Origin of the sequence: Enterobacter sp. BIDMC 29 (assembly GCF_019378755.1) — a bacterium.
Taxonomy (GTDB): domain Bacteria; phylum Pseudomonadota; class Gammaproteobacteria; order Enterobacterales; family Enterobacteriaceae; genus Enterobacter; species Enterobacter ludwigii.
This window is the reverse complement of the sequence record NZ_CP080000.1, coordinates 3,898,538-3,955,349: the sequence shown is the minus strand read 5'-3', so window position 1 is coordinate 3,955,349 and position 56,812 is coordinate 3,898,538. Positions and strand designations below refer to the sequence as shown.

Annotated in this window: 56 protein-coding genes (2 of these 56 cut by a window edge); 25 read left to right on the top strand and 31 right to left on the bottom strand. The window is 55.9% G+C overall.

What is annotated here, in order from left to right:
- Window positions 1-8 carry the 5' end (the start) of a glutamate--ammonia ligase gene (glnA, locus tag JTA15_RS17495; protein ID WP_014172249.1) on the bottom strand. The gene continues 1,402 nt to the left of window position 1, outside the view, so the window shows 8 of its 1,410 coding nt (coding positions 1-8); the start codon lies at window positions 6-8; its stop codon lies beyond the left edge, outside the window.
- Window positions 9-395: 387 nt separating this feature from the next.
- Between glnA and typA the strand changes: the two genes are divergently transcribed.
- A complete protein-coding gene (typA, locus tag JTA15_RS17490) occupies window positions 396-2,219 on the top strand; it encodes a ribosome-dependent GTPase TypA (RefSeq protein WP_014172248.1) in 1,824 nt (607 codons plus the stop codon).
- A gap of 83 nt (window positions 2,220-2,302) precedes the next feature.
- Here typA and ompL read toward each other — a convergent pair whose 3' ends face one another.
- The 7 genes from ompL to yihU all read right to left on the bottom strand — a co-directional run bounded on the left by ompL (window position 2,303) and on the right by yihU (window position 11,040).
- On the bottom strand, window positions 2,303-2,989 hold the full coding sequence (ompL, locus tag JTA15_RS17485; protein ID WP_047954834.1) for a porin OmpL: 687 nt from the start codon (window positions 2,987-2,989) through the stop codon (window positions 2,303-2,305).
- Between the two features lie 74 nt (window positions 2,990-3,063).
- A complete protein-coding gene (locus JTA15_RS17480; RefSeq protein ID WP_148577049.1) occupies window positions 3,064-4,488 on the bottom strand; it encodes an MFS transporter in 1,425 nt (474 codons plus the stop codon).
- Between the two features lie 43 nt (window positions 4,489-4,531).
- Complete coding sequence (locus JTA15_RS17475; protein WP_020883982.1) at window positions 4,532-5,914, bottom strand: MFS transporter; 1,383 nt, start codon at window positions 5,912-5,914, stop codon at window positions 4,532-4,534.
- A 45-nt stretch (window positions 5,915-5,959) separates the two neighbouring features.
- Window positions 5,960-7,984 (bottom strand): alpha-glucosidase, encoded by a 2,025-nt coding sequence (locus JTA15_RS17470; RefSeq protein WP_219372543.1) that lies wholly within the window; start codon window positions 7,982-7,984, stop codon window positions 5,960-5,962.
- Between the two features lie 16 nt (window positions 7,985-8,000).
- Window positions 8,001-9,242, bottom strand: coding sequence for a sulfoquinovose isomerase (gene yihS / locus JTA15_RS17465; protein WP_219372542.1), 1,242 nt, complete (start codon window positions 9,240-9,242; stop codon window positions 8,001-8,003).
- Between the two features lie 14 nt (window positions 9,243-9,256).
- Window positions 9,257-10,132: a sulfofructosephosphate aldolase gene (gene yihT / locus JTA15_RS17460; protein ID WP_219372541.1), complete on the bottom strand. Its 876-nt coding sequence runs from the start codon at window positions 10,130-10,132 to the stop codon at window positions 9,257-9,259.
- Between the two features lie 17 nt (window positions 10,133-10,149).
- Complete coding sequence (gene yihU / locus JTA15_RS17455) at window positions 10,150-11,040, bottom strand: sulfolactaldehyde 3-reductase (RefSeq protein ID WP_219372540.1); 891 nt, start codon at window positions 11,038-11,040, stop codon at window positions 10,150-10,152.
- Between the two features lie 155 nt (window positions 11,041-11,195).
- Here yihU and JTA15_RS17450 point away from each other — a divergent pair, with 155 nt between their 5' ends.
- From JTA15_RS17450 to fabY, 6 genes are all read left to right on the top strand, one after another.
- Entirely contained in the window at window positions 11,196-12,092 is an 897-nt protein-coding gene (locus JTA15_RS17450) for a sugar kinase (RefSeq protein WP_047356010.1), read from the top strand.
- 34 nt (window positions 12,093-12,126) lie between these two features.
- A complete protein-coding gene (locus JTA15_RS17445) occupies window positions 12,127-12,927 on the top strand; it encodes a DeoR/GlpR family DNA-binding transcription regulator (RefSeq protein ID WP_032679260.1) in 801 nt (266 codons plus the stop codon).
- Between the two features lie 122 nt (window positions 12,928-13,049).
- Window positions 13,050-13,649, top strand: coding sequence for a glucose-1-phosphatase (gene yihX / locus JTA15_RS17440; protein ID WP_014172238.1), 600 nt, complete (start codon window positions 13,050-13,052; stop codon window positions 13,647-13,649).
- Window positions 13,643-14,524: a virulence factor BrkB family protein gene (locus tag JTA15_RS17435; protein ID WP_014172237.1), complete on the top strand. Its 882-nt coding sequence runs from the start codon at window positions 13,643-13,645 to the stop codon at window positions 14,522-14,524. The genes yihX and JTA15_RS17435 overlap by 7 nt, the downstream gene beginning before the upstream one ends.
- A complete protein-coding gene (gene dtd, locus JTA15_RS17430) occupies window positions 14,521-14,958 on the top strand; it encodes a D-aminoacyl-tRNA deacylase (RefSeq protein ID WP_020883977.1) in 438 nt (145 codons plus the stop codon). The genes JTA15_RS17435 and dtd overlap by 4 nt, the downstream gene beginning before the upstream one ends.
- Before the next feature lie 44 nt (window positions 14,959-15,002).
- On the top strand, window positions 15,003-15,944 hold the full coding sequence (fabY, locus tag JTA15_RS17425) for a fatty acid biosynthesis protein FabY (protein WP_020883976.1): 942 nt from the start codon (window positions 15,003-15,005) through the stop codon (window positions 15,942-15,944).
- A 28-nt stretch (window positions 15,945-15,972) separates the two neighbouring features.
- On the opposite strand, the gene JTA15_RS17420 is transcribed toward fabY, so the two are convergent.
- The 5 genes from JTA15_RS17420 to fdnG all read right to left on the bottom strand — a co-directional run bounded on the left by JTA15_RS17420 (window position 15,973) and on the right by fdnG (window position 22,676).
- Window positions 15,973-16,887, bottom strand: coding sequence for an alpha/beta hydrolase (locus JTA15_RS17420; RefSeq protein WP_219372539.1), 915 nt, complete (start codon window positions 16,885-16,887; stop codon window positions 15,973-15,975).
- A 265-nt stretch (window positions 16,888-17,152) separates the two neighbouring features.
- On the bottom strand, window positions 17,153-18,082 hold the full coding sequence (fdhE, locus tag JTA15_RS17415; RefSeq protein ID WP_040018302.1) for a formate dehydrogenase accessory protein FdhE: 930 nt from the start codon (window positions 18,080-18,082) through the stop codon (window positions 17,153-17,155).
- On the bottom strand, window positions 18,079-18,714 hold the full coding sequence (fdoI, locus tag JTA15_RS17410) for a formate dehydrogenase cytochrome b556 subunit (RefSeq protein ID WP_014172232.1): 636 nt from the start codon (window positions 18,712-18,714) through the stop codon (window positions 18,079-18,081). Before fdoI ends, fdhE begins: the two co-directional genes overlap by 4 nt.
- A complete protein-coding gene (fdxH, locus tag JTA15_RS17405; protein WP_014172231.1) occupies window positions 18,711-19,613 on the bottom strand; it encodes a formate dehydrogenase subunit beta in 903 nt (300 codons plus the stop codon). Before fdxH ends, fdoI begins: the two co-directional genes overlap by 4 nt.
- A 12-nt stretch (window positions 19,614-19,625) precedes the next feature.
- Window positions 19,626-22,676: a formate dehydrogenase-N subunit alpha gene (fdnG, locus tag JTA15_RS17400; protein WP_219372538.1), complete on the bottom strand. Its 3,051-nt coding sequence runs from the start codon at window positions 22,674-22,676 to the stop codon at window positions 19,626-19,628.
- Window positions 22,677-23,059: 383 nt separating this feature from the next.
- Between fdnG and fdhD the strand changes: the two genes are divergently transcribed.
- On the top strand, window positions 23,060-23,896 hold the full coding sequence (gene fdhD / locus JTA15_RS17395; protein ID WP_020883973.1) for a formate dehydrogenase accessory sulfurtransferase FdhD: 837 nt from the start codon (window positions 23,060-23,062) through the stop codon (window positions 23,894-23,896).
- A gap of 114 nt (window positions 23,897-24,010) precedes the next feature.
- The gene (locus tag JTA15_RS17390) at window positions 24,011-24,223 is read left to right on the top strand and encodes a DUF1471 domain-containing protein (protein ID WP_047742326.1); all 213 of its coding nucleotides are present in this window, start codon (window positions 24,011-24,013) and stop codon (window positions 24,221-24,223) included.
- A 41-nt stretch (window positions 24,224-24,264) separates the two neighbouring features.
- Here the strand turns inward: JTA15_RS17390 and JTA15_RS17385 are convergent, their stop codons facing one another.
- Together JTA15_RS17385 and JTA15_RS17380 are read right to left on the bottom strand one after the other, a co-directional pair.
- Complete coding sequence (locus JTA15_RS17385; protein ID WP_020883971.1) at window positions 24,265-24,588, bottom strand: AzlD domain-containing protein; 324 nt, start codon at window positions 24,586-24,588, stop codon at window positions 24,265-24,267.
- Entirely contained in the window at window positions 24,588-25,247 is a 660-nt protein-coding gene (locus JTA15_RS17380) for an AzlC family ABC transporter permease (protein ID WP_014172226.1), read from the bottom strand. The genes JTA15_RS17385 and JTA15_RS17380 overlap by 1 nt, the downstream gene beginning before the upstream one ends.
- Before the next feature lie 104 nt (window positions 25,248-25,351).
- On the opposite strand from JTA15_RS17380, the gene JTA15_RS17375 reads away from it, so the two are divergent.
- From JTA15_RS17375 to JTA15_RS17360, 4 genes are all read left to right on the top strand, one after another.
- The gene (locus tag JTA15_RS17375; protein WP_193163618.1) at window positions 25,352-25,900 is read left to right on the top strand and encodes a helix-turn-helix domain-containing protein; all 549 of its coding nucleotides are present in this window, start codon (window positions 25,352-25,354) and stop codon (window positions 25,898-25,900) included.
- 17 nt (window positions 25,901-25,917) lie between these two features.
- Window positions 25,918-26,913, top strand: coding sequence for a substrate-binding domain-containing protein (locus JTA15_RS17370; RefSeq protein WP_014172224.1), 996 nt, complete (start codon window positions 25,918-25,920; stop codon window positions 26,911-26,913).
- Window positions 26,914-27,017: 104 nt separating this feature from the next.
- Window positions 27,018-29,141: an alpha-galactosidase gene (locus tag JTA15_RS17365; RefSeq protein WP_219372537.1), complete on the top strand. Its 2,124-nt coding sequence runs from the start codon at window positions 27,018-27,020 to the stop codon at window positions 29,139-29,141.
- Between the two features lie 44 nt (window positions 29,142-29,185).
- Window positions 29,186-30,451, top strand: a complete 1,266-nt coding sequence (locus tag JTA15_RS17360) for an MFS transporter (protein WP_219372536.1) — start codon at window positions 29,186-29,188, stop codon at window positions 30,449-30,451.
- A 37-nt stretch (window positions 30,452-30,488) separates the two neighbouring features.
- Here JTA15_RS17360 and rhaM read toward each other — a convergent pair whose 3' ends face one another.
- The 4 genes from rhaM to rhaB all read right to left on the bottom strand — a co-directional run bounded on the left by rhaM (window position 30,489) and on the right by rhaB (window position 34,496).
- On the bottom strand, window positions 30,489-30,803 hold the full coding sequence (rhaM, locus tag JTA15_RS17355; protein ID WP_025202745.1) for an L-rhamnose mutarotase: 315 nt from the start codon (window positions 30,801-30,803) through the stop codon (window positions 30,489-30,491).
- Window positions 30,804-30,830: 27 nt separating this feature from the next.
- Window positions 30,831-31,661 (bottom strand): rhamnulose-1-phosphate aldolase, encoded by an 831-nt coding sequence (gene rhaD / locus JTA15_RS17350; RefSeq protein WP_014172220.1) that lies wholly within the window; start codon window positions 31,659-31,661, stop codon window positions 30,831-30,833.
- Window positions 31,662-31,770: 109 nt separating this feature from the next.
- Window positions 31,771-33,030 carry an L-rhamnose isomerase gene (gene rhaA, locus JTA15_RS17345; RefSeq protein ID WP_020883965.1) on the bottom strand — a complete coding sequence of 420 codons (1,260 nt, stop codon included), beginning with the start codon at window positions 33,028-33,030 and terminating at the stop codon, window positions 31,771-31,773.
- Entirely contained in the window at window positions 33,027-34,496 is a 1,470-nt protein-coding gene (gene rhaB / locus JTA15_RS17340; protein WP_020883964.1) for a rhamnulokinase, read from the bottom strand. Before rhaB ends, rhaA begins: the two co-directional genes overlap by 4 nt.
- A 301-nt stretch (window positions 34,497-34,797) precedes the next feature.
- Here rhaB and rhaS point away from each other — a divergent pair, with 301 nt between their 5' ends.
- Window positions 34,798-35,634, top strand: coding sequence for an HTH-type transcriptional activator RhaS (rhaS, locus tag JTA15_RS17335; RefSeq protein ID WP_219372535.1), 837 nt, complete (start codon window positions 34,798-34,800; stop codon window positions 35,632-35,634).
- A 73-nt stretch (window positions 35,635-35,707) separates the two neighbouring features.
- Entirely contained in the window at window positions 35,708-36,556 is an 849-nt protein-coding gene (gene rhaR / locus JTA15_RS17330; protein ID WP_014172216.1) for an HTH-type transcriptional activator RhaR, read from the top strand.
- Here rhaR and rhaT read toward each other — a convergent pair whose 3' ends face one another.
- Complete coding sequence (gene rhaT, locus JTA15_RS17325; RefSeq protein WP_219372534.1) at window positions 36,557-37,591, bottom strand: L-rhamnose/proton symporter RhaT; 1,035 nt, start codon at window positions 37,589-37,591, stop codon at window positions 36,557-36,559.
- Window positions 37,592-37,880: 289 nt separating this feature from the next.
- Here rhaT and sodA point away from each other — a divergent pair, with 289 nt between their 5' ends.
- Window positions 37,881-38,501: a superoxide dismutase [Mn] gene (gene sodA / locus JTA15_RS17320; protein ID WP_014833772.1), complete on the top strand. Its 621-nt coding sequence runs from the start codon at window positions 37,881-37,883 to the stop codon at window positions 38,499-38,501.
- A 70-nt stretch (window positions 38,502-38,571) separates the two neighbouring features.
- Window positions 38,572-39,246 (top strand): 6-hydroxyaminopurine reductase, encoded by a 675-nt coding sequence (gene yiiM, locus JTA15_RS17315; RefSeq protein ID WP_025202749.1) that lies wholly within the window; start codon window positions 38,572-38,574, stop codon window positions 39,244-39,246.
- A gap of 54 nt (window positions 39,247-39,300) precedes the next feature.
- Here the strand turns inward: yiiM and cpxA are convergent, their stop codons facing one another.
- Window positions 39,301-40,674, bottom strand: coding sequence for an envelope stress sensor histidine kinase CpxA (gene cpxA, locus JTA15_RS17310; RefSeq protein ID WP_010436910.1), 1,374 nt, complete (start codon window positions 40,672-40,674; stop codon window positions 39,301-39,303).
- On the bottom strand, window positions 40,671-41,369 hold the full coding sequence (gene cpxR / locus JTA15_RS17305; protein WP_014172213.1) for an envelope stress response regulator transcription factor CpxR: 699 nt from the start codon (window positions 41,367-41,369) through the stop codon (window positions 40,671-40,673). Before cpxR ends, cpxA begins: the two co-directional genes overlap by 4 nt.
- Before the next feature lie 150 nt (window positions 41,370-41,519).
- On the opposite strand from cpxR, the gene cpxP reads away from it, so the two are divergent.
- The 6 genes from cpxP (at window position 41,520) to JTA15_RS17275 (ending at window position 47,639) form a co-directional block, all read left to right on the top strand.
- Window positions 41,520-42,026, top strand: a complete 507-nt coding sequence (cpxP, locus tag JTA15_RS17300; RefSeq protein WP_020883960.1) for a cell-envelope stress modulator CpxP — start codon at window positions 41,520-41,522, stop codon at window positions 42,024-42,026.
- 153 nt (window positions 42,027-42,179) lie between these two features.
- Window positions 42,180-43,073, top strand: coding sequence for a CDF family cation-efflux transporter FieF (gene fieF / locus JTA15_RS17295; RefSeq protein WP_020883958.1), 894 nt, complete (start codon window positions 42,180-42,182; stop codon window positions 43,071-43,073).
- A 173-nt stretch (window positions 43,074-43,246) separates the two neighbouring features.
- Window positions 43,247-44,209 (top strand): 6-phosphofructokinase, encoded by a 963-nt coding sequence (gene pfkA, locus JTA15_RS17290; protein WP_014172210.1) that lies wholly within the window; start codon window positions 43,247-43,249, stop codon window positions 44,207-44,209.
- A 209-nt stretch (window positions 44,210-44,418) separates the two neighbouring features.
- Entirely contained in the window at window positions 44,419-45,408 is a 990-nt protein-coding gene (locus JTA15_RS17285; RefSeq protein WP_032680073.1) for a sulfate ABC transporter substrate-binding protein, read from the top strand.
- Window positions 45,409-45,517: 109 nt separating this feature from the next.
- Complete coding sequence (locus tag JTA15_RS17280; protein ID WP_219372533.1) at window positions 45,518-46,261, top strand: CDP-diacylglycerol diphosphatase; 744 nt, start codon at window positions 45,518-45,520, stop codon at window positions 46,259-46,261.
- A 73-nt stretch (window positions 46,262-46,334) separates the two neighbouring features.
- Window positions 46,335-47,639, top strand: coding sequence for an SLC13 family permease (locus tag JTA15_RS17275; protein WP_044866137.1), 1,305 nt, complete (start codon window positions 46,335-46,337; stop codon window positions 47,637-47,639).
- 33 nt (window positions 47,640-47,672) lie between these two features.
- Here the strand turns inward: JTA15_RS17275 and tpiA are convergent, their stop codons facing one another.
- A complete protein-coding gene (gene tpiA, locus JTA15_RS17270; protein ID WP_014172206.1) occupies window positions 47,673-48,440 on the bottom strand; it encodes a triose-phosphate isomerase in 768 nt (255 codons plus the stop codon).
- Between the two features lie 111 nt (window positions 48,441-48,551).
- Complete coding sequence (locus tag JTA15_RS17265; RefSeq protein ID WP_020883954.1) at window positions 48,552-49,148, bottom strand: DUF1454 family protein; 597 nt, start codon at window positions 49,146-49,148, stop codon at window positions 48,552-48,554.
- 112 nt (window positions 49,149-49,260) lie between these two features.
- On the opposite strand from JTA15_RS17265, the gene JTA15_RS17260 reads away from it, so the two are divergent.
- Window positions 49,261-49,680 carry a DUF805 domain-containing protein gene (locus JTA15_RS17260; RefSeq protein WP_025202755.1) on the top strand — a complete coding sequence of 140 codons (420 nt, stop codon included), beginning with the start codon at window positions 49,261-49,263 and terminating at the stop codon, window positions 49,678-49,680.
- On the opposite strand, the gene fpr is transcribed toward JTA15_RS17260, so the two are convergent.
- The 4 genes from fpr to JTA15_RS17240 form a co-directional block, all read right to left on the bottom strand.
- Complete coding sequence (fpr, locus tag JTA15_RS17255; protein ID WP_059305926.1) at window positions 49,681-50,427, bottom strand: ferredoxin--NADP(+) reductase; 747 nt, start codon at window positions 50,425-50,427, stop codon at window positions 49,681-49,683. It lies immediately after the preceding gene.
- A gap of 96 nt (window positions 50,428-50,523) precedes the next feature.
- A complete protein-coding gene (glpX, locus tag JTA15_RS17250; RefSeq protein ID WP_040018287.1) occupies window positions 50,524-51,534 on the bottom strand; it encodes a class II fructose-bisphosphatase in 1,011 nt (336 codons plus the stop codon).
- Window positions 51,535-51,643: 109 nt separating this feature from the next.
- On the bottom strand, window positions 51,644-53,152 hold the full coding sequence (glpK, locus tag JTA15_RS17245; RefSeq protein ID WP_014172201.1) for a glycerol kinase GlpK: 1,509 nt from the start codon (window positions 53,150-53,152) through the stop codon (window positions 51,644-51,646).
- Window positions 53,153-53,173: 21 nt separating this feature from the next.
- Window positions 53,174-54,019 carry an MIP/aquaporin family protein gene (locus tag JTA15_RS17240; protein WP_014885705.1) on the bottom strand — a complete coding sequence of 282 codons (846 nt, stop codon included), beginning with the start codon at window positions 54,017-54,019 and terminating at the stop codon, window positions 53,174-53,176.
- 398 nt (window positions 54,020-54,417) lie between these two features.
- On the opposite strand from JTA15_RS17240, the gene zapB reads away from it, so the two are divergent.
- Entirely contained in the window at window positions 54,418-54,657 is a 240-nt protein-coding gene (zapB, locus tag JTA15_RS17235; protein ID WP_008501806.1) for a septal ring assembly protein ZapB, read from the top strand.
- 59 nt (window positions 54,658-54,716) lie between these two features.
- Here zapB and rraA read toward each other — a convergent pair whose 3' ends face one another.
- The 3 genes from rraA to hslU all read right to left on the bottom strand — a co-directional run.
- Entirely contained in the window at window positions 54,717-55,202 is a 486-nt protein-coding gene (rraA, locus tag JTA15_RS17230; RefSeq protein ID WP_014172197.1) for a ribonuclease E activity regulator RraA, read from the bottom strand.
- 92 nt (window positions 55,203-55,294) lie between these two features.
- Window positions 55,295-56,215 (bottom strand): 1,4-dihydroxy-2-naphthoate polyprenyltransferase, encoded by a 921-nt coding sequence (menA, locus tag JTA15_RS17225; protein ID WP_014172196.1) that lies wholly within the window; start codon window positions 56,213-56,215, stop codon window positions 55,295-55,297.
- Between the two features lie 68 nt (window positions 56,216-56,283).
- Window positions 56,284-56,812 carry the 3' portion of an HslU--HslV peptidase ATPase subunit gene (gene hslU / locus JTA15_RS17220; RefSeq protein WP_014172195.1) on the bottom strand. Its footprint extends 803 nt past the window's final position, so only the last 529 of its 1,332 coding nucleotides appear in the window; its start codon lies off the right edge, out of view; the stop codon is at window positions 56,284-56,286.

Sequence of the window (56,812 nt, the reverse complement as noted above, 5' to 3'; positions counted from 1 at the left end):
GCGGACATACTTAACTCTCCAGATTGGTCATTGTCGTCGTGGTAACGAGGTCTTCAATTTCTGTCTTGGGCTGGCTGTGTGCCATTTTTTTGCCGTATTTTTATAAAGCGAAATCTGTGCCAACTTTTAAAACACCCCAAAAAGGCGTTATCATGCGCACCATAGTGCAAAAGTGCTGCACCACAATGGTTATGTTGCACCAGTATAGTGCTTCAGTGTGAACACTGAGCACCATATTGGTGCAATTTTCGTTAAAGTGCCCTTTTTACGCTCCGTGAAAGCGATCACAAAGCATCTCTGCAATACTTGTTTGCGGGGGATGTTTGTGATCCTGTTTTGTAGTGCGATTAATCCGTGTACAATAACGCGCTATTTCTAATGCCTGAGGCAAAGTTGTGATCGAAAATTTGCGTAACATCGCCATCATCGCGCACGTCGACCATGGTAAAACCACCCTGGTTGATAAGCTGCTGCAGCAGTCCGGTACGTTTGATGCTCGTGCCGAAACTCAAGAGCGTGTGATGGACTCCAACGATTTGGAGAAAGAGCGTGGGATTACTATCCTCGCGAAAAACACCGCTATCAAATGGAATGACTACCGTATCAACATCGTTGATACCCCAGGGCACGCCGACTTCGGTGGTGAAGTTGAGCGCGTGATGTCCATGGTGGATTCCGTGCTGCTGGTGGTTGACGCATTTGACGGCCCAATGCCGCAAACGCGCTTCGTGACCAAAAAAGCATTTGCCCATGGCCTGAAACCTATTGTTGTTATCAACAAGGTTGACCGTCCGGGCGCGCGTCCTGACTGGGTTGTTGATCAGGTGTTCGACCTGTTCGTTAACCTCGACGCGACCGACGAGCAGCTGGACTTCCCTATCATTTACGCTTCGGCGCTGAATGGTATCGCGGGTCTGGATCACGAAAATATGGCGGAAGACATGACTCCGCTGTATCAGGCGATTGTCGATCACGTACCGGCTCCGGATGTTGATCTTGATGGTCCGCTGCAGATGCAGATCTCCCAGCTGGACTACAACAACTACGTTGGCGTTATCGGTATCGGCCGCATCAAACGCGGTAAAGTGAAGCCGAACCAGCAGGTTACTATCATCGATAGCGAAGGCAAAACCCGTAACGGTAAAGTGGGCAAAGTGCTGACTCACCTGGGTCTGGAGCGTATCGACAGCGAACTGGCTGAAGCAGGCGACATCATCGCGATTACCGGTCTGGGCGAGCTGAACATCTCTGACACCATCTGCGACCCGCAGAATGTGGAAGCGCTGCCAGCCCTGTCTGTTGATGAACCAACGGTAACCATGTTCTTCAACGTCAACACCTCTCCGTTCTGTGGCAAAGAAGGTAAATTCGTTACCTCTCGTCAGATCCTTGACCGCCTGAACAAAGAGCTGGTGCACAACGTTGCGCTGCGCGTTGAAGAAACTCAGGATGCTGACGCATTCCGCGTTTCTGGTCGTGGTGAGCTGCACCTGTCTGTTCTGATCGAAAACATGCGTCGTGAAGGTTTCGAAATGGCGGTTTCCCGTCCGAAAGTTATCTTCCGCGAAATCGACGGCCGTAAACAAGAGCCGTTCGAGAACGTAACGCTGGACGTTGAAGAGCAGCATCAGGGTTCTGTTATGCAGGCTCTGGGTGAGCGTAAAGGCGACCTGAAAAACATGAATCCAGATGGCAAAGGCCGCGTACGTCTCGACTACGTGATCCCAAGCCGTGGTCTGATCGGTTTCCGTTCAGAGTTCATGACCATGACGTCCGGTACCGGTCTGCTGTACTCCACCTTCAGCCACTACGACGACGTGCGTCCGGGTGAAGTTGGCCAGCGTAACAACGGCGTTCTGATCTCCAACGGTCAGGGTAAAGCGGTTGCGTTTGCGCTGTTCGGTCTGCAGGATCGCGGTAAGCTGTTCCTGGGTCACGGTGCTGAAGTTTATGAAGGCCAGATCATCGGTATTCACAGTCGTTCTAACGACCTGACTGTAAACTGCCTGACCGGTAAGAAACTGACCAACATGCGTGCGTCCGGTACTGACGAAGCAACGGTTCTGGTTCCACCGATCAAGATGACCCTGGAGCAAGCTCTGGAGTTCATCGATGACGACGAACTGGTAGAAGTGACCCCACTGTCTATCCGTATCCGTAAACGTCACCTGACCGAGAACGATCGTAAACGTGCAATGCGCGGTGCGAAAGAAGAGTAATACGGTCAATCCGTAGGCCGGGTAAGCGCATGCGCCACCCGGCACGTAAAAAGCCGCTGAGCGATCAGCGGCTTTTTTTATTATCAGAACGAATACCTTAACCCCAGGCGGATACGGTACTGCTCGCGGTTGTAATCATTCCATCTGTCCAGCCACTGAAGCTCAAGATAGGGCAGCCAGTTTTTATCGATTTTATAGCTAAATTTGTGGGTGATTTCCCAGTGATGGTCTTTGCCATTTTTGCTGTGGTAATCGTTCACGCGCTGGAAAAAATGCGGTTCAAAGGTATAGAAAAATGCATCCGTGACCTTGAAATTCCAGTAGTTAGCGAATTCGTGGGTGTCGTTTTTATCCATCTGGCCGTTGTAGTCCGGCGTATCGTAATTGTTGTGGTTATAGCGATAGCGGAAGGTCAGGTTAAACCAGTCGAGAAATTTATAATTGGTATCCAGATAGATAGCGCCTCCGGACCCGGCGCTGCTGTCATTCAGTAAACCGCCAGGCTGAAAGGTGAGTTTATCGGTCGGTTTAAAAAGCGGATACCACCCTTCAATTTCGTTATAGCTGTGCTTAAGCTCGTCCCATTTGCCCATGTTATAGGCGTTAGTGAACATCAGCCCCGCGCCCTTATCGAAGTTATAGCCAGCACGCAGGATCACTTCGTGCAGTTCAGAGGCCGTATTATAGGCTTCGCGCGTTTCGACATAGGCGCCGGCAACTGCCGAGCAGGACACAGACGACACAACCAGTGCAGTAACGATTCTTTTCATAATCAGTCCATGTATGAGGTACAGAAAGGCCCCCCTCCTGTTACACAGGAAGGGAATCAGGGCCGGATTTATTGTTATAAAGTGACTGCTGACGCTTTATTGTTGGTGGTTAACTCAGGGGGTTTTGCGGGTTGTTTTTTCCGTTTTCCAATCTCCTCAATAATAAAGGCGAAGCGTGCTTCGTTGAGTTTATAAAAGAGTCCCATGGTTATCGCGGCAACGATCGCCAGGCCGCACGGCCAGAGAAAAATTAGCTGACGGAGCCCCAGTAGCGTGCCCGCACTCTGCACGGCATGTGGAATGTAGCCAATCTGCGTCAACATAATGCCCGGCAGGAAACCGGCGAGGGCGGCGGAGATTTTGCGCGAGAAGGTATAACCGGTATAAACCGATCCTTCGGCGCGAATGCCTGTTTTCCACTCGCCATAATCCACGGTATCGGGCACCAGCGCCCAGTTGAGGCTGTTTACGAATGCCGTACCGAAAAAGGCCATGCAGGAAAAGAGCACAAAGAGCAGGGAGCTGGTTCCCCAGAGGAAGTTCATTACGTCGCCCACGGCCCACAGCGTCAGCCCGCCAAGGTAGACCGGCTTCTTGCCGAAACGCTTAACCGCGCCAGGCACCAGAAACACGCCAACCAGAATGCAGCCCATACTGAAAAAACCCATCCACGACAGCAGATGCAGATCGTTTAGCACGTACTGGGTGTAGTAGACCTGAATCGCCAGTTTGATATTAAACGCGGCGAGGGTGCAGAGGTTGGCGATACACAACACCAGCAACGGCGGGTTGCGGAAAATGGCACAGAAGGATTTCAGGATGCCAGGCTTATGATGATCGGGCGTAACCTCCACATAGCGCTCTCTCACACCGCTGTAGCACCACCACATGCAGAACAGACCGCCGGTGACGAACACCAGTGCGGCCACCAGATAGCCGAGAGAGGGCTGGCTGACAAACAGCGCCTGAATTGGCATAAACCCCACGGTGCAGAGCAATAACCCAACCGTTGCGCCACCCTGACGCCAGGCCGCAAGCTGCGCCCGCTCGTTCGGATTTTTAGTGATGGCGGGAACCATCGCGCCGTAAGAGCAGTTCATCAGGCTATAACAGAGGCCAAACATCATGAAGAGCAGGGTGGCGATAGCGGTTTTCACCGTCAGGCTAAAATCGGTGGCCACAAACTGCGCCGTGGCCACCAGGGCAACCGGCACCGAGGCATAAAGAATAAACGGCCTGAATTTGCCTCTGGCACCGATGTTACGCCGCGAATCCAGCAACACCCCGGTCAGCATGTCGGTGAATGCGGTAAAGAACTTCGCTACCAGGAAAATAATGCCGCCATAAAAAGCGGGCATGCCCAGTTCATCAGTATAAAACTTCAGCAGATACAGCGTGCCAATACAGAGCATCAGGTTAGAGCCAAAATCGCCCATCCCGTAGGCGCACTTTTCGCGCAGGCTCAGCTTCAGGGTTAACGGATCACTCTTGTGTGTCATGGTCGATCCTCACAGCGCCCCGCAGGGCGCTCTCTCAAGTCAGTTATGCTGTACGTTTGCGCAGTTCAATTTCTTCCACGATGCGCACATACATCTTCTCGTTGAGGTTGTAGAAACAGCCCATCGCCACGATGGTGATGACGGCCAGCAGACTGGGGTAGATAAATATCAGCTGCCGCAGCCCTTCAACCGTTCCGGCGGATTGCACCACGTTTGGCACATAGCCGATTTGCGTGAGCATGATGCCGGGGAAGAAGCCGGCCAGCGCCTGTGAGACCTTCCGGAAGAAGGTAAAGCCGGTATAGACCGTCCCTTCGGATCGCACGCCGGTACGCCACTCGCCATACTCCACGGTATCGGACACCAGCGCCCAGTTGAGGCTGTTCACGAAGGCTGAGCCGAAGAAGGCCAGACAGGAGAACGCCACAAAGCTCACCGAACCACCGCCAAAGAAGTAGTTGAGCAGGTCGCCTGCCACCCAAATCAGCAGCCCGCTGATATAGACCTTTTTCTTGCCGAAGCGACGCACCGCGCCGGGCATCATAAAGACGCCGATAAAAATGCAGCCCATGCTGAAAAAGCCCATGTAGGACAACAGAATAGGGTCGTTCAGCACGTACTGCGTGTAATAAACCTGAATGGCGAGCTTAACGTTAAAGGCCCCCAGCGTGCACAGGTTGGCGATGCAGAGAATAAACAGCGGTCGGTTACCGGCGATGGCGCGAAACGACTGCAGCAGGCCGGGCTTCTGGGCTGGATTGGCGGGCTGCATCTCAACGTAACGCTCGGTCACGCCCTTATAGCACCACCACATAAAGAACAGCCCGAACAGCGAAAAGAGGGTCGCGGCAAAGATATACCCAAGCTGGTCATTGCCTTCAATCAGGTTCATTACCGGCACAAACCCGACGGTACAGAGCAGCAGGCCAAGCGTGGCACCCCCCTGACGCCAGGCGGCCAGCGAAGCGCGCTCGTCCGGGTTTTTGGTAATGGCCGGCACCATCGCACCGTAGGAGCAGTTCATCATGCTGAAGAACAGGCCGTAAAGCATGAACAGCACGGTCGCCATCACCGTTTTGCCGGTGATTTCAAACGGCGTGCCGACAAAGTTTGCGATGGCCAGTAACGTCACCGGGAACGCCGCATACAGCACGAACGGGCGGAATTTGCCCTTAGGACCGATCTTGCGTCGGGAATCGAGCATGATACCCGTGCCCATATCGGTGAAGGCGGTGAAGAACTTGGCAATCAGGAAGATGATCCCGCCGTAGGTACCAGGCAGGCCAAGAACGTCGGTGTAGAACTTCAGCAGATACAACGTGCCGATATCCAGAAGGATGTTAGAGCCGAGATCGCCCATCCCGTAGGCGAGTTTCTCTTTAAACGGCAGGCGTAGCGTTGCCGGATCGGAAGCGTGTTGACGCATTATTGTTCTCCATCTGCCCGCAGGTTTCCCTGCGGGCGAGCCTTATCAGATATGACGTAAGGTACTAAACAGCTCTGCCCATTCGCTTTGCTGGCGATAAAACACCGGCGGTTTGCCGAGCGGAGCGTCAACGGTGATGTCACCGCCCTCATGCGTTTCACCCGTCCAGGCATTCACCCAGGTGTCCTCAGGCAAATAGAGCGTCCAGTCGCGACGGCCTTCTTCATGGACCGGTGCCACCAGCAGATCGCGGCCAAACAGATACTGGTATTTCAGCGTGTAGCTGCGCGCATCGTTTTCGTAATGCAGGAACAGCGGGCGCATCACCGGCAGGCCGCTTTTCGCGTTCTGCGCAACGGCGGCTTTGATGTAGGGCTTCAGGGTAGTGAAGACGGTCGTCATACGCGCAAAGTGGGCGATGGTTTCGCCGTCGCCATCAAACTGCCAGTTATCGCCAGGGCGGTTGCCCTCGTGGGTACGCATCATCGGTGTGAAGGCGCTGAAGTCGCACCAGCGCAGCAGCAGCTCTTTGCTGCGTTTCATCTCAAACAGCGTGGTATAACCGCCGATGTCGCTGTGATGCAGCCCGTGCCCGGTCATTGCCAGTGAGAGTGCCGCAGGAACCACTGACGCCAGACCGTCGTCCAGGCTCCAGTCGACGTTCTGATCGCCGGCCCACATCATCACCGAGTGTTTCTGGCTGCCGGTATAACCCGCGCGCATAAAGAACAGGATCTCGCCGAGCTTGCCGGTCTCTTCCAGCGCCTCGTAGTTACATTTCGCCCATAGCGCAGGCCAGGCGTTGTGCATGATTTCCGCGCTCACGCCGTTGTGCAGGAAGGTATCAGTCGGCAAATATTCACCAAAATCAGCCATCCAGCCGCCACAGCCCAGTTCTATCAGGTTCTTTTTGATGACCTCTTTGTACCAGTCGTAGGCTTCCGGATTCGTCAGGTCGATAACGCCCGCGTAGAACTCGCCGAACTCGACGTGATAGTCCTGCCCGTCGGCGTTTTTGGTCAGATAGCCGCGTTTCGCCGCCTCTTCACAGAGGTCTCTGTCGCTGGCCACGTAAGGGTTGATATAGGAGAGGAACTGCACGCCTTCCTGCTTCCACTGCGGGATACGTGTATCCAGCTGCGGATACAGATCGCTGTTCCACTTCCAGTTCCACATCACGCGTTTGCCAAAGGAGGTCATCCGGATGCCGGACCAGTCCTGCGCCCAGATACCGTTCACCTTCACACCGCCGTTGCGCATGGTGTCGAGCTTTTGCTGGCACACGTCGGTGCCGCCCTGAACGCCCAGCGTTACCCCGTCGTAAACCCAGTCCGGCAGTTCGGGCTGACGGCCCAGTAACCCGGTCAGTTTTTCCAGCAGATCGACATACGTTTGCGCACATTCGAAGCGCAGCGTGGCGTTATCTTCCCAGAAGGCCAGCTCGTGGAACGCCGGCGCGCTGAAGTCGAAATTCATATAACAGCTGTTATCCACGTGGCAGTAGTACTTCTGGGTACTCACAAAGGTGGGTTGCGGGAAGAAGGTCCAGTAGTAATCGCCGCCCGCGTTCTCTTTGCAGTCTGCCTGCCAGGTGACGTAGGTCTGCTTATTACGGCCCACGCCCTGCTCGCTGGTCCACAACGGGAACGGCTTGCCGCGCAGGTCGAAGTAGGAGAACTGCTCTCCGCAACCATAGATATGATCCTCGGGCTGGGCCGCCAGCCGCAGCCAGATGCGGTTATGGCAGGTGGCATCATTTTTGAGTTTCAGCTCCAGGCGTCCTTCGGCATCCACACCCACCAATAGCGTGGCGCTGACGGCGTCACCCCGGGTAAAGCGAATCGCCCAGCCCGCATTTTGCGGCGCGACGGTGGCCTCGGTCAGGGCAATTTTTTCGTTGAGTTTGTCTTTGATGCTGAAGTTGCCGCGAAACATCTCGATATCGGCTTCACCTGCGCCGATCCACAGGCACGGGGTGTCGGCGGTGTGGGACAGAATCAGACGATCCTGCCAGCTCAGGGTGAAACCATGTTCACTGCTTTTAAGAATAATATTGTGTAGGGTACGCATAAGATCTCCGTTTTTATTATTTGGCCTGGCTATCCAGTAATCCGGCGGCAACGGCCGGGGCTAACCCTGGCGCCAGCGGTAAGCGAGGGATCACCAGGCAATGCAGCAGATGATAAATATCCTGCTTGCCGTCCCAGACTTTGGTGGTCACTTCGTTATGGATATCCAGCTCCTGCCACCATGAACCGTTCTCGTAGTCGATCAGGTATTTGATGCAGTAATCCCACCATTTCTGATACCAGGCTTCGTACTGCGCCTCGCCGGTGACGGTATAGAGCGCATAGGCCGTTCCCATCGCTTCGACAATCGGCCAGCGCACGCGCTCGCGAACGATGGGTTTACCATCCCAGCCAACGGAATAGACAAAACCGTCGGCATCATCGGGTGCCCAGGCGTCGCGGATTGTGGCGTGGAACAAGCCTTTTGCATCTTCCAGCAGCCATGCGGGGGGTGTTTCAAAACGCGCTTCCAGCGCAGCGCGCAGGTGCAGCATCAGGCGGCCCCACTCGATCCAGTGGCCTGGCGTACCGCCGTAGGCGCGAAAACGGTGAGCGGGGTTATCAATGTTGTAATCGCGGATGGGGTTCCACTGCGTATCGAAATGCTCATTAACCCGGTACTCGCCCTTGCGTGCCACGTCGTGAATGATCACCGAAGCAATGCGCAGGGCGCGGTCGAGCCATTTACGGTCATGCGTCACGTCATACACAATCAGGAAGGCTTCGACAGCGTGCATATTGGCGTTGCCGCCACGGTACTCTTCGGTTTTGCTGAAGGCCTCATCCCAGGATTCCAGGCACATCTGTTCCTGTTCGCTCCAGAAATAACGCTCAATCACCTCGATGGCATCGTCCAGTAACTTGCGAGCCTGTGGATGGCCGGTGGTGACGGCGCTGGCCGCGCCCAGCAAAACAAAGAAATGCTGATAGCCCTGCTTGGAGGCATCCATAACGCCTTCATCGTTAATACAGGCGTACCAGCCGCCATATTGCGGGTCACGCAGCGGACCATTCAGGGCGTTGATGCCATGCTCCACCAGGGCATATGCGCCGGGACGCCCCATGTTTGCCGCCACGGCATAAACGTGCAGCATACGGGCGGTGATCCACAGATGCGTGCCCATATCGCTGCGCACCTGACCGTTATTGCCCAGCCAGCCAAAGCCGGTCGGCACGGCGGCGTTTTTACCGAAATCGAGAATGCGGTCAGTCTCTTGTTCAAGCCAGCGGTTATGGCTCAGGGTGTTAAACCATTTCATGTTCGGGTCCTTTCTTAACGGCGAGCCATCATTTCGTCGACGATCTCACCCAAACGCTGCAGTTTCGGCACAGAAATATCACGGAACATCAGTTCCGTGTCCGGCAGGCCAATCACTGATGACCAGACGGCGCGGCCGGCTAAAAAGCCGGATGCGCCCGCCTGCATGGCAACGCTCACCGCCCTTGGGAACAACTTATCGTCCACGCCGGATGAGAGGATCACCCACGGCATGGCGATGTTCTCGTTCAGTTTTTGCGAGGCAGTCAGCAATTCCTGCTGAGAGCCTTTGCCGAACAGAGGCATCTCCACTTTGTAGAGGTCAGCTCCGCTGTCTCCCAGCTCTTTTGCCGCGTCGATAATGGCCTGTTCACGATTAAACGTCGCGCCGCGACGCGGCGGGCGGACTACCGGCTCAATAATGCTGAGCAGTCCATTGTTATGGCACAGCTGATTGAACGCCTTCACCATCTCCAGACGCTGCTGTGGATCTTCGTCGCTACGCCACAGCACCAGTAGCTTCAGTGCTTTGCCGCCATCGCGCCTGACCGCCTGAGCATCAACGTTTTTATCGATGACGACGCTGTCAACGGGGATCCCGTTCCCCGGAATAAATTCGTCTGCTGCCACAATCATCGCGCAGCTTTTGGCAACGGCCTGTTGCTCAACGATCTGCTGGTAGCAAAACTGCTGATCGACAAGAATGGCGGAGGCATACGGCGACAGAATTTTGGCCGCGTTGACCTTAAAGTCGGTGAGATGCCGATCGGTGACCGGCACCGGAGCGCCCGCCGCAGCAAACATCAGGCGCATCGCTTCGCGCTGGTCAACGGCCAGCATTGCAAAACCGCCGGAAGGTCGGGTGATATCTTTCAGGGTGTACATCGTCATTCCTCAGTCCTTTCGTATCAGTGTGTTTTTTTCAGCCCAGCGGATGCGCGAACCTGTTCAAGAATGGCTGTCCAGTCTTCGCGCCCGCGTCCGGCGGCCCGCGCCTGGTTGTAGACTTCACGGGAGGCGGCGCCCAGCGGCATCGGGACGTGGAGCTGGTTTGCCACGTCCAGCGCGATCCCCAGATCTTTATGCGCGAGGTCGATCATAAAGGCCGGTGTAAGATCGCCTTTGAGCACCTTGTTAGGCCATGAGGTGGTGAAGTGGCCTTTTCCTGCTGGCGTACCGCTCATAACACTGAGCGCCACATCGAAAGAGAGGCCGAGGGCTTCACACAGCACGGCGGCTTCAGCGGACAGCGCGTTCAGGGCAATGCTCATGTAGTTGTTAATAAGCTTCACGCGGATGCCCATGCCTGGCCCACCTGCGTTTATCAGTTCATTGCCCATCGCCATCAACACCGGCGTGGCTCGTTCAACCTGCTGCGCGGTGCCGCCAGCCAGAAGGAGTAATGTTCCGGCGACGGCATGGTCCGATGTGCGTCCGACAGGCACATCCATCATGCTGAAACCACGTTCAGCCATGTCGCGGATCAGGGCATCGGTCTGGAGCGGGTGAATGGTGGACATATCAATGACCAGCGCTTCGCGGGATAACCCTTCGCAGACGCCCTGCTCACCAAACAATACTGTGCGAACCAGGTCTCCGTTTGGCAGCATGGTGATGACAAATTCGGCCTCCTTTACTGCCTGTGCAGGCGTGACTGCAGCCCGGGCTCCACGCGCCACCAGGGCCTGTATCGCCTGCGGGTTTACATCAAAAACGTGAAGCTGGTGGCCCTGTTTAAGCAGATTCGTTGCCATGGGCGCACCCATCTGTCCTAACCCGATAAAGGCAATTTCTGACATGCTTCTCTCCTGTCACATCGTGTCAATTATTGAGCGTTTGTGTTGTCTGTTTTTGATCGTATTTGTAATTTATAGTCAAAAAATTGACAGGGGTCACTTTTTAAACATTTCGTGAAATTAAAATGAGAGCATCAGAAAACGCAGAAGGAATCACCATGACTCGCATCGTTTGTGTCGGCATTACCGTGCTGGATCGCATCTGGTATCTCGATGATTTACCGAAAGAAGGTGGCAAATATGTCGCAAAAGACTATACGGAGGTGGGCGGCGGTCCTGCGGCGACTGCGGCGGTGGCGGCAGCGAAACTGGGGGCTGAGGTGGACTTTATTGGCCGGGTGGGTGATGACGATACCGGCAGAAGACTGCTCGCGGAGCTGGAGTCCCTGGGGGTAAACACGCGCTATACGCGGATGGTGAAAGGAGCCCGTTCATCGCAATCGGCCGTGCTGGTGGATGGTCACGGGGAGCGTGTCATTGCTAACTACCCCAGCCCCGATCTCCCGGCTACGGCGGCATGGCTGCAGGATATCGACTTTTCGCAATGGGATATCGTATTAGCCGACGTGCGCTGGCACGAAGGGGCTAAACAGGCGTTCACCCTTGCCCGCCAGCAGGGCGTCAGTACGCTGCTTGATGCCGATGTCACCCCGCAGGATATTGCTGAGCTGGTCGCCTTAAGCGATCACGCGGCCTTCTCCGCGCCGGGTTTGCGGCGTTTAAGCCAGCTGGACGACACGGAAAACGCACTGAGAAAAGCACAAACGCTCACAAATGGACATGTCTACGTCACGCAAGGGCGTGAAGGGTGTTACTGGCTGGAGCAGGGCGCGCTTCGTCATCAGCCGGGATTTGCGGTCGACGTGGTGGATACCACTGGTGCAGGGGACGTCTTTCACGGCGCGCTGGCGGTGAGTCTGGCGCAGCAGGGGGCGTCACCAGACGCGGTACGTTTCGCGAGTGCGGTTGCGGCACTGAAATGTACCCGGCCCGGAGGACGGGCGGGTATACCTGACTGTGATCAAACCCGCTCTTTTTTGTCACTTTTTGTATAAAATGCGGGGCGTGATGGTTTTCAGAGGACAGCCCATGAGCCTTACCGAACTGACCGGCAACCCGCGGCACGATCAACTGCTTACGTTGATTGCTGACCGCGGCTATATGAACATTGATGAACTGGCGCAACTGCTGGACGTCTCAACGCAAACCGTGCGCCGGGATATCCGCAAGCTGAGTGAGCAGGGGCTGATCACGCGTCATCATGGCGGCGCGGGCAGGGCATCCAGCGTGGTGAACACCGCGTTTGAGCAACGTGAAGTCTCCTTGACCGAAGAGAAGCGGGCCATTGCCGAAGCGATTGCCGACTACATTCCCGATGGTTCAACCATCTTCATTACTATCGGGACGACGGTGGAACACGTTGCCCGGGCGCTGCTCAACCATAATCATCTGCGCATCATCACCAATAGCCTGCGGGTGGCGCATATTCTGTATAAGAACCCGCGCTTTGAAGTGATGGTGCCTGGCGGTACGCTGCGTCCGCATAACGGAGGCATTATCGGGCCTGCAGCGACGGCGTTCGTGTCAGGCTTCCGTGCCGATTACCTGGTGACCAGCGTCGGAGCAATTGAACACGACGGTGCGATGATGGAGTTTGACGTTAATGAAGCCAGCGTGGTGAAAACCATGATGGCCCACGCGCGACATATTTTACTGGCGGCCGATCATACGAAATACCACGCCTCTGCTGCCGTTGAAATTGGTAACGTGTCGCAGGCAACCGCGCTCTTCACCGATGAGCTACCGGGATCTGCACTGCACAATCATCTCAAATCCAGCAAGGTTGAAGTTGTTGAGGTGAATTCAGGCGACGAACAGCAGGCAGGCTAACCCTTCTTAATGGCCCGATATTCAGGCTCGGGCCTTTCCTTTCTGTAAGCTGAATCTGGCGCATAGCCAAACCTTATCTTTCCCGCTACAGTTACTTTTCCACGGCGAGCAGGAGATAAAAAATGCTTTATATCTTTGACTTAGGAAATGTAATCGTCGATATCGATTTTAATCGGGTGCTGGGCGCATGGAGCGACTTTAGCCGTGTCCCGCTGGCGACGTTAAAGCAGAGTTTCGCCATGGGCGAGACCTTCCATCAGCACGAGCGCGGCGAAATTAGCGATGAAGAATTTGCTGAACGTCTGTGTCATGAAATGGATGTGCCGTTAAGTTACGAGCAGTTTTCCCATGGCTGGCAGGCAGTATTCGTCGCGATCCGCCCGGACGTGATCGCCATTATGCATAAACTCCGCGAGCAGGGGCATCGGGTTGTGGTGCTGTCGAATACTAACCGTCTGCATACCACGTTCTGGCCTGACGAGTATCCTGAGGTGCAGGCGGCGGCCGATAAAATCTACCTCTCCCAGGAGATGGGGATGCGTAAACCCGAAGCGCGTATCTATCAGGCGGTTCTGCAGGCGGAAGGATTCACCGCGGCCGATGCGGTCTTTTTCGACGACAATGCCGATAATATAGAGGGAGCTAACCAGTTGGGTATCACGTCAATTCTGGTGACCGGAAAGGAGACGATACCAAACTATTTTGCGAAGCAGTTATGCTAAAAACCGTTCATCAAAAAGCCACGCATCATACTCGTCCGCTCAGGGCGTGGCTGAAACTGCTCTGGCATCGCATTGATGAGGACAACATGACCACGCTGGCGGGTAACCTCGCCTACGTGTCACTGCTCTCGCTTGTGCCGCTGGTGGCCGTCATTTTTGCGCTATTTTCCGCTTTTCCAATGTTTGCAGATGTCAGCCTGCAGCTTCGCCACTTTGTCTTTGCGAATTTTATTCCCGCCACCGGGGACGTCATACAGAACTACATTGAACAGTTTGTCGCTAACTCCAGCAAAATGACGGCGGTTGGGGCGTGTGGCCTGATCGTCACGGCGCTGTTATTGATGTACGCCATAGATAACGCGCTGAATGCCATCTGGCGGAGTAAAAAGGCGCGGCCCAAGGTTTATTCCTTTGCGGTGTACTGGATGATCTTAACGCTGGGGCCCTTGCTGGCCGGTGCGAGTCTGGCTATCAGTTCGTATCTGCTTTCGCTGCGCTGGGCCAGCGATCTCAACGGCGTTATCGATAACCTGTTGCGTATCTTCCCGCTGATTTTATCGTGGCTCTCTTTCTGGCTGCTGTACAGCGTGGTACCGACCACGCGCGTGCCTAACCGCGATGCGGTCGTGGGCGCGCTGGTCGCGGCATTGCTCTTTGAACTGGGCAAAAAAGGGTTTGCCCTTTACATCACCATGTTCCCGTCTTATCAGCTGATTTACGGCGTGCTGGCGGTGATCCCCATTTTATTTGTCTGGGTCTACTGGACCTGGTGTATCGTCTTGCTTGGTGCCGAAATAACTGTCACTCTCGGCGTATACCGCGAACTTAAAAAAGCAGCAGAAGCTGAAAAACAACAAGAAGCAGACCAACCATGATTGCATTGATACAGCGCGTAACCCGTGCCAGCGTCACCGTGGAGGGAGAGGTGACGGGTGAAATTGGCCCAGGACTTTTAGTGTTGTTAGGTGTCGAAAAGGATGATGACGAACAGAAAGCCAACCGCTTGTGCGAGCGCGTGCTGGGCTACCGCATTTTCAGCGATGCGGAAGGTAAGATGAACCTGAACGTTCAGCAGGCGGGTGGCAGCGTGCTGGTGGTCTCCCAGTTTACGCTGGCGGCCGATACCGAGCGCGGCATGCGCCCGGGTTTCTCTAAAGGTGCCGCACCGGATCGTGCAGAAGCCCTTTACGAGTACTTTGTGGCGCGTTGCCGTCAACAGGACATGAATACGCAAACCGGACGATTCGCTGCAGATATGCAGGTATCGCTGGTGAACGATGGCCCCGTCACATTCTGGCTCCAGGTATGAGCCAACTGGCGGCGTGGCCGCGGGTAACAAGAGAGAGTACAGCTATGTATCACCTTCGAGTACCGCAAACGGAAGAAGAGTTAGAAGCCTATTACCAGTTCCGCTGGGAAATGTTACGCAAGCCATTACATCAGCCAAAAGGGTCTGAGCGCGACGCCTGGGATGCGATGGCCCATCACCAGATGGTGATGGACGAAGAGGGTAACCTCGTCGCCGTCGGGCGTTTGTACATCAATGCCGATAACGAAGCTTCAATCCGCTTTATGGCGGTTCATCCTTCCGTGCAGGATAAAGGCCTCGGCACCTTGATGGCGATGACCCTCGAGTCCGTTGCCCGTCAGGAAGGGGTTAAGCGCGTCACCTGTAGCGCCCGCGAAGACGCCGTCGAATTCTTCGCCAAACTCGGTTTTGTTAACCAGGGGGAAATCACCGCCCCGCAAACCACGCCGATTCGTCACTTTTTGATGATCAAACCCATCGCTACGCTGGATGATATTCTCCATCGCGCCGACTGGTGTGGGCAGCTCCAGCAGGCCTGGTATCAGCACATTCCCCTGAGTGAAAAAATGGGCGTGCGTATTCAGCAGTACACCGGGCAAAAATTCATTACCACCATGCCGGAAATCGGCAATCAGAACCCCCATCACACCCTGTTTGCCGGCAGCCTGTTTTCACTCGCCACGCTGACCGGCTGGGGGCTAATCTGGCTGATGCTCCGCGAACGCCATCTTGGCGGCACCATTATTCTGGCCGATGCCCATATTCGTTACAGCGCGCCGATCAGTGGTAAGCCGAGCGCCGTTGCCGATTTGGGCGCACTTGGGGGCGATCTCGACCGCCTGGCGCGCGGGCGTAAAGCGCGCGTACAGATGCGCGTTGAGCTGTTCGGCGATGAAACGCCGGGTGCCGTCTTTGAAGGTACCTACATCGTTCTTCCTGCGAAGCCGTTTGGCGCGTTTGAAGAGGGTGGAAACGAAGAAGAGTAGGCTCCGGCGTCCCGACATGATTGCCGGGCTAATTCCCCGCGCCGATCCGTCTGGCAATATCCCTCAGAAGATCGCGCGCAGACGGGCTGACCCCGCCAAGCTGGAAAAATCCATGGATAACCCCCAGCCACCGCTGAGCCGTACACGTGACGCCTTGCTCAGTCAGGCGCTGATATAGCGCCTCACCTTCGTCGCAAAGCGGATCAAACTCGGCAGTAATGATGTGCACGGGAGGCAGGCCGCTAAAATCCTTTCGCCAGAGCGGGCTCGCTTCAGGATGCTGGCGTTCCGTGTGGGCCAGATAGCGCTCATATCCGCTCAGCAGCGTATCGCGGGTGATGACGTAATCCGCGCCATTACGGGTATAGCTTTCAAAAGAGGCCGTGGCATCCAGCATCGGGTAGATAAGAATGAGCTGAGCAGGCTGCCAGAGTCCGGAAGACGTGAGCCGCAGGGCAGTCACCAGTGCCAGATGGCCTCCTGCGCTGTCCCCGCACAGGGTGATACGGTTTTTATCCACGCCAAACATATCCGCGTATTGCCAGATCAGATGTGCGCCTCTTTCTGCATCATCATGAGCGGCAGGGTAGGTATGTTCAGGAGCAAGTCTGTACTGGATCGCAATGACGCGGCAGTTGCCATAAAACGCTAACTGGCGCAGTTGATTATCGTGAGTATCGAAGCCGCCGCTTATGAAGCATCCTCCGTGGTAGTAAATAACGGTCGGCAGCTTTTCAGCAGCATCTGGCGGAGAGAAGACGCGATATGTGATGCCTTCGAGGTTCAGCGTCTCTACGTCAACGCGCGTTTCTGTCTCACCGGCAAGCGCCGTGCTGGCAATATAGCCTGCTCTCCGGTCATCAATACTTTGGCTACGCGCAGAAGGGCGTCCTGCTGCGATGAACGCCTGAACCAGCGTATCAATCCCTTTTTCAAGTGCCATGTGGGTCCCTTTAATCTGTATGAATATACAGTGTTATAACTCAGTTTGTTGTCGAGTTAAACAGGGAAAATGAGGCTGAAAACGATTCTGGAAAGCGGCTCGTAAAAGTAAACATGGATGTTAAATTTGGCTTTAGTCCTGAATAACGCACGTGTAGTTTGCCTGCACAGTGATGCTGGAAGATATGCGAGAGGAAGGCGAGGATGTTTCAGTCAACCAGATACAGGCCGGGCAAACCAACGTTGCCCGGCACTGTGAGTGGGGATTACTCCCCTTCACCCGGGAACAGGAACGGGTTAATAGAGCTGCGAGCAAAGCCCTCTTGCTCCATTTTGGCGTCCAGAATCAGCGAGGCGAGATCGTCGGCGACGGCTTCGACTTTCGGGTCTTTTTCCTGATAAAGGATCTTCAGGTAGGTACCGCAGTCGCCGCAGCTTTCAGCTTTGACCGCCGCGTCTTCATTTTCCAGCGACCAGTAGTTGAGATCGCGCGTCTGCTCGCAGTTGCTGCATTTAATGCGCACCACGTGCCACTCGGTTTCACACAGGTTGCAGTGCAGATAACGCAGCCCCTGAGTGGTACCGATCTGCACCATGCTGGACACCGGCATTGAGCCGCATACCGGGCAGAATTGACGCGCTTCACCGTATTCGGCGCGGGCTTTACCCGGGATCAGGCTGGCCATTTGCGCCCAGTAAAGCGACAACGCTGCCCAGATGAACGGCGCTTTGTCGCTGCTGACCAGGGAGAAATCGGACGCAAACAGCGCGCTCGCCATCTCTTCCAGCTCCTGATCGGAGGCTTTTTCCAGATTCTCAATGACCGCCAGCGCGGTACCGCTCATCTCGGGTTTCAGCTCGGCAATCAGGGAGTGCAGCAGCGTATGCCAGTGCTTATCGCGCGGCAGAACGTGGATATCCAGCGGAGGCTTACCCTGCTCGCTGGCCTCTTTGATGCGCGCGGTCAGGTCAATTTGCAGCGGGTGGTCGTACAGCACCACTTCCTGCGCATGGGCAACCAGCGCGGCAAAACGCAGAAAATCACCCAGTGGGTTGTTCTCTGCCAGCTCGCGCAGACGCTCTGCGCGGCGGTTATAGAGGTTCTTGAGTCTGGGGAATAACAACGGCGGAATATATTCCGCCGTGCGTTTCTCGCTCGAACCCAGCTCATCTTGCGGGATTATGCGAATACTCATTCAGATGACTTTTCCTGTTTCTGGCGGACCTCTCGGTACCAGCGCGGGTGATGTTTCTTCGCCCACGTACTGGTTACCCAGCCTTCCACCATCGCGGTAATGGTGCCTTTCACCCAAAGGGCGGCGTAAATATGCACCATGATAACCACAATTAACGCCACTGCGGCAAATGAATGCAGCATCAGCGCGAATCGGATCACCGGGATTGAGAAAGCAGGCGCAAAATACGGACGCCAGATGATCACGCCGCTTACCAGCAACAGGACCAGGAAGATAATCGCCGCCCAGAATACGCACTTCTGGCCGAAGTTATAACGCCCGGTATCACCCACTTCCTCGTTGACGACGATCTTACGAATATTCTTCGCCCAAAAGATATCATCCCGATTGATTAGGTTATGGTGCCAGTATCGGAAAAACATGATGATGAACGACGCGAACATGATGACGCCAACAAACGGGTGCAGTATACGCGCCAGCTGTGGTGTCCCCATGATCTGCATCAGCCAGTTGAAGGAGGGGAAGAAGAACCCCAGCCCGCTTATCGCCGCCAGCATGAAGCAGAAGGCGGTGACCCAGTGGTTAATGCGTTCCGGCGCGGTATAGCGCACGATGGTGTCACGTTTTTTCATTTGCGCACCTCGTCTTTCTCTTCATGCAGGTTGTCGTCTTCCTCTTCCGCGCGGTTCGGACCGACACCGACATAGTGGAAGATGCTCGCTGCGAAGGTGGCAGCAAAACCCACCGCTGCCAGCGGTTTCCAGATGCCTTTCCAGAACTTCACGGTCGCGCTGATTTCCGGGTTCTCCGGCAGGCCGTGATACAGATTCGGCTTGTCTGCGTGGTGCAGCACATACATCACGTGCGTGCCGCCCACGCCGGCCGGATCGTACAGGCCTGCGTTGTCGTAGCCACGGGTTTTCAGTTCGCCCACGCGTTCAGCCGCCAGCGTTTTCATATCCTCTTTGGAACCAAAGTGGATAGCGCCCGTCGGACAGGTTTTCACGCACGCAGGCTCCTGGCCGACGTTTACGCGGTCTACGCACAGCGTGCATTTGTAGACGCGGTTGTCTTCCGGGTTCATGCGAGGGACATCGAACGGGCAGCCCGCTATGCAGTAGCCGCAGCCAATGCACTGCTCGGACTGGAAGTCGACGATACCGTTAGCATACTGAATGATAGCCCCTTCTGACGGACATGCCTTCAGGCAGCCCGGATCCGCACAGTGCATACAGCCATCTTTGCGGATAAGCCATTCCAGTTTGTCGTTCTGTTCCACTTCCGAGAAACGCATCACCGTCCAGGACTTGGCGGTCAGGTCAGCCGGGTTGTCGTACACCCCGACGTTGTGACCCACTTCATCACGGAGGTCGTTCCACTCAGAACAGGCCACCTGGCAGGCTTTACAGCCGATACAGGTGGTCACGTCGATAAGCTTCGCCACTTCCTGCTGGTGGTCCCGCGCCTGAGGCGCGGGCGTGAAACCGTTAGTCGCGGAACGACGGATAATGTCTTGAGATTGATAAGCCATAAGTCGTCTCCGTTACACCTTTTCCACGTTCACGAGGAAGGCCTTAAACTCCGGCGTCTGCGTGTTCGCATCACCGACGAACGGCGTCAGGGTGTTCGCAATGAACCCTTTCTTCGCCACGCCCTCATAACCCCAGTGAATCGGAATACCGATGGTATCCACCTGCTGACCGTGAACGTTCAGCGTGCGAATACGCTTGGTCACCACCGCCTTGGCCTTGATGTAGCCACGGTTAGAAGAGACCTTCACGGTATCGCCATGGGCAATGCCGAGCTTGTTCGCCAGCTTCTCGCCGATCTCCACAAACTGTTCCGGCTGCACGATAGCGTTAAGCAGCGCGTGCTTGGTCCAGTAGTGGAAGTGTTCGGTCAGACGGTAAGTGGTGCCCACATACGGGAACTTGTCTTTTTTACCCAGCGCGTCGAAATCGCCCTTAAAGATGCGGGCTGCCGGGTTAGAGACCACGTTCGGGTGCAGCGGGTTGGTGCCCAGCGGCGTCTCAAACGGCTCGTAGTGTTCCGGGAATGGCCCTTCCGCCATCTTATCGATAGCAAACAGGCGTCCCATCCCTTCAGGCTGCATGATAAACGGCCCGACATCGCTGCCTGGAGGGGCAGTACTGTAGTCCGGAATATCCACACCGCCCCATTTCGCGCCGTCCCATTTCAGCAACTGACGCTTCGGATCCCACGGATTACCCTGCGGGTCAGCGGAAGCACGGTTGTAGAGAATGCGGCGGTTCAGCGGCCATGCCCAGGCCCAGCCCAGCGTATTGCCGAGGCCTGACGGGTCAGCATTATCGCGGTTGGCCATCTGGTTACCTTTCGGCGTCCAGCTACCGGCAAAGATCCAGCAGCCACTGGCGGTCGTGCCGTCATCACGCAGGTGCGCGAAGGTACTGAGCTGATCGCCTTTCTTCGCCAGCACCGTCCCGGTGGCCGGGTCGATAACATCTGCCAGCGCTTTACCGTTGCTCTCCATCGCCACTTCTTCCGGCGCTGGGTTTTCCGGCGTCGAGTAGTTCCAGGTCATGTTCAGCACCGGTTCCGGGTTCGCACCGCCTTCCGCCGCATACATCTTACGCAGGCGTAAGAAGATACCGGCCAGGATCTCGCCGTCGTTCATGGCGATGCCCGGGGCGTCCGCACCTTTCCAGTGCCACTGCAGCCAGCGGCCAGAGTTCACGATGGAACCGTTCTCTTCCGCGAAGCAGGTAGAAGGCAGACGGAACACTTCAGTCTGAATCTTCGATGGGTCAACGTCATTCGACTCACCGTGGTTCTGCCAGAAGGTCGACGTCTCGGTGTTGAGTGGGTCAATCGTCACCAGGAACTTCAGTTTCGACAGCGATTCAACAACCTTGTTCTTGTTCGGGAATGAGGCGACCGGGTTAAAGCCCTGGCACAGATAGCCATTCACCTTGCCCTGATGCATCATCTCGAAGTACTGCAGAACGTCGTAACCTTTGTCCCACTTCGGCAGCCAGTCAAAGCCCCAGCTGTTTTCCGCTGTCGCTTTGTCACCGAAGAAGGCTTTCATCATCGAGACGAAGAACTTCGGATAGTTGCCCCAGTAGTTCACCTGACCTTCGAGCAGCGGTTTAGGCGTACTGGCTGTGAGGTAGGTTTGCAGGTCGGTCTGTTTTTCGCTTGGCAGGTTCATGTAACCTGGCAGGCTTTGAGACAGCAGACCAAGGTCGGTCAGACCCTGAATGTTGGAGTGACCACGCAGGGCGTTCACGCCGCCGCCTGCCATCCCCATGTTGCCGAGCAGCAGCTGAACCATCGCCATGGTACGGATGTTCTGCGCGCCGACAGAGTGTTGGGTCCAACCGAGCGCGTAGAGGAACGACGCCGTTTTGTCTTTCGCGCTGGTTTCGGCGATAAGCTCGCACACCTTCAGGAAGTCTTCCTTCGGCGTACCACAGATGTTTTCGACAACGTCCGGCGTGTAGCGGGAAACGTGCTCTTTCAGCAGGTTCCACACGCAGCGCGGATGCTGCAGCGTCGTATCACGCTTCGCAAAGCCTTTCTCGTCCAGCTCATAGTTCCAGCTGGTCTTGTCGTATTTGCGTTTTTCGGCGTCATAACCGCTGAACAGTCCATCTTCGAAGTGGTAATCCTCACGCACGATCAGGCTGGCGTTGGTATAGGCTTCGGTGTATTCGCGGTTATATTTTTCGTTGGTCATCAGGTACAGCAATACGCCTGACAGGAAAGTGATGTCAGTACCTGAACGAATAGGGGTGTAGAAATCCGCCACTGACGCAGTACGCGTAAAGCGGGGATCGATCACAATCAGTTTCGCACCGTTGTGGATTTTGGCTTCCATCGCCCAGCGGAACCCGACAGGGTGCGCTTCAGCGGCGTTACCGCCCATCACCACAATAAGGTTGGCGTTCTTGATGTCGACCCAGTGGTTGGTCATCGCACCGCGACCAAATGTTGGAGCAAGACTTGCTACCGTTGGTCCGTGTCAGACACGCGCCTGGTTGTCGACCGCGAGCATACCGAGTGCACGCGTAAATTTCTGGGTTAAATAGCCGGTTTCGTTACTGGAAGCAGACGCACACAGCATCCCGGTGGAGAGCCAGCGGTTGACGGTGACGCCTTCAGCGTTCTTCGCAATAAAGTTGGCATCGCGGTCTTCTTTAATCAGTTTAGCGATGCGGTCAAATGCGTCTTCCCAGCTGATTTGCTGCCATTTATCGGAACCTGGCGCACGATATTCAGGGAATTTCAGGCGGCTTTCGGAGTGGATAAAGTCAACCAGGCCGGCACCTTTCGGGCACAGCGCACCGCGGTTGACCGGATGGTCCGGGTCACCTTCGATATGGAAGATAGACGCTTTGGCGTTTTTAGCACCGTCGCCGAGGCTATACATCAACAGCCCGCAACCGACAGAGCAGTACGTACAGGTATTACGGGTTTCACGGGTGCGCAGCAGTTTATATTGCCGCGTCTCCGCCAGCGCTACACCGGGTGCAAAACCCAGTGCCGCCGCCGTGGTGCCTGCCATACCGCCAGCGCAGATCTTAAAGAACTGCCTTCTGCTGACCTGCATGGGTCACTCCTTGTTTCGACATTGCTTACATATGTAGTTTTGACTTCGCGGTTGAACGGTGACCGCAAAGGAGAAAAATTTGCGTTAATCCCTCAGTTCTACGAGGGATATCATCAGAATACCACAATGTCGGTACGCCTGTTCCAATGGCGTTAATACAAAGTGAACGTATTATCACTGTGTTGATTATAAAGTGTGACACGAGTCACATTATTGCCCCGGCATGTTAAAGGGCTGTATCACCGCCTCGGTTGCGCCTCTCCCAAATGAGTAGGTAAACTTGATGAGAATGGGTGCTGAAAAGTTGATCCATACTATGCGTATGGCCTGTGGTTTGTGATGCAATAGCAGGCTCACCTCCGTGGTTGTTCAGGAATACCGCTGTGTCTAAACAAAACCGTGTTACCCACTCGTCGCCACTGCCTGCCGGTATCGTGGAACTGTCGGTACACAGACCGCCCCACATTACCCACACCACGCCTGATTTTCTGGCGGAGGAAGTGCCCGTTGCTCTGGTTTACAACGGTATTTCCCATGTGGTGATGATGGCCTCGCCGAAAGATCTGGAGCTGTTCGCGATTGGTTTTTCCCTCTCGGAAGGCATCATTGAGCACCCGCAAGAAATTTACGGTATGGATGTGGTGAAGGCCTGCAACGGCCTTGAAGTGCAAATCGAACTCTCAAGCCGCCGCTTTATGGGGCTCAAAGAGCGGCGACGCGCGCTGGCCGGGCGTACCGGATGCGGGGTTTGCGGGGTAGAGCAGCTCAATGATATCGGTAAGCCTGTCGCACCTCTGCCGTTTACCCAGACCTTCAATCTGGCCCATCTCGACCATGCCCTTGAACATCTGAATGACGTGCAACCTGTCGGCCAGCTGAGCGGATGCACGCATGCGGCGGCATGGGTTCTGCCATCGGGCGATATTGCCGGCGGACATGAGGATGTCGGCCGCCATGTGGCGCTGGATAAACTGATGGGCCGCCGGGCGCGCGAAAGCGACCTCTGGCAGCAGGGGGCGGCACTGGTCTCCAGCCGCGCCAGCTACGAGATGGTGCAAAAGTCGGCGATGTGCGGCGTTGAAATCCTTTTTGCCGTATCGGCCGCGACCACGCTGGCGGTAGAAGTGGCGGAGCGCTGTAACCTGACGCTGGTGGGGTTCTGTAAGCCGGGAAGGGCGACGATTTATACCCATCCGCAGCGATTAATAGTTAATCAGTAAATTTGAAAAAGAATAGCAAATCCTTCCGCTTTTAGTTGTTCATGATGAGGTCTACTATTTACCTCATCAAGGCACGGTGCCTTAAAAAAACAACTAATTGAAAGGGTTTATATCATGAAAAGCATCAAAATTTTTGTCGCAGTAATCGCTCTGGCTACGTCTTTCGGTTCTTTCGCTGCACAAACTGTGACCGCAACCGCCACTACCATTGATGGCGCAGAAGCCAAAATTGCTGCACAGGCTCAGGAAGCGGGCGCGTCATCTTACAAAATTACGCAGGCGTTTACCGGTAACCGCGTACACATGACCGCTGAACTGAACAAATAAGCTGCCACACCGTCGAAAGAGCGCCCCCGGGGCGCTTTTTTTTATTGGATACCCGCCAGACGCAGCAATGCAGTCACGACCGCTGCCGCCACGATCACCACAATTAACGGCATTTTTCGCCATGCCAGAAACACTGCAAACGCCACGCCCAGTACGCGCGCCATACCGGCAAAATGCTCACCTTCATAGAAGGTGGTCGCCAGCGCGACGGAAAACAGCAAAACCGTTGCCGCATCTGAAAGCAGAGCCTGAGAGCGGTCTGACAGCGCCAGTCGGTTGCCGAGTTTTGCCCCGCCGAGACGCATTAAATAGGTTCCCACAGAAAGAAGGGCGATACCGAGAATAAAGACCGTCATATTCCCCATTATTTTTTCCTCGCAGCAAGACCCAGTAAAGAGAGCAGAACCGGTAAACCCACCGGAGCAAACGGCACGGCGGCCAGTGACAATGCAGCACCGCTGCAGGCGCGGATCAGGGTGGTGCGATTTTTAAAAGCCGGCACCACTAACGCCAGTAAAATCGCCGGGAATACCGCATCCAGCCCGATGGTTTCAAGGTCCGGCAACAGTTTGCCAACCATGGTGCCCAGCAATGTACCCAGCGGCCAGACGATCGCCACGCCTAAACCGCATAACCAGTAAGCCGCCTTACGCTGTTCGGGCGTTTTTTGCGACAACCCGAACACCACGCTTTCGTCGTTCATAATGTGGCAACCCAGAAAACTCAGGCCACGTTTACCCACCAGTTCACGCACCGTCACCCCAAACGGTACATGGCGTGCATTAACCAGTAATCCGGCAGCCGCCGCCGCCAGAGGGTTACCGCCGCTTGCCACAATGCCGATAAACATAAATTCAGAGGCACCCGCCAGCACGGTAATAGAGAGTAAAAACGGGACCCAGACCGGGAAACCGTAGGCCATTGCCAGCGAGCCATAGGACATCCCGACGACGCCTACCGCGAGACACACCAGGATGATTGCTTTTATCGTGTCGCCTTTCAGGGTTGAGAGATGATGCTTCATACAATTTTAGCCATATCGAACGTATTTCCATTATAATGAACGCATCAGAAACGTTTTTCAAGACGAACGATTCGTTCGATTTATAGAACAAAGGGGCCGTTTTTATGACGCAGCCAATCAGCGTGATCGCTAAAAGTCTGGTGCGAGAACGCCTGCGAACCGGACTTTCACTGGCAGAAATCGCGCGCCGTGCCGGGATCGCTAAATCCACGCTGTCGCAGCTGGAGTCCGGCAACGGGAATCCTAGCCTGGAGACGCTCTGGTCACTCTGTGTGGCGCTGGACATTCCTTTTGCCCGTTTGCTTGAACCGCAGCAGCCGACCACTCAGGTGATCCGCCGTGGAGAAGGAACGAAGGTGGTTGCCGGACAGGCCAATTATGAAGCCATTTTGCTGGCGGCGTGCCCGCCGGGCGCGCGTCGTGACATTTATCTGTTACTCACCCAGCCGGGTGCCGACCGCATTTCTCAGCCACATCCGGTAGGCTCAGTGGAGCATATTATTGTGACGCAGGGTAGAGCGCTGGTTGGTCTGATCGACGCGGCGGAAGAGCTTGGCCCGGGGGATTACATTTGCTATCCCGCTGACCAGCCGCATATCTTTAAGGCCCTCGAGCCGGATACGCACGCGCTTCTGGTGGCTGAACAAAATTAACGCAGATACGGAAAATCATGTCGCTTAAAGCCATTGCCAAAGAACTGGGGCTGTCTGTTACCACCGTTAGCCGCGCCCTTAATGGGTATGACGATGTCTCCCGCGAGACGCGCGCCCGCGTCGAAGCGGAGGCGCAGCGCCGTGGCTACCGGCCAAACACCTTCGCGCGTCGCCTGAAGATGGGCAAAATCGACGCCGTGGGTCTGGTTTTTCCGGTGCATCCTGTTCCGCTCAATAACAGCGTCTTTATGGACATGGTCGGCGAAATTAGCCACGAACTGGCGCGACATGAAATCGATCTCCTGCTGATTGCCGATGACGATCTGGCGGATAAGCACAGCTATATGCGTATGGTGCAAAGTCGTCGCGTGGATGCGCTGATTGTGGCGCACACGCTGGATCATGACCCGCGGCTGGAACAGCTTCAGGCCGCCGGTTTTCCCTTTCTCGCGCTCGGGCGCAGCCAACTGCCGCAGCCCTATGCGTGGTTTGATTTCGACAACTATGCCGGCACGTACAATGCCACCCGCTGGCTGATTGAAAAGGGGCATCGCCGCATCGCCTTGTTAGGTGAAAGCAACAATCAGGCCTTCATCACCCAGCGCCGCCAGGGTTATCTGGATGCGCTACGCGAAGCCGGGTTATCCAGCGAATGGCTGCGCGCCATGCCGCCTTCGCGCCGGGTGGGTTACGCCACGACGAATGAACTTCTCTCCTTGCCGCAGCCCCCCACGGCCATCATTACCGACTGCAACACTCACGGCGACGGTGCGGCCATGGCGCTGGCGCAGCGGGGTCTTCTCTGCGGTGAAAACGCCGTTTCGCTGGTGGTTTACGACGGCTTACCGCAGGACAGCATTGTCGATGTTGATGTGGCGGCGGTTATTCAGTCCACCCGCCAGGGCGTCGGGAAACAGATCGCTGACATGGTGCGTCAGTTGATTAACGGCGACGATATCGCTCAGCTTCAGGTGCTCTGGCAGCCAGAGTTCTTCCCGGGCCAGACGGCCTAAACACAGCAAAATTCCAAAGCCGATCACAGATCCGAAACGTTTTGGTTTGTATCCGAAACGTTTCGGATCAACACTCAGATCATCCCGATGACAGGAGAGGTCTGATGCACGATTCCATTTTTCGACTCGAAAGTAAGGCGGTTGACCTGGTGATAACCACGCACCCGTTCGCCGAAATTCTCTACTGGGGGCCGCACCTTAACCACTTTTCACCGCAAGATGTGGTAAGTCTGGCTCGTCCTGTAGCCAATGGCAGGCTCGACGTTGACGCCCCGGTGACGCTGATGGCGGAGCTGGGACACGGTCTGTTTGGTTCGCCCGGTATTGAAGGGCACCGCCAGGGGCTGGACGGGTCGCCTGTCTTTAAAACCACCCATGTGCAGCACCAGGGGCAAACCCTGACGTTAACGGCGGAAGATGAACATGCCGGGTTGCGTCTGACCAGCGAGCTGGCACTGGATGCAAGCGGGGTACTGGTGGTGCGTCACGGTTTAACTAACCTGCGGGCGCAGGCGTGGCAGGTTGATCGTTTCGCCGTGACGCTACCGGTCGCCGAACGCGCGCAGGACGTGATGGCGTTCCACGGACGCTGGATCCGTGAGTTCCAGCCGCATCGCGTGAAGCTTGAACACGACAGCGTTGTGATTGAAAACCGCCGCGGCAGGACCTCTCACGAACACTTCCCGGCGCTGATCGCCGGTACGTCCTCATTTAACGAAATGCACGGCGACGTCTGGGGCGTGCATCTGGGCTGGAGCGGCAACCACCGCCTGCGTGCGGAAGTCAAAACCGACGGACGCCGCTATCTGCAGGCCGAAGCCCTCTACCTGCCGGGAGAAATGGCGATTGAAGAGGGGGAAACGCTCTGGACACCACGCCTGTATGCGAGCTACTCCGCACGGGGTCTGAACGGCATGAGCCAGTCGTTCCACCGGTATCTGCGCGACAACGTTATCCGCTTCCCTGAAAACAAACCGCGCCCGGTACATCTCAATACCTGGGAGGGGATCTACTTCAGCCATGACCCGGCGTACATCATGCGCATGGCCGATGAGGCTGCGGCGCTGGGCGTGGAGCGTTTTATCATCGACGACGGCTGGTTCAAAGGCCGTAACGATGACCACGCGGCGCTGGGTGACTGGTACCTGGACGAGAAAAAATACCCGGACGGGCTGACGCCGGTGATTAACCATGTGAAAAAGCGCGGCATGGAATTTGGTATCTGGATTGAGCCGGAGATGATTAACCCGGACTCGGATCTGTATCGTGCCCATCCCGACTGGGTGCTGGCGCTGCCGGGCTACACCCAGGCAACGGGCCGTCATCAACTGGTGCTCAACCTGAATATTCCGCAGGCTTTTGATTATCTGGTCGAGCGCATGAGCTGGTTGCTGGGCGAACATGCCATCGACTACGTTAAGTGGGATATGAACCGCGAACTGGTACAGCCCGGGCACCACGGCAAAGCCGCCGCGGATGCGCAGACGCGGCAGTTTTATCGTCTGTTAGACGTGCTGGGCGAGCGTTTCCCGCACATTGAATTTGAGTCCTGCTCCTCGGGCGGCGGGCGAATCGACTATGAAGTCCTGACCCGCAGCCACCGCTTCTGGGCCTCTGACAACAACGACGCGCTGGAACGCAATACCATCCAGCGTGGCATGAGTTACTTCTTCCCGCCGGAAGTGATGGGCGCGCATATCGGTCATCATAAATGTCACGCCACCTTCCGCCAGCACAGCATTGCTTTCCGCGGCCTGACGGCACTGTTTGGCCACATGGGACTGGAGCTTGATCCGCTCACCGTCGATGCTCAGGAGCGTGAAGGCTATCGCCATTACGCCGCGCTGCACAAGCAGTGGCGAGAAGTCATCCATCACGGTACCCAGTGGCGCGTGGATATGCCGGATGCCAGCACGCTGGCGCAGGGTATAGTGAGCGAAGACAAAACGCAGGGGTTGTTTATGGTCAGCCAACTGGCCATGCCGGATTACACGCTCATGATGCCGCTGCGCATGCCGGGGCTCGACGCGCAGGCGCAGTACCGCATCACGCTGCTCGACCACCCCAACATTCGACTCACCGGTGAGGGCGGGCACACCATGCGCAAGCTGCCGGCGTGGATGGAAACGTCCCAGACGGCCAGCGGTGAGTGGCTGATGCAGGCGGGGATCGCACTGCCGATTCTGGACCCGGAAACCGCCATTCTGATTGGCGTTGAACGCGTGTAAGGGTGATGGGCCGGGAGACTGACCCTCCGTTGAGGATAAAAATAATGAACACAACAACCTGTACCCACAAAGACAACCCTAACTTCTGGATCTTCGGGCTGTTCTTCTTTCTCTACTTCTTCATTATGGCCACCTGCTTTCCGTTTCTGCCGATCTGGTTGTCGGATGTCATCGGCCTGAACAAAACCCATACCGGGATCGTATTCTCCTGTATCTCGCTTTCGGCCATCGCCTTCCAGCCCGTGCTTGGGGTCATTTCGGATAAGCTGGGGCTGAAAAAACACCTGCTGTGGATTATCACGGTGCTGCTGTTTCTGTTCGCGCCGTTCTTCCTGTATGTCTTTGCGCCACTGCTGAAAAGCAGTATCTGGCTGGGGGCGCTGAGCGGCGGTCTGTATATCGGTTTTGTCTTCTCCGCAGGTTCAGGCGCAATTGAGGCCTACATCGAACGCGTGAGCCGTAACAGCTTGTTTGAATACGGCAAGGCGCGCATGTTCGGCTGTCTCGGCTGGGGGCTGTGCGCTTCAACGGGCGGTATTCTGTTTGGCATCGACCCGTCGTATGTCTTCTGGATGGGGTCAGCGGCTGCGCTGCTGCTGATGCTGTTGCTGGTGGTTGCGAAACCGAAGCCAAACCAGACTGCGCAGGTGATGAATGCGCTGGGGGCTAACCAGCCGCAGATCACCGCCAGGACGGTCTTTAATCTGTTCCGTCAGCGCAGAATGTGGATGTTCATTCTGTACGTCATCGGTGTGGCCTGCGTGTATGACGTTTTTGACCAGCAGTTTGCCACCTTCTTTAAAACCTTCTTCGCAACGCCGCAGGAGGGAACGCGAGCCTTTGGTTTTGCCACCACGGCGGGGGAAATTTGCAACGCGATCATCATGTTCTGCTCGCCGTGGATCATCAACCGTATCGGCGCGAAGAATACGCTGCTGATTGCCGGGCTGATTATGGCGACGCGCATTATCGGCTCGTCGTTCGCCACCACCGCGGTGGAGGTCATTGCCCTGAAGATGCTGCACGCGCTGGAGGTTCCGTTCCTGCTGGTGGGGGCGTTCAAATACATCACCGGCGTGTTCGATACCCGTCTGTCGGCCACTATCTATCTGATTGGCTTCCAGTTTGCCAAACAGTCGGCGGCGATTTTCCTCTCTGCTTTTGCCGGGAATATGTATGACCGGATCGGTTTCCAGGAGACCTACCTGATGCTGGGCTGTTTTGTACTGGCGATTACGGTGGTCTCGGCCTTTACGCTGAGCAGTAAGCAGGAGATTGCGGCGCGCCGCGCTGCGGTGGAGGCAAACTAACGCAGGACGCTGCCGCGGATGCGGCAGCGTTAACGCTTTAGGGCAGGTAAAACACCGCTTTCAGTTCGGCACTCACCGGGCTGTTGTCGGGGTTCGAGGGCATTACCTCACCCATGTATTTCCACCAGCGCTGACAAACGTCGGTCTTTGCCACCGCGTTCCAGCGCGCTTCCGATTCAATCTCAACGCTCGCAAACAGCAGGTTACGCGTCTCATCGAGATAGATAGCGTAATGGTGCGCACCATGGTCTTTTAATACCGCCTCCAGCTCTGGCCAGATGGGGTTATGGCGACGCGCGTACTCGTCGTGCGCGTCAGGGTTCACCTGCATCACAAATGCTTTGCGGATCATCATGCCTCCAGCCGCTTTCGCGGGCCGCTATGGGTACAAATCCAGTGCCGACTGCATCGGCGTGACGCCAAAGCGTTTACCGAGGGCAATCAGCTCTTCCCGGGTGATGGTCTGCTTCATGCCGCCCATCGACAGGACCTTCACCAGCACCTCGGCGGACTTCTCGGCGGTATCAATCAGACCAAACGTTTCGTCGAGCGTCGGCCCGCTGCCGAATACCCCGTGGAACGGCCACAGCACCAGGGAGTGGGACTGCATTTCGATGGCGGTGGCCTGGCCGATTTCGTCGGTACCCGGCACCATCCACGGCAGAATGCCGACCCCGTCGGGGAAAACCACCAGACATTCGGTGCTGCCTTCCCACAGCTTCCGCGTGAGGTAGTCGCTACTGTTTTCCAGCACGTAGGTCAGGGCGATCAGGTTGGTGGCGTGACAGTGCATGATCACCCGGTCCTTGCCGTGAGTTGCCTTGATACGCTCACAGTGAGAGAGGAAGTGCGCCGGGAGTTCAGACGTGGGCACTGCATCGTCCGTCAGCCCCCAGAGGATGTGATAGCCTGCGCCGTCGCTGTCCACTCTCACCACCCCGAGGTTAGCCTGCGGGTCGAGCTGCACGTTACGGAAGAATTTACCGGAACCGGTGACGATAAACGGCGTACTGGCGAGCTGCGGCATTGGCTGGCTCAGGGCGATATAGCGCGGCTTCTGATGGAACTCGGCGGCGAACGGTTCAATGTCGGCATCATCCAGGCGCAGCGTCAGGTTACCGCCGTTGCGCTCGTCCCAGCCTTTCAGCCAGGCGTCGGAGGTGGCTTTAATCATGCCCTGGACGAACCAGGCGTTAGTGATGGTCTGCATAGTGTTTCGTTTCCCGTGTTCGTGGTGAGCGTTTCCCTCACCCCGGCCCTCTCCCACAGGGAGAGGGGGTAAAAGTGGCCTCTTCCACAGGAAGAGGGTGAGGGCATATTTATCCGCGCTGACTCAGCACGTCTTTCTCATACATCCGCACGTTATCCAGCCACTGACTGCCCGCTGGGGTGTCGTTACGCTGGCAGTACATCTCCCACACCGCCTGCCAAGGCAGGGTTTTCTGCTCTTCCAGCAGCACCAGGCGCGCGGTGTAATCGCCGTTCTCTTCCAGCTGCTTCAGGGCGCTGGTGGGCTCCAGCAGCGCACGCAGCAGGGCTTTTTTCATGTTGCGGGTGCCAATCACCCAGGCCGCGATGCGGTTGATGGAGGCGTCAAAGAAGTCGAGGCCAATGTGCACGCGGTCAAACAGATCGTGGCGAATAATTTCGCTGGCAATGGCCTGGGTTTCGTCATCCAGCAGCACCACGTGGTCGCTGTCCCAGCGTACGGGACGGCTCACGTGCAACAGCAGGCGGGGTACGTAGAGCATGGCGGCGGAGATTTTGTCGGAGATCACCTCTGTCGGGTGGAAGTGGCCGGCATCCAGGCACAGCGCGGTCTGGCGGCTGGTGGCGTACCCCATGTAAAACTCGTTCGAGCCCACGGTGTAGCTTTCCGCACCAATACCGAACAGCTTGCTCTCTACGGCGTCGATGTGGTGCGCCGGGTTCAGTTTTTCGCTGATGGCTTCATCCAACGCCGCCAGCAGGCGCTGACGCGGGGCCAGACGGTCAACGGTGATGTCTTTCATGCCGTCCGGGATCCAGATGTTCATCACCGACGGCGTGCCGAGCTGCTCGCCAAAGTACGCGGAGACGCGGCGGCTGGCTTTTACGTGGTCAATCCAGAACTGGCGGATATCGTCGTTCGCGTGGGCAAGGGTAAAACCGTCGGCGCTCAGCGGGTGTGAGAAGCAGGATGGGTTGAAATCCAGGCCCAGCTGGTTGGCTTTCGCCCACGCCACCCAGTTTTTAAAATGCGCAGGTTTGATCTCGTTACGCGCGACCGGCGTGTCAGATTCCAGATAGATAGCATGCAGGTTCAGCCGCTTAGGCCCCGGGATCAGGCTCAGCGCCAGCTCCAGGTCGGCGCGCAGCTCGGTGGCGTTACGCGCTTTGCCCGGATAGTTGCCGGTGGCCTGAATGCCCCCCGTCAGCGAGCCGCCCGGGTTTTCAAAACCGGCAACGTCGTCGCCCTGCCAGCAGTGCATGGAGACCGGCAGACGATCGAGCTGGCGCAGCGCCTCATCGACATCCACGCCGACGGCGGCGTAACGCTGTTTAGCCAGGTCCCAGGCTTGTTCAAGTTGAGTGGTCATGCGCAAAGCTCCTTAGTCAGTCGGTTTTGCTGAAACTGCGCCCGATAGCGGGCAATTTCATGGCAGGGATTGGGAATGAACGTGGTCAGCGTGGCGTTCGCCGACACCACCGTGCGGAAATCGTCCACGCTGGCGAGTTCGTCCAGGGTCATGAGCTGAATGCCAATATTGCCGAGCGTCGACGCTTCAATCGGGCCCGCCACCACGGTGATCCCGCAGGCATCGGCGCAGAGTTGGTTCAGAAGCTGGTTCTGGCAGCCGCCGCCGACAATATGCAGCTGAGTGAACGGCCGGCCGCGAAGGTCGGCCAGCTCGCTCAGGATCTCGGCATACAGCAGGGCGAGGCTGTCGAAAATACAGCGTGCCAGCTCTGCCGGTTTCGATGGCACGGGCTGCCCGGCGTCGACGCAGGCGGCCTGGATTTCGGCGCTCATGTCCGCCGGGTTGATAAAGCGGTCATCATTGGGATTGATCAGGAAACTGCAGGCTTTCAGTCTTTCGGTGTCGGCAATAAGCGCGGGCAGGTCGGTAATGTTCTGCTCTTTAAGCACGCGCTGGAGCAGCCACAGACCCATGATGTTCTTCAGCACGCGGTAGCGCCCTTCGGCACCGCCTTCGTTGGTGATGTTCGCGGCCAGCGCGGCATCGCTGGTGTAGGGAGTTTTGCTCTCAAAGCCCATCAGCGACCAGGTCCCGGAAGAGAGGTAGGCCGCGTCGTTACCGGCAAGCGGTGACGCAATGACGGCGCTGGCGGTATCGTGACTCGCAACCGCCACCACCGGGATCGCATTACCCTGCGGGCACATCCATTGCCCGATCACATTGCCAGGATGCGTCGGCGTACCGAACCAGGAGGGTGAAGCCCCGGTCCAGGCCAGCAGGTGTTCATCCCAGTTATCGGAGTTGATGTTCACCAGTTGCGTGGTGGTGGCGTTGGTGTATTCCCAGTTCATGTTGCCGGTCAGGCGGTAGCTGAAGTAGTCCGGGATCAGCAGTGCATGCGCCACGCGGGGAACCAGCGCCGGCTGCTGTTCGACCAGCGCGCGCAGTTGATAGAGGGTATTGAATGGCAGGAACTGAATGCCGCTGCGGCCATAAATATTCTCTTTGCCAAGCCCGGCAATCGCACGCGCCATCAGGCCGTCGGTGCGGCTGTCGCGATAGGCTATCGGCAAACCGACGCGTTCACCGTTGCTGTCCAGCAGTACGTAATCGACGCCCCAGGTATCGATGCCGATACTGTCGATACGGATCCCCGCATCGCAGACCTTCTGCAGTCCGGTGCGGATCGCTGCCTCAAGGCTGTCGATATCCCATACCTCACAGCCGTCCTGCTTTTGCAGGCAGTTAACAAAGCGGTGCATCTCGCGAAGCGAAAGCGTCTGCCGCTTGCCGTCATAAGTGGCCAGCATTACACGGCCGCTGGATGCGCCTAGATCGACAGCCACGCAATGGCGAAAAGTCATGGTTGTGTCCTTCTTAAAGTCATTAGCGGTGAGTGTAAAAAAAGGAACCCATCACCACCTTCTCGCCAGTGACAGCGGTTTTCCGGGGCTGGCAAGAAAGCAAAGGTGAACGTGAGGGAGTTCACAGTTTCCAGGCGTGACGGGGTTTGCAGGCAGTGTGACGCTTACCGCATTTCCTGATCTTTCAGCCTGTTTCTTGAAAAACGGACAGTTTTTGCGAGGTTTACGGTCGAAAATTTAAGGTGAGGGGACGGGGCCTTAATTACTATTTTGAGAACATTTCTCATTGGTGGGGGCCGTTATGACCGTACTGTACAGCGTGGATTTTTTTCCTTCGGGTGGGTCGTCTGTCGCGATTGAACCGCGACTCCCTCAGGTGGCGTTCCCTGAGCATCATCATGATTTTCACGAAATTGTGATTGTTGAACACGGAACGGGGATCCATGTGTTTAACGGCCAGCCGTATACCATCAGTGGTGGGACGGTCTGCTTTGTGCGCGATCATGACCGGCACTTATATGAACATACCGACAACCTGTGCCTGACTAACGTGCTCTACCGTTCGCCCGATGCGTTCCAGTTCCTGTCCGGGCTGAACCATCTCCTGCCGCAGGAGAAGGACGGCATCTATCCTTCGCACTGGCGGGTGAATCAGTCCACGCTGCAGCAGGTGCGCCAGCTGGTGAGCCAGATGGAACAGCGCGACGAGGGACAGGAGACCCACGTCATCGCCACGCGTGAGCTGTTGTTTATGCAGCTGCTGGTGCTGCTGCGCCGCAGTAGCATGGTGGCCGGGCTGGAGAATAACGATGCGCGTTTGACTCAACTGATGGCCTGGCTGGAGGACCATTTCGCCGAGGATGTCTGCTGGGAAACGCTGGCGGATGATTTTTCGCTGTCGCTTCGGACCTTGCATCGTCAGCTGAAGCAGCAAACCGGGCTGACGCCCCAGCGCTATCTGAACCGTCTGCGCCTGATTAAAGCGCGCCATCTGCTGCGTCATACCGATGAGAGCGTCACGGATATCGCCTATCGTTGCGGTTTCGGCGACAGTAACCACTTTTCGACCCTGTTTCGCCGGGAATTTAGCTGGTCACCGCGCGATATTCGCCAGGGAAAGGACGCGTCACTGCAGTAACGCGAGGGTTGTCACCGTTTCCCGTGGGCAAAAACGCTAATAATGTCAGGTTATTTGCTGTCGAGGTGGTGTCGTGGTTGCTCAGCTAATGCTTCGCAAAGTGGATTTTTTTGCCTCCGCCGGCCAGGCCGTCGCGGTGGCGGATCGCTATCCGCAAAACGTCTTTGCCGAGCACACTCATGAGTTCTGCGAGCTGGTGCTGGTGTGGCGGGGCAATGGCTTGCATATCCTCAACGATCGGCCCTACCGCATTACGCGTGGGGATCTGTTTTACATCCGTGCTGAAGACAAACACGCCTACGCTTCGGTCAACGACCTGGTCCTGCAGAACGTGATTTACTGCCCCGACAGGCTGAAACTCAACGTCGACTGGGCGGCTTACATTCCGGGTTTTAATGATACGAAGTGCGCGGCGCACTGGCGACTGAGCAGTAACGGCATGACGCAGGTGCGACAGGTGATTTCTCAGCTGGAGCAGGAGAGCCAGAAAAGCGATCCTGAGGCTCACCAGATGGCAGAACTGCTTTTCGCCCAGCTGGTCATGACGTTGACGCGCCATCGCTACGCCATTGATAACCCGTCGGCTACCGCGCAGGAAGCCCTGCTCGATAAGCTCATTACCACCCTGGCGGGCAGCCTTAACAAAAGCTTTGTGCTGGAGAAATTCTGCGAGCAGGCGCAGTGCAGCGAGCGCGCGTTGCGCCAGCAATTCCGCACCCAGACCGGGATGACGGTGAACCACTATCTGCGCCAGCTGCGCATCTGCCATGCCCAGTACCTGCTTCAGCATACGGAACTGATGGTTAGCGATGTGGCGATGCGTTGCGGCTTTGAGGACAGTAACTATTTTTCGGTGGTCTTTAACCGCGAGGTGGGGATGACGCCGGTTCAGTGGCGTCATCGCAGCCGTAACGCGGCGTAATCAGTTCGCCATGCCGAGGCCCACAATGTTGGCCGCAATAATGATCACCACGCACCCCAGACTCAGCACGCCCACCGGGCGACGCCCGGCGTTGTTCCACTCTTTCAGAAGCAGACCCACCAGCCCACCGCACAGCACGTAGAAGCTCATGTGCAGCATCCAGCTCATATAGTCATACTGCGCCGGAATACTGGCGTGACCCCACGCGTAGAAGAAGAACTGGAGATACCACATCAGCCCACCGAGCGCCGAGAGCAGCACGTTCCCGATAATCATCTGTTTAGCCAGCGAGAAGTCGGCTTTCAGTGACAAGGTCTTCACGTTTGCCAGACGGAAAAAACAGAAACCGAGGTTAACCACCGCTCCGCCACCCATGATCACCACGTAGCTTGGCAGTGCCACGTACAGCGGGTCGACGCCCAGTGCGGCAGCAGCTTCATGCATCGGTTTGGCGGCGTTCATCGCGAATGACATGCCTGCGGAGAAGATCCCGCACATCACCGCCAGCAGCAGGCCTTTCTTCAGGTTGAACTCTTCGGCTCTGATGCCCATTTTGCGCTCTTTCAGCTGCCCTGCGCGGGTGACAATGCCCACGCCAATAACGGCCACCAGCACGCCCAGCAGCGTCATCTGGCCGCCTTTGGTGTTGATCAGCACGTCAACGTTGCCGTTGAGGATTGGCGTCATCAGGGTGCCGACAATCAGCGTAATACCAATCGCGATGCCAATGCCCATCGACATGCCGAGATAGCGCATGGTGAGGCCATAGTTAATGTTACCGACGCCCCACATGGCGCCAAAAAGAAAGACCGGCAGCAGGGTGGAGGCGTTAAAGGAGGAGAAATAGGCCCAGAAATCCGGGAGCAGCATGGCGCTGATGGTCCAGGGAAGAATTATCCACGAGACCACACCGCCGACGGACCACATGGTTTCCCATGACCACTGTTTGACCTGTTTAAACGGGGCATAGAAACAGGCTGCACTGGCCGCGCCTATCAGATGCCAGAAAATACCCATCGTAATCGCATGATTCATGTTTACATCCTCATCGTTTTTATATGCCGGTGGCTTCCCACCAACCCGATGAGTGTAAAAATTAAGCAGTCGGGTAACCTTCGGAAGGTTGCCGCACTTTGGTTTTGAATGGCAATCAACGCGTTAACCGGGTGAGCAGACTCACAATTTCAGCAATAACCGAAAACCGAATAACCTTATAAAAACTACGGCATTGATAATCATTTTCAATATCATTTAATTAACTATAATGAACCAACTGCTTACGCGGCATTAACAGCTGTGCCGCCCGACAATAATGGAGAGGATTATGAGTTATACACTGCCATCCCTGCCGTATGCCTACGACGCACTGGAACCGCATTTCGACAAGCAGACGATGGAAATCCATCACACTAAACACCACCAGACCTATGTGAACAACGCGAACGCCGCGCTGGAAAGCCTGCCAGAGTTCGCTAGCCTGCCTGTTGAAGAGCTGATCACCAAACTGGACCAGCTGCCAGCTGACAAGAAAACCGTTCTGCGTAACAACGCAGGTGGTCACGCTAACCACAGCCTGTTCTGGAAAGGCCTGAAAACCGGTACCACGCTGCAGGGCGACCTGAAAGCGGCTATCGAGCGCGATTTCGGTTCTGTAGACAACTTCAAAGCGGAATTCGAAAAAGCCGCTGCGACCCGTTTCGGCTCTGGCTGGGCGTGGCTGGTTCTGAAAGGTGACAAACTGGCGGTTGTTTCAACGGCTAACCAGGACTCCCCGCTGATGGGTGAAGCAATCTCTGGCGCATCCGGTTTCCCTATCCTGGGTCTGGACGTGTGGGAACACGCTTACTACCTGAAATTCCAGAACCGTCGCCCGGACTACATCAAAGCCTTCTGGGACGTGGTGAACTGGGACGAAGCAGCAGCGCGTTTCGCCGCGAAAAAATAAGGTTGCATTGACGCCTGTGAGAAGCGAGTCTGATGACTCGCTTTTTTTGTATCTGCAGAAAGGAGCAGCGATGCATTTTCCGGTGAATGTCTTTACAGGCAAGGTAAGGGAGTACGACGGCAGCCGCCCGAGCGCCATCGCGAAAGTTCAGGTCGACGGCGAGTTGACGTTAACCGACCTCGGGCTGGTGGGCGATGAGCAGGCCGAAAAGAAAATCCATGGCGGGCCTGACCGCGCGCTGTGCCACTATCCGCGGGAACACTATCAGCACTGGATAACCGAGTTTCCCGAACAGGCGGATATGTTTGTCGCGCCCGCGTTTGGTGAGAATCTCTCAACGGAAGGGCTGACCGAGAAAAACGTCTTTATCGGCGATATCTACCGCTGGGGCGATGCCCTGATTCAGGTGACGCAGCCGCGCTCGCCGTGCTTCAAACTAAACTATCATTTCGGCATCAGCGACATGTCTGCCCGGCTGCAGAGCGCGGGTAAAACGGGCTGGTTATATCGGGTGGTGCTGGCAGGACAGGTATCGGCAGATGCGCCGCTGGTGCTGGCATCGCGCCTGAGTGATGTCTCGGTATATGACGCCTGCGCGATTGCCTGGCATATGCCGTTTGATGACGACCAGTACCATCGGCTTTTGTCCGCTGCAGGGCTGTCCACGAGCTGGACCCGAACGATGCAGAAACGCCGTTTAAGTAGCAAGATCGAAGATAATTCGCGGAGATTATGGGGGAAATAGTTTCCCCGCAGGAGAGGCAAGCCGGGTCAGCGATACCGCCGCCCGGCTAAACGGCTACGAACGTTTATACAACGGCAGCCACAGCGTTAACCGCAACCCACCCAGCGGGCTGTCGTCGGCCTTCACCCAGCCGCGATGCTGCTGCATGGCGGTTTCAACAATCGCCAGACCCAGCCCCGTGCCGCCAGATTCACGGTCACGCGCCTCGTCGGTACGGTAGAACGGACGGAAAATCTGTTCGCGGTCTTCCGGGCTTACCCCAGGACCATCGTCATCAACGATGATGGTGATCCCGTCTTTATCCACCGAGAAGGCTACCTCAATCTTCGTGTGCGAATAGCGCAGGGCGTTACGTACGATGTTCTCCAGCGCGCTTTCCAGCGTGTTGGGGTTACCGTACAGCGGCCATGGCCCCGGCGGGAAGTTGACGGTAAAGGATTTCCCCATCTGCTCCGCTTCGAACGCCGCGTTATCCAGCACTTCATGCCACAGGTGGTTGGCTTTCACCGTTTCGCTCACCAGCGCATTTTTCTGCTGATTGCGCGACATGACCAGCAGGTCGTTAATCATGCTGTCCAGACGATGCGCTTCCGTTTCAATACGTTCCAGCTCTTTGCTCTCACCGCTGCGGCGACGCAGCAGCGCGGTGCCGAGCTGTAAGCGCGTGAGCGGCGTGCGAAGCTCGTGCGAGATATCCGACAGCAGGCGTTGCTGTGCCGTCATCATGCGGTCGAGGGCGCTCACCATCTGGTTAAAACTGGTCCCCGCGGCAAGGAACTCCTGTGGACCGGCTTCCAGTTCAGGGTGTTGTCGCAGGTTACCCTGCGCCACTTCGTCCGCCGCGTTTTTCAGCTTACGCGCCGGTTTCGCCAGACTCCACGCCAGCCACAGCAGCAGCGGTGAGCTAACCAGCATGGTGACAATCAGCAGCAGAAGCGGACGGTCAAACAGCAGGTTGATGAAATCGGACTGGGAGTTGCTCGCCGGGCGGATCAGGTAAAGCTGGTAATTATCCTCGCCATCTCTGACGGAGAAGGGGCCCACCATCTCAACCCGACCGTATTTTTTCTTCTGAGGATGGTCGGCGTTATCCGCCTGACCAATGAAGTTACGGATGATCTGCATTTCATTGCGATCGGCGCCAATCACGCGCCCTTCGCTGGTCACCAGCAACAGGCGCTGGCCTGGCGGTGCCCATTTGTCGATAGCGCGAAACAGCCTGCGCCACCACATTAAATCGTTCGGCGGGTCGTTTGCCAGCTCGGCTTCCACGTGCTGCTCGATCATCACGCCCTGACGTTGCTCGCTGTCGAGAAGCTCCGTCATCTGGCGTGAGTCGAGTTTTGGCAACATCAAAACGAGCATTAAAACCAGTGCCAGCGTCAGCCAGAAAATGGCGAAGATGCGGGCTGTTAAGCTTCCTATCATGAAGCGGAAACCATCAGATAACCGCGACCACGCAGGGTTTTAAACCACGGGTGCCCGTCCTTGCGTTCCGGCAGCTTGCGGCGCAGGTTCGAGATATGCATATCGATGGCGCGATCAAACGGAGTGAGGCGTTTGCCAAGCACTTCCTGGCTCAAATGTTCACGCGATACCACCTGGCCGAGGTGCTGGGCCAGCAGGTACAGCAGGGTGAACTCGGTGCCAGTCAGTTCCAGCGTTTCACCGTCAAAACTCGCTTCCTGACGGCCCGGATTCAGGCTCAGGGAGTCGACTTCCAGCGTCGGTGAACTGTTGTCGCTGTTCTGCTGCTGTTCGCTCCAGTGAGAACGACGCAGGATAGCGCGAATACGGGCAACCAGTTCACGGTCGTTAAACGGCTTTGGTAAATAGTCATCCGCGCCCAGCTCAAGGCCAAGTACACGGTCAAGTTCGCTGCCGCGAGCGGTCAGCATAATTACGGGCGTCTGGTGTGTCTGGCGAAGCTCTTTCAACGTATCAATGCCGTTTTTCTTCGGCATCATAACGTCGAGCAAAAGTAAATCGATGCTGTCGTCAAGGAGACTCAGCGCCTGCTCGCCATCATGGGCAACCAGAACGTTGAAACCTTCCATGTCGAGCAACTCCTTTAAAAGGGATGTGAGCTCTCGGTCATCATCAACTAACAGGATTTTATTCATTGTTTAAATACCTCCGAGGCAGAAATTACGACATCAAGGCTATCTAATCCATGACTTTACGTTGTTTTACACCCCCTGACGCATGTTTGCAGCCTGAATCGTAGACTGTCTCTCGTTGAATCGCGACACGAAAGATTTTGGGAGCAAGTGATGCGCAAAGTTACCGCTGCCGTCATGGCCTCAACGCTGGCGTTCAGTACATTAAGCCAGGCCGCTGTAGCTATCCCCGGCGATAACGGGCCCTCAACGGAGGGGGCAACGCAGCACAGCAGCCAAAGCCATATGTTTGATGGCATAAGTTTAACCGAACATCAGCGTCAACAGATGCGAGATCTGATGCAGAGGGCACGACACGACCAGCCCCCTGTTAATGTTAGCGAAATGGAGACAATGCACCGCCTTGTCACCGCAGAAAAATTTGACGAAAGCGCTGTACGCGCTCAGGCCGAAAAAATGGCACAGGAGCAGGTTGCCCGCCAGGTAGAGATGGCGAAGGTCCGCAACCAGATGTTCCACCTGCTAACGCCCGAGCAGCAAGCGGTTTTGAACACAAGACATCAGCAGCGAATGGACCAGTTGCGTGAGGTTGCACGGATGCAGCGAAGCTCAGAAACAACGTTTTTCAGTAGCAATAGCAGTACCCGTAGTAACCAGTAAACCCTGTTTTCCTTGCCATAGACACCATCCCTGTCTTCCCCCACATGATGTGGGGGTTTTTTTTGCCCTTCATTCTGCTTTGTTAACCGTTTATTCATCCTTTGACTCCCCATGCTTCCGTTATACTAGCGGCATGACATGACAGGAGCGTTTATGAATCAATCCTATGGAAGACTGGTAAGTCGGGCAGCGATTGCAGCGACCATCGTGGCTTCAAGCCTGTTAGTGATTAAAATTTTTGCGTGGTGGTATACCGGCTCAGTCAGTATTCTCGCGGCGTTGGTGGACTCGTTGATGGATATTGCCGCCTCGCTGACGAACCTGCTGGTTGTGCGTTACTCGCTGCAACCGGCGGATGAAGAACATACGTTTGGGCACGGGAAAGCTGAGTCGCTGGCCGCGCTGGCGCAAAGCATGTTTATTTCCGGCTCAGCGCTGTTTCTGTTTTTAACCGGTATTCAGCATCTCGTCTCGCCGTCACCGATGAACGATCCCGGCGTGGGCGTGGTCGTGACGATTGTGGCACTTATATGCACACTTGTTCTGGTAACGTTCCAGCGCTGGGTTGTTCGCAAAACGCAAAGCCAGGCTGTACGGGCGGATATGCTTCATTATCAATCTGATGTTATGATGAATGGCGCTATTCTTATTGCGCTCGGTCTGGCCTGGTATGGCTGGCATCGGGCCGATGCGTTGTTTGCGTTAGGGATTGGCATCTATATTTTATATAGCGCCTTACGGATGGGGTATGAAGCGGTGCAATCGCTTCTGGACCGCGCCCTCCCGGACTCAGAACGTAATGAAATTTTTTCTATCGTGACCTCCTGGCCTGGTGTCAGAGGTGCACACGATCTTCGAACGCGGCAGTCAGGGCCGACCCGCTTTATTCAGATTCATATTGAAATGGAAGACAACCTGCCACTGGTTCAGGCTCACGTTATTGCTGAGCAGGTCGAGCAGGCGATTTTGCAGCGTTTTCCTGGTTCAGACGTCATTATTCACCAGGATCCCTGCTCGGTTGTACCCGGACATGTTGAGCTTTCGTAATTGGTTGTAAAAAAGTGAGCCAGGCCAGCATTTTGTGTATAAATTACCGCCATTTGGTCTGACCTGAATCAATTCAGCTGGAAGTGATTGATATACTATTTGCAGTATTCGTTGGTCGATAAATTCTTCCGGCAACAGATTTCAATTTTGCATTCCTAAGTTCAGAGGTAGTCATGATTAAGAAAATCGGTGTGTTGACAAGCGGCGGTGATGCGCCGGGCATGAACGCGGCAATTCGTGGGGTTGTCCGTTCAGCGCTGACGGAAGGCCTGGAAGTTTTTGGTATCTATGATGGTTATCTGGGCCTGTATGAAGATCGCATGGTTCAGCTCGACCGTTACAGCGTGTCCGACATGATCAACCGTGGCGGTACCTTCCTCGGTTCTGCGCGCTTCCCGGAATTCCGTGATGAACACGTCCGTGAAGTGGCTATTGAGAACATGAAAAAACGTGGCCTCGACGCACTGGTTGTTATTGGTGGTGACGGCTCGTACATGGGGGCAAAACGTCTGACTGAAATGGGCTTCCCGTGCATCGGGCTGCCGGGTACGATCGACAACGACATCAAAGGCACTGACTACACCATCGGTTATTTCACCGCACTGGGCACCGTTGTTGAAGCGATTGACCGCCTGCGCGACACCTCTTCTTCCCACCAACGTATCTCCATCGTGGAAGTGATGGGCCGTTACTGTGGTGACCTGACGCTGGCTGCGGCCATCGCCGGCGGTTGTGAGTTCGTGGTGGTTCCGGAAGTGGAATTCAGCCGTGAAGATCTGGTGGCTGAAATCAAAGCGGGTATCGCAAAAGGCAAGAAACACGCCATCGTAGCCATCACCGAGCATATCTGTGACGTTGACGAGCTGGCGAAGTACATCGAAACCGAAACCAAACGTGAAACGCGCGCTACCGTTCTGGGCCACATCCAGCGTGGGGGTTCCCCGGGTCCATACGACCGCATCCTGGCATCACGTATGGGTGCATACGCCATTGAACTGCTGCTGCAGGGTCATGGCGGTCGTTGCGTGGGTATTCAGAACGAAAAACTGGTTCACCATGACATCATCGACGCCATTGAAAACATGAAGCGTCCGTTCAAGGGTGACTGGCTGGACTGCGCAAAAAAACTGTACTGAGCGGTGACTTTCCCCCGGTCGCGCTGAGTTAACCGGGTCTGCAGTCCACGCTCATAAAGACCGGGTAAGGCGATATCGCCGCCCGGTTTTTTTATGCCTGCTCGTTTTTTATTCCTCTACGTTATAGCCAATCTTTTTTTATTCTTTAATCATTGGTTAGCTTTCTGGCACGCTGCAAGCATCAAAACACTACACAAGAGATCCGGGCGATGAATAAATGGGGCGTGGGGTTAACATTATTGCTGGCATCGACCAGCGTTCTGGCTAAGGACATCCAGTTACTGAACGTGTCATACGACCCGACGCGTGAGCTGTATGAGCAGTACAACAAAGCCTTCGCGGCACACTGGAAACAGGAAACCGGCGACAACGTGGTGGTGCGTCAGTCTCATGGTGGCTCCGGTAAGCAGGCGACTTCAGTCATCAACGGGATTGAAGCCGACGTGGTTACCCTGGCGCTGGCCTATGACGTCGACGCCATCGCCGAGCGTGGGCGTATCGATAAAAACTGGATCAAACGCCTGCCGGACAACTCAGCGCCTTACACCTCGACCATTGTTTTCCTGGTGCGTAAGGGCAACCCAAAACAAATTCATGACTGGAACGATTTGGTTAAGCCGGGCGTTTCCATTATCACACCGAACCCGAAAAGCTCGGGTGGCGCACGCTGGAACTACCTGGCGGCCTGGGGCTACGCGCTGCATCACAACAACGGTGACCAGGCGAAAGCCCAGGCGTTCGTGAAAGCGCTGTATAAAAACGTTGAAGTGCTGGACTCGGGCGCACGCGGTGCCACGAACACCTTCGTTGAGCGTGGGATTGGCGACGTGCTGATCGCATGGGAAAACGAAGCCCTGCTCGCCACCCACGAACTGGGTAAAGACAAGTTCGAGATCGTTACGCCAGGCGAATCTATCCTCGCCGAACCTACCGTTTCTGTGGTTGATAAAGTGGTTGAGAAGAAAGAGACCAAAGCGGTGGCGGAAGCGTACCTGAAGTATCTCTACTCGCCAGAAGGCCAGGAAATTGCGGCGAAAAACTACTATCGTCCACGCGATCCGGCAGTGGCGAAGAAATATGAAAGCGTCTTCCCGAAACTGAAGCTTTTCACCATTGATGAAGAGTTCGGCGGCTGGGCGAAAGCGCAGAAAGAGCACTTCTCTAACGGCGGAACTTTCGACCAGATCAGCAAGCGATAAACGTTAGCAGGACAGACACGGTGACCCGGCGCGAGAAATCCGCCGGGTTTTTTATTTGGTCATCATTTTGCGTTACTCTTTCGCCACTATCGAAAACAGGGAACGCATTGTGAAAAAAATACTATTACTGATTCTGGTTGTCATCATTCTTGCCGCGGGTGGCTGGTACTGGATGAAAGCGGGTAATCCGAATGCGTTGCGTCATATCGTTCTCGACCAGTGTCTGGCGAATCAACTCCAGCACCGTAACCCGGCCCCGTGCGCGCAGGTGAAGCCTGATGCGGGTTATGTGGTGTTTAAAGACCGCAACGGGCCGCTGCAGTATCTCCTGATGCCGACTTACCGTATCAAAGGAACCGAAAGCCCGCTGTTGACCGAACCGAATACGCCCAACTTCTTCTGGCTGGCCTGGCAGTCACGCAACTTTATGAGCATGAAGCGCGGGGCCGAGGTGCCGGACAGCGCAATTTCGCTCACCATTAACTCCCCGACAGGCCGTACGCAGAACCATTTTCATATCCATATCTCCTGCCTGCGCCCGGACGTGCGCGAGAAGCTTAATGCCGCGCAGGGGCAAATCAGTACCCAGTGGTTACCGTTCCCGGGCGGGCTGGAAGGGCATGAGTACCTCGCCCGTCGCGTGACGGAAAATGAGCTGGTACAGCGCAGTCCGTTTATGATGCTGGCTGAAGAGCTGCCGGAAGCGCGTGACCATATGGGGCGCTTCGCGCTGGCCATGGCGCAGCAGTCGGATGGATCGTTTGTCTTACTGGCGACCGAACGTAACTTGCTGACCCTGAATCGCGCGTCGGCTGAGGAATTGCAGGATCATCAATGCGATATCCTGAAGTGATATCACCATAAATAGCGTTTACTCGTCCTGCCTGTCGCCGTAGACTTGCTGAAAAAAACGACAGGAGACAGGAATGTCGCTCTGGTTAACGCATCCTCTGTTTGTGCCCTCATTGATAGTCGGCGTCACCATCGTGCTGTGGGCGACGTCGCTATTGCCGGAATTTATCACCGCGCTGCTGTTTTTCACGGCGGCGATGGCCGCCAGAATCGCCCCGGCGGAGGTGATTTTTGGTGGTTTTGCCTCGTCTGCATTCTGGTTAGTGTTTAGCGGCTTCGTGCTGGGGGTGGCAATCCGTAAAACCGGTCTGGCGGACAGGGCCGCACGGGCGTTGTCGGCAAAACTCACTGATTCGTGGGTATTGATGGTGGCAAGCGTGGTGGGGCTGAGCTACGCGCTGGCGTTTGTGATGCCGTCGAATATGGGCCGTATCGCGCTGCTGATGCCGATTGTCGCCGCTATGGCCAAAAGGGCCGCCATCCCCGACGGTTCCCGCGCGTGGTATGGCCTGGCGCTGGCCGTCGGGTTCGGAACCTTCCAGCTCTCGGCGACCATCCTGCCTGCCAACGTGCCGAATCTGGTGATGAGTGGCGCCGCGGAGGGCTCGTACGGGATCCATCTGAACTATGTCCCGTATCTGCTGCTGCATACACCCGTCCTCGGGATCCTGAAAGGGGGCATTCTGATCGGCCTGATCTGCTGGTTGTTCCCCGGCAGCCCGAAACCGGCCACCGATCTTACGCCGTCTGAACCGATGGGGCGGGATGAAAAACGTCTCGCCTGGCTGCTGGCGGTGGTGCTGGGGATGTGGGTGACAGAGAGCTGGCACGGCGTTGGACCGGCGTGGACGGGCCTTGCGGCGTCGGTCATCGTCATGCTGCCACGCGTTGGGTTTATCACCGGTGAAGAGTTTTCTGCTGGAGTGAACATGCGCACCTGCATTTACGTGGCGGGGATTCTCGGGCTGGCGATTGTGGTGACCCAAACGGGTATCGGTTCCGCGGTGGGGGAGGCGTTATTGCGGATTATGCCGCTTGATGCCAACAGACCGTTCACCAGCTTCCTGGCGCTTACCGGTATTACCACGGCGCTCAACTTCATTATGACCGCGAACGGTGTACCGGCGTTGTACACCACGCTGGCACAGAGTTTTTCGGATGCCACCGGTTTCCCGCTGTTGTCGGTGATCATGATTCAGGTACTGGGGTATTCCACGCCGCTGCTGCCGTATCAGGCGTCGCCGATTGTGGTGGCAATGGGTTTAGGGAAGGTGCCTGCAAAGGCGGGGATGTTGCTCTGTCTGGCGCTGGCGATTGCAACGTATCTGGTGCTGCTGCCGCTGGATTATCTGTGGTTTAGCGTGCTGGGGAAAGTGTAATTTCCCTCCCCGGTGGGGGAGGGAAGTCGGTTTTTACGCCTGTTTAGCCGCTTCTGCTGCTTTAACGATCACCGCGAAAGCGTCAGCTTTCAGGGATGCACCGCCAACCAGCGCGCCATCGATGTCTGGCTGGGTGAACAGCTCAGCAGCGTTGGATGCGTTAACGGAACCGCCGTACTGAATAATTACCTGCTCAGCCACTTTCGCGTCCGCTTTAGCAATGTGGTCACGGATAAATTTGTGAACCGCCTGCGCCTGCGCAGGGGTCGCTGATTTGCCGGTACCGATCGCCCAGACTGGTTCGTACGCGATAACCGCGCCTTCGAATGCTGCAGCACCCTGCGTTTTCAGCACGGCGTCGATCTGACGAGCACACACTTCTTCCGTTTTGCCTGCTTCGTTTTCGGCTTCGGTTTCACCGATGCACAGAACCGGGATCAGACCCTGCTCTTTCAGCACCGCGAATTTCTTCGCGATAAATTCGTCGGATTCTTTGTGGTAAGTACGACGCTCAGAGTGGCCGATGATGATGTATTTCGCGCCGATATCTTTCAGCATTTCAGCAGAGGTTTCACCGGTGAATGCGCCTGACAGGTTAACGTCAACGTTCTGTGCGCCCAGAATGATGTGGCTGCCGTCAGCGGCATGTTTAGCCAGATCCAGGTACATATCCGGCGGAGCGATAGCAACCGCGCAGCCCGTCACGCCCGCCAGCTCTTTACGCAGGTTCGCAACCAGTTCGTTTACCATGTGGCGGCTGCCGTTCAGTTTCCAGTTACCCATCACTAAAGGATGTCGCATTTCAATTCTCCACGCTAAATTAGCGAATTAAGGAATATGGCCGCCCTGTCGGGCAGCATGGTCTGTGAATCAGTATAGAGATTTTCCCTCGAAAGGCTTTGCTTTTTGTCATTAATTCGCCCCTCCGAGTGTGTCTGATAGTGCCAGCTTAATCGGTTCAACAGCGAAGGTCAGTCCTTTTTCGCCGTTATCTGCCACCACATAGCGTATGGCCCCTTCGGTATCGGCGTAGTAACGCTTATTTTTACCGGCGGTGAGGAGTTTTTGCAGCTTTTGCTGGCTTTGCTTTTTGGTCAGCGCGGGCGTAAAAGCCTGCAGTATCGCGCTCATGTACTCGAGCGCTTTTGCCTTAGCGGCTTTCTGCTCTGGCCCCTGAATCGGCAGCCAGGTTATTTGCATGCTTTTGATTTTTAGCGTGCCGCGCTCCAGCGCAGTGGAGGCATATAAATTCTCGTTGATCTTGCTCGCAGCCCGGGTCAGGGTTGGCGTATCCCGGGAGCTGTCAATGGCGCGGAATTCATCCAGCGGTAGCGTGGGGTTGGTTTTATTGAAGGTTTCACGAAACTGGCTGATTGACTGATCGAACGAGGGCGCACCTGCCAGCAGATAGGGAGCTGTCGTCGGGGCAGTGGTTTCGGCGGCGTGCAGGGGGACACCCGCGATGAGCATCGCTAAACACAGGAAAAGAGAACGTGCCGAACTTTTCATCAACATTGCCCCTGGCCGTAAGTGTTCATGATTAAATCGATATCTGGTCGGCTTGTCAAAAGGTCACAACTCCAGGGTAAAATGCGCGCTATATGATAATAAGGAACCTTACATGACCATACAGCAGTGGTTGTTTTCATTCAAAGGGCGTATTGGACGCCGTGACTTCTGGATCTGGATGGCGACGTGGATCGTTGCCATGCTGCTTCTGTTTTTCGTGGCCTTCAACGCATGGCTCAGCACACAAACGGCGGCGTTTGCGCTGGTCTGTTTACTGTGGCCAACCGCGGCCGTGGTGGTGAAACGTCTGCACGATCGCGGCCGTTCCGGCGCGTGGGCTTTTCTGATTATTCTGGCGTGGATGCTGGTGGCCGGGAACTGGTCGATACTTCCGTCCATCCTTCCCTGGGTGGTGGGCAGACTGCTACCAACCATTATTTTTGTCATGATGGTGGTCGATCTGGGCGCGTTTATCGGCACCCAGAGCGAAAACAAATACGGCAAAGACACCCTTGAGGTGAAATACCGCTGATCACCAGTAGTGTTCGGCAGTCATATGGCCCGGCCGGCGGCGAAGATGTTTCGTCATCTGCCGGGTATCCTTCAGAAGCTGCTGCGTGTCGCGAACCATCTGCGGGTTGCCACACAGCATGACGTGGCTGGTTTCAGCGCTCATCGGCAAGCCAATTGCGTCTTCCAGTGCACCACTCTCAATCAATGCCGGTACGCGGCCCGTCAGTGAACCTGCTGCGGTTTCGCGGCTGACCACGGTCTGAATTTTCAGTTTCCCGCCGTACTGCTTTTCCAGCGCCTGCATCTGCGGAAGATAGCTCAAGTCTGCGGCATAGCGCGTGGCGTGAACCAGCACGATGTTTTTAAAGCGCTCAAGGTCTTTGCCGTACTGCAAAATAGAGAGATAGGGGCCAATGGCCGTGCCGGTTGCCAGCATCCAGAGGGTGTCGCAGTCCGGGATTTCGTCCAGCACGAAGAAACCGGCCGCTTCACTCACAATTTGCACATCGTCACCGGGCTTAAGCGCGGCAAGGCGTGGGCTGAGTTTGCCGTCCGGGACGGTAACCAGATAGAACTCGAGATCCGGGTTATCGGGGGCATTAACGTAGGAATAGGCGCGCTGCACGCGCTCGCCGTCAACATCCAGCCCCAGCTTCGCAAATTGCCCGGCCGTAAACGGGTGGACGGGAGCATGCAGGGTGAGACTAAATAGCGCATCGGTCCAGAACTGTATTTTTGTGACTTTACCTGTTACCCAGTCCGCCATGATCTTCTCCTGTGCTTTTTCTCTGTTCTATCTTCCGGACTTGTGGCGAAGATTTCCAGCCCATTTGGGCCGGAAAGCTCTATCGATCAAACGGTTTTACAGAATGTGCGCCTGCACGTCAGGGTCTTTACGATCCAGATAGTGAACAGACTGAATGCGGCGAATGGTGCGCGATTTACCGCGGATCAGCAGGGTTTCGGTGGTGGCCATATTGCCCTTACGGGTGATGCCATCCAGCAGGTCACCTTTGGTGATGCCGGTTGCGGAGAAGACAACGTTGTCGCTGCGTGCCATGTCATCCAGCGCAAGCACCTTGTTGGCTTCAATACCCATCGCTTCGCAGCGTGCCAGCTCTTCTTCCCCAATACGGCGATTCTCTTCGCTGTCGCCTTTGACTTCATGACGGGGCAACAGACGGGCCTGCATGTCGCCATCCAGAGCGCGGATCACCGCGGCGGAGACCACACCTTCCGGCGCGCCGCCGATGCCGTAAAGCACATCCACTTCGCTGTCTGGCATGCAGGTCAGGATAGACGCTGCCACGTCGCCATCCGGGATGGCAAAGACGCGAACACCGAGCTGTTGCATCTGGGCAATGGTGGCATCGTGGCGCGGTTTCGCCAGAATGGTCACGGTGAGCGCGCTAAGCGGTTTTTCCAGCGCCCTGGCAACGTTACGCAGATTCTCTTCCAGCGGCAGGCTCAGGTCGATAGCCCCTTTGGCGCCGGGGCCGACAATCAGCTTTTCCATGTACATATCCGGCGCGTTGAGGAAACAGCCTTTGTCCCCTACCGCCAGCACGGCCAGCGCGTTGGCCTGGCCCATTGCCGTCATGCGGGTACCCTCAATCGGGTCAACCGCGATATCCACGGCATCACCTTTGCCGGTGCCCACTTTCTCACCGATATAGAGCATTGGCGCTTCGTCGATCTCGCCTTCGCCAATGACGATGGTGCCATCGATATTGACCTGGTTAAGCACAATGCGCATGGCATGGACAGCCGCACCGTCTGCGGTATTTTTGTCGCCACGGCCGAGCCATTTATAGCCCGCCAGTGCGGCAGCTTCGGTAACGCGGGAAAACTCGATAGCCAGTTCACGTTTCATGAGGTACTCGTGCAATCAAAAGGAATTGCACGAAGTTTATCACAGAGTGGGGGTGGGTGCGGTCGGTCCCCTCTCCCCGGCGGGGAGAGGGGAAGGGTGAGGGGAGAAATTACTGCTCGTGCTCTTCCCACGCCAGGGCGCGTTTCACCGCTTTCTTCCAGCCGCTGTAGCGGTAGTTACGCTCAGTGGTTTCGATGCCAGGGCGGAATTCGCGTTCGATAACCGCTTTTTCCTGCAGTTCATCCAGATTCTGCCAGAAGCCGACAGCCAGACCCGCAAGGTACGCCGCACCCAGCGCGGTGACTTCACGTACTTCCGGGCGCTCTACGCGGGTGCCCAGAATGTCGGACTGGAACTGCATCAGGAAGTTGTTGGCAACGGCGCCGCCGTCCACGCGCAGGGCGTGCAGACGAATGCCGGAGTCAGCCTGCATTGCTTCCAGTACGTCGCGCGTCTGATAAGCGATGGATTCCAGCGTAGCGCGGATAATGTGGTTCGAGTTTACCCCACGGGTCAGGCCGAAAATCGCGCCGCGTGCATACGGGTCCCAGTAGGGTGCGCCCAGACCGGTAAAGGCCGGAACCACATACACACCGTTGGTGTCCTTCACTTTGGTTGCGAAATACTCGGAGTCAAACGCATCGCTGATGAGTTTCATCTCGTCACGCAGCCACTGAATAGACGCACCTGCCATGAACACCGCACCTTCCAGCGCATAGTTCACTTCACCGCGTGGGCCGCAGGCGATGGTGGTCAGCAAGCCGTTTTCTGATTTCACCGCTTTCTCACCGGTGTTCATCAGCATAAAGCAGCCGGTACCGTAGGTGTTTTTCGCCATCCCTTCCTTAACGCACAGCTGGCCAAACAGCGCCGCCTGCTGGTCACCGGCAATACCGGCAATTGGAATACGCGTGCCGCCTTTGCCGCCGATATTGGTCTGACCGTAAACTTCAGAAGATTTGCGGACTTCTGGCAACATCGCGCGCGGGATATCCAGCGCGTCCAGCATCTTGTCATCCCACTCCAGGGTATTGATGTTGAACAGCATGGTGCGCGAGGCGTTGGTGTAATCAGTGACGTGGACACGCCCCTGGGTCATCTTCCAGATAAGCCAGGTGTCGACGGTACCGAACAGCAGCTCACCGCGTTTTGCACGTTCACGTGAACCCTCAACGTGGTCGAGGATCCATTTCACTTTTGTACCGGAGAAATACGGGTCAACGACCAGACCGGTTGCGCTACGTACATAGTCTTCCATACCGTCGCGCTTCAGCTGTTCGCAGATTTCTGACGTACGGCGGCACTGCCAGACGATGGCATTGTAAATAGGCTTACCGGTTTCGCGCTCCCAGACGATAGTGGTTTCACGCTGGTTGGTAATACCGATAGCGGCAATCTCGTCGGAACTGATATCGGCTTTCGCCAGCACTTCTACCAGCGTGGAGCTTTGTGAAGCCCAGATCTCCATAGGGTCGTGTTCGACCCAGCCTGGACGAGGATAGATTTGCTCAAATTCGCGCTGTGACACGCTGACGATATTCGCGTCATGATCCATTACGACAGCGCGGGAGCTGGTAGTGCCCTGGTCGAGCGCAACGATATATTTTTTTTCGGTCATGGTATGTGTCCCGTAGTCAGATTACAGCGAAGCTTTTTGTTGTGCGGTAGAAGTCGTTTCCTTCTCCTCTTCCACACAGGTGTCGCACGGTAAATGGCGACCAATTAATTTGCGGTAGCTAAATGCACCCAGCGCAGCCCCGACAACCGGTGCAAACAGCGGTACCAGGAAGTAAGGGATATCTTTACCGCCGGTGAAGGCCACGTCGCCCCATCCTGCGATAAAGGCAAAAGCTTTAGGTCCGATATCACGCGCCGGGTTCATCGCAAACCCGGTCAGCGGGCCCATGGATGCGCCGATCACCGCAATCAGCAAGCCAATCAGCAGCGGTGCCAGCGGGCCGCGCGGAATGCCGTTTCCGTCGTCGGTCAGCGCCAGGATAACGCCCATCAGAATAGCGGTAATCACCATTTCAACTGCGAACGCCTGCACAAAATTGATATGCGGGTTGGGATAGGTTGAGAAAATGCCTGCCAGATCCAGACTTTCGACACTGCCACGCACCATATGATGTGTCTGTTCGAAGTCGATGAAAAGATTGTAATAAAGCCCGTAAACTAACGCCGCTGCGCAAAACGCGCCGGCAAACTGAGAAAGGATGAAGGGAACAACTTTGCGTCCGTCGAAGCACGCGAACAGCCACAGCGCGATGGTCACCGCCGGGTTAAGATGTGCGCCGGAAACCCCTGCGGTCAGGTAGATGGCCATCGCCACGCCCAGACCCCAGATAATACTGATTTCCCACTGACCGAAACTGGCACCCGCCACTTTCAGTGCAGCAACACAGCCCACTCCGAAGAATATCAACAACCCGGTACCAAGGAACTCGGCAATGCACTGGCCTTTTAAGGTTGATGTCTGACTCATAATCGGAATCCTGAAGAAATTGATGTTTATTGTTAGCATGACCGCCCGTGACAGCCACGATGCCCTGTAGACATAGTGTTAATTTATCGTTAACGAGCAAAAACGAGAAATATCGAAATCAAAATGTGTGGTCTGCGTCAATAAAATGAGCGTTTTCGCGCCATAAAGCGCATTTTTACACCAATAGCAAAATGTGAGCTGATTCATTTCATTAACGAATGAGTTAACAATTTAGGGGTATATGCCGCGAACGCACCAGGACGAGGCCGAAAAGTGTTGCAAACCACGATCTGCGCGGTCTGCCGCTGGACAGGGGCGACGGGGCTTCATACAATCGGCATATCTGTTGTGCGCGTTTACGTTAAAGCGTCGCCTTGCAATTCAGGAGAGGTAGGATCATGTCTTTAGAAGTGTTTGAGAAACTGGAATCGAAAGTACAGCAGGCGATTGACACCATCACGCTGCTGCAGATGGAAATTGAAGAGCTGAAAGAGAAGAACAACAGCCTGGCGCAGGAAGTTCAGAACGCCCAGCACAGCCGTGAAGAACTGGAGCGCGAAAACAACCAGCTGCGTGAACAGCAGAATGGCTGGCAGGATCGTCTGCAGGCGCTGCTGGGGCGTATGGAAGAAGTGTAATTTCTTTCGGGAAATGCAGAACAGGCCGGGTAAGGCGTCGCCGCCACCCGGCTTTTTTATTACTCGATATCCAGCGGATCTTCGGAAAGGATAATCCCGGTGTTATCGGCATAGAGATGGTCACCGGAGAAGAAGGTCACGCCGCCGAAATTGACGCGCACGTCGCTTTCGCCGATACCTTCACCCGCAGCACCCACCGGAATGGCCGCGATAGCCTGAATGCCAATGTCCAGGTCTTCGAGATCGTCCACCTGGCGCACTGAGCCATACACCACAATGCCTTCCCACTCGTTCTGTACGGCAAGACGGGCGAGTTCAGCATCAATGAGGGCACGACGTACGGAGCCCCCGCCATCAACCAGCAGAACGCGGCCACGGCCGTTCTGTTCGAGCAGATCATAGAGCAACCCGTTATCCTCGAAACATTTCACCGTGACGATTTGTCCGCCAAACGACGACCGCCCACCAAAGTTGGAGAACAGCGGTTCAACGACGTTGACATCTTCCTGGTAGATGTCACAAAGCTCGGAGGTATCGTATTTCATAGGTTTAACGCTCAGTTGCTGCGAATGTGTTCAGTATATCGTGCTAAATGCGTTGTTGGCAAAATCATCAATTGTTAATTGATATTTGTCAGTTAACCCAGCGTCTGACTTAAGACAATCCCGATGACGAACAACAGGTTAGTCAGCAGTGCCCCTTTAACCGTACGCTCCAGCATTGGCGGCATGGCCGCAGGGCTGAGTTCACGCATGACGAATCGCGCCTGCTTAATCAGCAGCGGTGCGGCGAGTACAAACAGCCAGCCCCATATGCTGTGCAGCGAGATAACGTTAAACAGCGCCAGGCACAGCAGAGCGCCCAGCAGCAGACACGCATGATAACGGCGTGCATTAACGGGCCCCAGACGCACGGCCAGCGTGTTTTTGCCGTTCTCACGGTCGCTGTCGATATCGCGCAGGTTGTTGATGTTAAGCACCGCCGTCGCCAGCATGCCGCAGGCGGTTGCCGGCAGGAACAGGGCCGGGATCAGGGTATGTGCCTGTAAGTACCCGCTCCCCATCACGCTCAGCCAGCCGAAGAACACCAGCACGGAGATATCACCCAGCCCAATATACCCGTAAGGGCGGGTACCGACGGTATAGGTAATGGCGGCAATAATGGCGAGCAAACCCAGTACCAGGAAACCAATGAAATCGCTGGGGGTTTTAGACGCGACCGTTACCAGCGCCAGGCCGGAAAGACAAATCAGCGCCACGGTGATGATCAGCGCGCGCTTCATCTGCGCCTGGGTAATGACCCCTTTCTGCATACCGCGCAGTGGCCCGATACGGTCGGGTTTGTCGCTGCCTTTAACCGCATCGCCATAGTCGTTGGCGAGATTGGAGAGAATTTGCAGCAGACCGGCGGTAATCAGTGCCAGCCCGGCAACCAGCGGATCGAAATAGCCTTGCCACCAGGCAAGCGCCGTACCGACGATAATGGCGGCAAAGGCCAGAGGAAGAGTTTTAGGGCGCAGACTTTCGAGCCACGCCTGAGTACGGCTGATGTCAGTCATAGTAATTTAGCCAATAAAAATGGGGGCTTTAGCCCCCATTAAACGTGATGAGAATGCAGTAACCGCGATTATAGGATAAAACGGCTCAGATCTTCATCTGCCACTAACGCATCCAGGTGTTTACCCACATATTCTGCGTCAATGGTAATGCTTTGACCGTTCAGGTCGCTCGCATCATAAGAGATATCTTCCATCAGGCGCTCCAGCACGGTGTGCAGACGACGGGCACCGATGTTCTCGGTGGTTTCGTTGACCTGCCAGGCGGCCTGGGCGATGCGTTTGATACCGTCTTCAGTGAACTCGATGTTCACACCTTCGGTTGCCATCAGCGCTTTGTACTGTACGGTCACAGAGGCATTTGGCTCGGTCAGGATGCGTTCGAAATCTTCAGTGGTCAGCGCCTGCAGCTCCACGCGAATTGGCAGACGACCCTGCAGCTCCGGGATCAGGTCAGACGGTTTCGCCACCTGGAATGCGCCAGAGGCAATAAACAGGATGTGGTCCGTTTTGACCATACCGTGTTTGGTGGAGACGGTGCAGCCTTCAACCAGCGGCAGCAGGTCGCGCTGAACGCCTTCACGGGAGACATCCGGGCCT

What these genes read in the sequence shown, in the direction of transcription:
- ompL (WP_047954834.1), bottom strand. Translation starts at nt 2,989, where the DNA reads ATGAAAAGAATCGTTACTGCACTGGTTGTGTCGTCTGTGTCCTGCTCG.
- JTA15_RS17480 (WP_148577049.1), bottom strand. Translation starts at nt 4,488, where the DNA reads ATGACACACAAGAGTGATCCGTTAACCCTGAAGCTGAGCCTGCGCGAA.
- JTA15_RS17475 (WP_020883982.1), bottom strand. Translation starts at nt 5,914, where the DNA reads ATGCGTCAACACGCTTCCGATCCGGCAACGCTACGCCTGCCGTTTAAA.
- JTA15_RS17470 (WP_219372543.1), bottom strand. Translation starts at nt 7,984, where the DNA reads ATGCGTACCCTACACAATATTATTCTTAAAAGCAGTGAACATGGTTTC.
- yihS (WP_219372542.1), bottom strand. Translation starts at nt 9,242, where the DNA reads ATGAAATGGTTTAACACCCTGAGCCATAACCGCTGGCTTGAACAAGAG.
- yihT (WP_219372541.1), bottom strand. Translation starts at nt 10,132, where the DNA reads ATGACGATGTACACCCTGAAAGATATCACCCGACCTTCCGGCGGTTTT.
- yihU (WP_219372540.1), bottom strand. Translation starts at nt 11,040, where the DNA reads ATGTCAGAAATTGCCTTTATCGGGTTAGGACAGATGGGTGCGCCCATG.
- JTA15_RS17450 (WP_047356010.1), top strand. Translation starts at nt 11,196, where the DNA reads ATGACTCGCATCGTTTGTGTCGGCATTACCGTGCTGGATCGCATCTGG.
- JTA15_RS17445 (WP_032679260.1), top strand. Translation starts at nt 12,127, where the DNA reads ATGAGCCTTACCGAACTGACCGGCAACCCGCGGCACGATCAACTGCTT.
- yihX (WP_014172238.1), top strand. Translation starts at nt 13,050, where the DNA reads ATGCTTTATATCTTTGACTTAGGAAATGTAATCGTCGATATCGATTTT.
- JTA15_RS17435 (WP_014172237.1), top strand. Translation starts at nt 13,643, where the DNA reads ATGCTAAAAACCGTTCATCAAAAAGCCACGCATCATACTCGTCCGCTC.
- dtd (WP_020883977.1), top strand. Translation starts at nt 14,521, where the DNA reads ATGATTGCATTGATACAGCGCGTAACCCGTGCCAGCGTCACCGTGGAG.
- fabY (WP_020883976.1), top strand. Translation starts at nt 15,003, where the DNA reads ATGTATCACCTTCGAGTACCGCAAACGGAAGAAGAGTTAGAAGCCTAT.
- JTA15_RS17420 (WP_219372539.1), bottom strand. Translation starts at nt 16,887, where the DNA reads ATGGCACTTGAAAAAGGGATTGATACGCTGGTTCAGGCGTTCATCGCA.
- fdhE (WP_040018302.1), bottom strand. Translation starts at nt 18,082, where the DNA reads ATGAGTATTCGCATAATCCCGCAAGATGAGCTGGGTTCGAGCGAGAAA.
- fdoI (WP_014172232.1), bottom strand. Translation starts at nt 18,714, where the DNA reads ATGAAAAAACGTGACACCATCGTGCGCTATACCGCGCCGGAACGCATT.
- fdxH (WP_014172231.1), bottom strand. Translation starts at nt 19,613, where the DNA reads ATGGCTTATCAATCTCAAGACATTATCCGTCGTTCCGCGACTAACGGT.
- JTA15_RS17390 (WP_047742326.1), top strand. Translation starts at nt 24,011, where the DNA reads ATGAAAAGCATCAAAATTTTTGTCGCAGTAATCGCTCTGGCTACGTCT.
- JTA15_RS17385 (WP_020883971.1), bottom strand. Translation starts at nt 24,588, where the DNA reads ATGGGGAATATGACGGTCTTTATTCTCGGTATCGCCCTTCTTTCTGTG.
- JTA15_RS17380 (WP_014172226.1), bottom strand. Translation starts at nt 25,247, where the DNA reads ATGAAGCATCATCTCTCAACCCTGAAAGGCGACACGATAAAAGCAATC.
- JTA15_RS17375 (WP_193163618.1), top strand. Translation starts at nt 25,352, where the DNA reads ATGACGCAGCCAATCAGCGTGATCGCTAAAAGTCTGGTGCGAGAACGC.
- JTA15_RS17370 (WP_014172224.1), top strand. Translation starts at nt 25,918, where the DNA reads ATGTCGCTTAAAGCCATTGCCAAAGAACTGGGGCTGTCTGTTACCACC.
- JTA15_RS17365 (WP_219372537.1), top strand. Translation starts at nt 27,018, where the DNA reads ATGCACGATTCCATTTTTCGACTCGAAAGTAAGGCGGTTGACCTGGTG.
- JTA15_RS17360 (WP_219372536.1), top strand. Translation starts at nt 29,186, where the DNA reads ATGAACACAACAACCTGTACCCACAAAGACAACCCTAACTTCTGGATC.
- rhaM (WP_025202745.1), bottom strand. Translation starts at nt 30,803, where the DNA reads ATGATCCGCAAAGCATTTGTGATGCAGGTGAACCCTGACGCGCACGAC.
- rhaD (WP_014172220.1), bottom strand. Translation starts at nt 31,661, where the DNA reads ATGCAGACCATCACTAACGCCTGGTTCGTCCAGGGCATGATTAAAGCC.
- rhaA (WP_020883965.1), bottom strand. Translation starts at nt 33,030, where the DNA reads ATGACCACTCAACTTGAACAAGCCTGGGACCTGGCTAAACAGCGTTAC.
- rhaB (WP_020883964.1), bottom strand. Translation starts at nt 34,496, where the DNA reads ATGACTTTTCGCCATTGCGTGGCTGTCGATCTAGGCGCATCCAGCGGC.
- rhaS (WP_219372535.1), top strand. Translation starts at nt 34,798, where the DNA reads ATGACCGTACTGTACAGCGTGGATTTTTTTCCTTCGGGTGGGTCGTCT.
- rhaT (WP_219372534.1), bottom strand. Translation starts at nt 37,591, where the DNA reads ATGAATCATGCGATTACGATGGGTATTTTCTGGCATCTGATAGGCGCG.
- sodA (WP_014833772.1), top strand. Translation starts at nt 37,881, where the DNA reads ATGAGTTATACACTGCCATCCCTGCCGTATGCCTACGACGCACTGGAA.
- yiiM (WP_025202749.1), top strand. Translation starts at nt 38,572, where the DNA reads ATGCATTTTCCGGTGAATGTCTTTACAGGCAAGGTAAGGGAGTACGAC.
- cpxA (WP_010436910.1), bottom strand. Translation starts at nt 40,674, where the DNA reads ATGATAGGAAGCTTAACAGCCCGCATCTTCGCCATTTTCTGGCTGACG.
- cpxR (WP_014172213.1), bottom strand. Translation starts at nt 41,369, where the DNA reads ATGAATAAAATCCTGTTAGTTGATGATGACCGAGAGCTCACATCCCTT.
- cpxP (WP_020883960.1), top strand. Translation starts at nt 41,520, where the DNA reads ATGCGCAAAGTTACCGCTGCCGTCATGGCCTCAACGCTGGCGTTCAGT.
- fieF (WP_020883958.1), top strand. Translation starts at nt 42,180, where the DNA reads ATGAATCAATCCTATGGAAGACTGGTAAGTCGGGCAGCGATTGCAGCG.
- pfkA (WP_014172210.1), top strand. Translation starts at nt 43,247, where the DNA reads ATGATTAAGAAAATCGGTGTGTTGACAAGCGGCGGTGATGCGCCGGGC.
- JTA15_RS17285 (WP_032680073.1), top strand. Translation starts at nt 44,419, where the DNA reads ATGAATAAATGGGGCGTGGGGTTAACATTATTGCTGGCATCGACCAGC.
- JTA15_RS17275 (WP_044866137.1), top strand. Translation starts at nt 46,335, where the DNA reads ATGTCGCTCTGGTTAACGCATCCTCTGTTTGTGCCCTCATTGATAGTC.
- tpiA (WP_014172206.1), bottom strand. Translation starts at nt 48,440, where the DNA reads ATGCGACATCCTTTAGTGATGGGTAACTGGAAACTGAACGGCAGCCGC.
- JTA15_RS17265 (WP_020883954.1), bottom strand. Translation starts at nt 49,148, where the DNA reads ATGAAAAGTTCGGCACGTTCTCTTTTCCTGTGTTTAGCGATGCTCATC.
- JTA15_RS17260 (WP_025202755.1), top strand. Translation starts at nt 49,261, where the DNA reads ATGACCATACAGCAGTGGTTGTTTTCATTCAAAGGGCGTATTGGACGC.
- fpr (WP_059305926.1), bottom strand. Translation starts at nt 50,427, where the DNA reads ATGGCGGACTGGGTAACAGGTAAAGTCACAAAAATACAGTTCTGGACC.
- glpX (WP_040018287.1), bottom strand. Translation starts at nt 51,534, where the DNA reads ATGAAACGTGAACTGGCTATCGAGTTTTCCCGCGTTACCGAAGCTGCC.
- glpK (WP_014172201.1), bottom strand. Translation starts at nt 53,152, where the DNA reads ATGACCGAAAAAAAATATATCGTTGCGCTCGACCAGGGCACTACCAGC.
- JTA15_RS17240 (WP_014885705.1), bottom strand. Translation starts at nt 54,019, where the DNA reads ATGAGTCAGACATCAACCTTAAAAGGCCAGTGCATTGCCGAGTTCCTT.
- zapB (WP_008501806.1), top strand. Translation starts at nt 54,418, where the DNA reads ATGTCTTTAGAAGTGTTTGAGAAACTGGAATCGAAAGTACAGCAGGCG.
- rraA (WP_014172197.1), bottom strand. Translation starts at nt 55,202, where the DNA reads ATGAAATACGATACCTCCGAGCTTTGTGACATCTACCAGGAAGATGTC.
- menA (WP_014172196.1), bottom strand. Translation starts at nt 56,215, where the DNA reads ATGACTGACATCAGCCGTACTCAGGCGTGGCTCGAAAGTCTGCGCCCT.